Annotated in this window: 48 protein-coding genes and 1 pseudogene (1 of these 49 cut by a window edge); 23 read left to right on the top strand and 26 right to left on the bottom strand. The window is 70.9% G+C overall.

Annotation, left to right across the window (positions count from 1 at the left end; all coding sequences use genetic code 11):
- The first annotated feature begins 435 nt into the window (after positions 1-435).
- Complete coding sequence (mug, locus tag OHN74_RS05285; protein WP_327699996.1) at positions 436-885, top strand: G/U mismatch-specific DNA glycosylase; 450 nt, start codon at positions 436-438, stop codon at positions 883-885.
- Positions 886-914: 29 nt separating this feature from the next.
- On the opposite strand, the gene OHN74_RS05290 is transcribed toward mug, so the two are convergent.
- Together OHN74_RS05290 and OHN74_RS05295 are read right to left on the bottom strand one after the other, a co-directional pair.
- Positions 915-1643, bottom strand: coding sequence for an ABC transporter permease (locus OHN74_RS05290; RefSeq protein WP_327693362.1), 729 nt, complete (start codon positions 1641-1643; stop codon positions 915-917).
- A 3-nt stretch (positions 1644-1646) separates the two neighbouring features.
- Positions 1647-2651, bottom strand: a complete 1005-nt coding sequence (locus OHN74_RS05295; protein ID WP_327693363.1) for an ATP-binding cassette domain-containing protein — start codon at positions 2649-2651, stop codon at positions 1647-1649.
- 109 nt (positions 2652-2760) lie between these two features.
- Here OHN74_RS05295 and OHN74_RS05300 point away from each other — a divergent pair, with 109 nt between their 5' ends.
- The 3 genes from OHN74_RS05300 (at position 2761) to OHN74_RS05310 (ending at position 6195) form a co-directional block, all read left to right on the top strand.
- Complete coding sequence (locus OHN74_RS05300; RefSeq protein ID WP_327699997.1) at positions 2761-4071, top strand: sensor histidine kinase; 1311 nt, start codon at positions 2761-2763, stop codon at positions 4069-4071.
- Between the two features lie 77 nt (positions 4072-4148).
- Positions 4149-4823 carry a response regulator transcription factor gene (locus tag OHN74_RS05305; protein WP_327693364.1) on the top strand — a complete coding sequence of 225 codons (675 nt, stop codon included), beginning with the start codon at positions 4149-4151 and terminating at the stop codon, positions 4821-4823.
- A 214-nt stretch (positions 4824-5037) separates the two neighbouring features.
- Positions 5038-6195 (top strand): ROK family transcriptional regulator, encoded by a 1158-nt coding sequence (locus OHN74_RS05310; RefSeq protein WP_327693365.1) that lies wholly within the window; start codon positions 5038-5040, stop codon positions 6193-6195.
- Positions 6196-6264: 69 nt separating this feature from the next.
- Here the strand turns inward: OHN74_RS05310 and OHN74_RS05315 are convergent, their stop codons facing one another.
- Positions 6265-7026, bottom strand: a complete 762-nt coding sequence (locus OHN74_RS05315) for a GntR family transcriptional regulator (RefSeq protein WP_327699998.1) — start codon at positions 7024-7026, stop codon at positions 6265-6267.
- Positions 7027-7137: 111 nt separating this feature from the next.
- On the bottom strand, positions 7138-8040 hold the full coding sequence (gene sigJ, locus OHN74_RS05320) for an RNA polymerase sigma factor SigJ (protein ID WP_327693366.1): 903 nt from the start codon (positions 8038-8040) through the stop codon (positions 7138-7140).
- Between the two features lie 149 nt (positions 8041-8189).
- Here sigJ and OHN74_RS05325 point away from each other — a divergent pair, with 149 nt between their 5' ends.
- The gene (locus OHN74_RS05325) at positions 8190-9032 is read left to right on the top strand and encodes an alpha/beta fold hydrolase (RefSeq protein ID WP_327693367.1); all 843 of its coding nucleotides are present in this window, start codon (positions 8190-8192) and stop codon (positions 9030-9032) included.
- Between the two features lie 474 nt (positions 9033-9506).
- Here the strand turns inward: OHN74_RS05325 and OHN74_RS42850 are convergent.
- Positions 9507-9989 (bottom strand): annotated as a pseudogene (locus OHN74_RS42850) (EamA family transporter); the annotation flags it as partial.
- On the opposite strand from OHN74_RS42850, the gene pdxR reads away from it, so the two are divergent.
- From pdxR to OHN74_RS05350, 4 genes are all read left to right on the top strand, one after another.
- Positions 9980-11410, top strand: coding sequence for a MocR-like pyridoxine biosynthesis transcription factor PdxR (gene pdxR / locus OHN74_RS05335; RefSeq protein ID WP_327693368.1), 1431 nt, complete (start codon positions 9980-9982; stop codon positions 11408-11410). The pseudogene OHN74_RS42850 and the gene pdxR overlap by 10 nt on opposite strands.
- Before the next feature lie 131 nt (positions 11411-11541).
- Positions 11542-13131 (top strand): alkaline phosphatase D family protein, encoded by a 1590-nt coding sequence (locus OHN74_RS05340; protein WP_327693369.1) that lies wholly within the window; start codon positions 11542-11544, stop codon positions 13129-13131.
- Positions 13132-13244: 113 nt separating this feature from the next.
- Positions 13245-14522, top strand: a complete 1278-nt coding sequence (locus OHN74_RS05345; RefSeq protein ID WP_327693370.1) for a GNAT family N-acetyltransferase — start codon at positions 13245-13247, stop codon at positions 14520-14522.
- 110 nt (positions 14523-14632) lie between these two features.
- On the top strand, positions 14633-16324 hold the full coding sequence (locus OHN74_RS05350) for a DUF885 domain-containing protein (protein WP_327693371.1): 1692 nt from the start codon (positions 14633-14635) through the stop codon (positions 16322-16324).
- A 114-nt stretch (positions 16325-16438) separates the two neighbouring features.
- Here OHN74_RS05350 and OHN74_RS05355 read toward each other — a convergent pair whose 3' ends face one another.
- A complete protein-coding gene (locus OHN74_RS05355) occupies positions 16439-16933 on the bottom strand; it encodes an immunity 21 family protein (protein WP_327693372.1) in 495 nt (164 codons plus the stop codon).
- Positions 16934-17010: 77 nt separating this feature from the next.
- Here OHN74_RS05355 and OHN74_RS05360 point away from each other — a divergent pair, with 77 nt between their 5' ends.
- Positions 17011-17805, top strand: a complete 795-nt coding sequence (locus OHN74_RS05360; protein ID WP_327693373.1) for an ATP-grasp domain-containing protein — start codon at positions 17011-17013, stop codon at positions 17803-17805.
- Between the two features lie 43 nt (positions 17806-17848).
- Here the strand turns inward: OHN74_RS05360 and OHN74_RS05365 are convergent, their stop codons facing one another.
- Positions 17849-18331 carry a rhodanese-like domain-containing protein gene (locus OHN74_RS05365; RefSeq protein ID WP_327693374.1) on the bottom strand — a complete coding sequence of 161 codons (483 nt, stop codon included), beginning with the start codon at positions 18329-18331 and terminating at the stop codon, positions 17849-17851.
- Positions 18332-18476: 145 nt separating this feature from the next.
- Between OHN74_RS05365 and OHN74_RS05370 the strand changes: the two genes are divergently transcribed.
- On the top strand, positions 18477-18923 hold the full coding sequence (locus tag OHN74_RS05370; RefSeq protein ID WP_327693375.1) for an Lrp/AsnC family transcriptional regulator: 447 nt from the start codon (positions 18477-18479) through the stop codon (positions 18921-18923).
- 36 nt (positions 18924-18959) lie between these two features.
- Here OHN74_RS05370 and OHN74_RS05375 read toward each other — a convergent pair whose 3' ends face one another.
- The 3 genes from OHN74_RS05375 to OHN74_RS05385 are packed head-to-tail and all read right to left on the bottom strand — an operon-like array spanning position 18960 to position 23277.
- Positions 18960-21944: an SMC family ATPase gene (locus OHN74_RS05375; protein WP_327693376.1), complete on the bottom strand. Its 2985-nt coding sequence runs from the start codon at positions 21942-21944 to the stop codon at positions 18960-18962.
- The gene (locus tag OHN74_RS05380) at positions 21941-22117 is read right to left on the bottom strand and encodes a hypothetical protein (protein WP_327693377.1); all 177 of its coding nucleotides are present in this window, start codon (positions 22115-22117) and stop codon (positions 21941-21943) included. The genes OHN74_RS05375 and OHN74_RS05380 overlap by 4 nt, the downstream gene beginning before the upstream one ends.
- Positions 22114-23277, bottom strand: a complete 1164-nt coding sequence (locus OHN74_RS05385) for an exonuclease SbcCD subunit D (protein ID WP_327693378.1) — start codon at positions 23275-23277, stop codon at positions 22114-22116. The genes OHN74_RS05380 and OHN74_RS05385 overlap by 4 nt, the downstream gene beginning before the upstream one ends.
- Before the next feature lie 756 nt (positions 23278-24033).
- Between OHN74_RS05385 and OHN74_RS05390 the strand changes: the two genes are divergently transcribed.
- The 6 genes from OHN74_RS05390 to OHN74_RS05415 all read left to right on the top strand — a co-directional run bounded on the left by OHN74_RS05390 (position 24034) and on the right by OHN74_RS05415 (position 33397).
- On the top strand, positions 24034-25074 hold the full coding sequence (locus OHN74_RS05390) for a LacI family DNA-binding transcriptional regulator (protein WP_327693379.1): 1041 nt from the start codon (positions 24034-24036) through the stop codon (positions 25072-25074).
- 143 nt (positions 25075-25217) lie between these two features.
- A complete protein-coding gene (locus OHN74_RS05395; RefSeq protein WP_327693380.1) occupies positions 25218-26465 on the top strand; it encodes a sugar ABC transporter substrate-binding protein in 1248 nt (415 codons plus the stop codon).
- Between the two features lie 20 nt (positions 26466-26485).
- Complete coding sequence (locus tag OHN74_RS05400) at positions 26486-27460, top strand: carbohydrate ABC transporter permease (protein WP_327693381.1); 975 nt, start codon at positions 26486-26488, stop codon at positions 27458-27460.
- Positions 27457-28278 (top strand): carbohydrate ABC transporter permease, encoded by an 822-nt coding sequence (locus OHN74_RS05405; RefSeq protein ID WP_327693382.1) that lies wholly within the window; start codon positions 27457-27459, stop codon positions 28276-28278. The genes OHN74_RS05400 and OHN74_RS05405 overlap by 4 nt, the downstream gene beginning before the upstream one ends.
- A gap of 79 nt (positions 28279-28357) precedes the next feature.
- On the top strand, positions 28358-30115 hold the full coding sequence (locus tag OHN74_RS05410; protein ID WP_327699999.1) for an amylo-alpha-1,6-glucosidase: 1758 nt from the start codon (positions 28358-28360) through the stop codon (positions 30113-30115).
- A gap of 84 nt (positions 30116-30199) precedes the next feature.
- Positions 30200-33397, top strand: a complete 3198-nt coding sequence (locus tag OHN74_RS05415) for an RICIN domain-containing protein (RefSeq protein ID WP_327693383.1) — start codon at positions 30200-30202, stop codon at positions 33395-33397.
- Between the two features lie 452 nt (positions 33398-33849).
- Here OHN74_RS05415 and OHN74_RS05420 read toward each other — a convergent pair whose 3' ends face one another.
- Entirely contained in the window at positions 33850-34476 is a 627-nt protein-coding gene (locus OHN74_RS05420) for a YigZ family protein (protein WP_327693384.1), read from the bottom strand.
- A gap of 133 nt (positions 34477-34609) precedes the next feature.
- Between OHN74_RS05420 and OHN74_RS05425 the strand changes: the two genes are divergently transcribed.
- Positions 34610-36616 (top strand): amino acid transporter, encoded by a 2007-nt coding sequence (locus OHN74_RS05425; RefSeq protein WP_327693386.1) that lies wholly within the window; start codon positions 34610-34612, stop codon positions 36614-36616.
- 27 nt (positions 36617-36643) lie between these two features.
- Here the strand turns inward: OHN74_RS05425 and OHN74_RS05430 are convergent, their stop codons facing one another.
- On the bottom strand, positions 36644-37171 hold the full coding sequence (locus OHN74_RS05430; protein ID WP_327700000.1) for a SixA phosphatase family protein: 528 nt from the start codon (positions 37169-37171) through the stop codon (positions 36644-36646).
- Positions 37172-37182: 11 nt separating this feature from the next.
- On the bottom strand, positions 37183-37911 hold the full coding sequence (locus OHN74_RS05435; protein WP_327693387.1) for a hypothetical protein: 729 nt from the start codon (positions 37909-37911) through the stop codon (positions 37183-37185).
- Positions 37912-38261: 350 nt separating this feature from the next.
- On the opposite strand from OHN74_RS05435, the gene OHN74_RS05440 reads away from it, so the two are divergent.
- Positions 38262-39722 (top strand): MFS transporter, encoded by a 1461-nt coding sequence (locus OHN74_RS05440; protein WP_327693388.1) that lies wholly within the window; start codon positions 38262-38264, stop codon positions 39720-39722.
- Positions 39723-39985: 263 nt separating this feature from the next.
- Here the strand turns inward: OHN74_RS05440 and OHN74_RS05445 are convergent, their stop codons facing one another.
- The 6 genes from OHN74_RS05445 to OHN74_RS05470 form a co-directional block, all read right to left on the bottom strand.
- Positions 39986-40903, bottom strand: a complete 918-nt coding sequence (locus OHN74_RS05445) for an SDR family NAD(P)-dependent oxidoreductase (RefSeq protein ID WP_327693389.1) — start codon at positions 40901-40903, stop codon at positions 39986-39988.
- Positions 40904-40965: 62 nt separating this feature from the next.
- A complete protein-coding gene (locus OHN74_RS05450) occupies positions 40966-42204 on the bottom strand; it encodes a cytochrome P450 (protein WP_327693390.1) in 1239 nt (412 codons plus the stop codon).
- A 74-nt stretch (positions 42205-42278) separates the two neighbouring features.
- Positions 42279-42473 carry a ferredoxin gene (locus OHN74_RS05455; RefSeq protein WP_327693392.1) on the bottom strand — a complete coding sequence of 65 codons (195 nt, stop codon included), beginning with the start codon at positions 42471-42473 and terminating at the stop codon, positions 42279-42281.
- Between the two features lie 18 nt (positions 42474-42491).
- A complete protein-coding gene (locus tag OHN74_RS05460; RefSeq protein WP_327693394.1) occupies positions 42492-43694 on the bottom strand; it encodes an NAD(P)/FAD-dependent oxidoreductase in 1203 nt (400 codons plus the stop codon).
- A 161-nt stretch (positions 43695-43855) separates the two neighbouring features.
- Complete coding sequence (locus tag OHN74_RS05465) at positions 43856-44596, bottom strand: SDR family NAD(P)-dependent oxidoreductase (RefSeq protein WP_327693396.1); 741 nt, start codon at positions 44594-44596, stop codon at positions 43856-43858.
- Between the two features lie 77 nt (positions 44597-44673).
- Positions 44674-45066, bottom strand: a complete 393-nt coding sequence (locus OHN74_RS05470) for a carboxymuconolactone decarboxylase family protein (RefSeq protein ID WP_327693397.1) — start codon at positions 45064-45066, stop codon at positions 44674-44676.
- 178 nt (positions 45067-45244) lie between these two features.
- Here OHN74_RS05470 and OHN74_RS05475 point away from each other — a divergent pair, with 178 nt between their 5' ends.
- The gene (locus OHN74_RS05475) at positions 45245-46903 is read left to right on the top strand and encodes a flavin-containing monooxygenase (protein ID WP_327693398.1); all 1659 of its coding nucleotides are present in this window, start codon (positions 45245-45247) and stop codon (positions 46901-46903) included.
- Positions 46904-46997: 94 nt separating this feature from the next.
- On the opposite strand, the gene OHN74_RS05480 is transcribed toward OHN74_RS05475, so the two are convergent.
- Both OHN74_RS05480 and OHN74_RS05485 read right to left on the bottom strand, forming a co-directional pair.
- Positions 46998-47405, bottom strand: coding sequence for a nuclear transport factor 2 family protein (locus OHN74_RS05480; protein ID WP_327693399.1), 408 nt, complete (start codon positions 47403-47405; stop codon positions 46998-47000).
- Between the two features lie 36 nt (positions 47406-47441).
- A complete protein-coding gene (locus tag OHN74_RS05485; protein ID WP_327693400.1) occupies positions 47442-47843 on the bottom strand; it encodes a nuclear transport factor 2 family protein in 402 nt (133 codons plus the stop codon).
- A gap of 160 nt (positions 47844-48003) precedes the next feature.
- Between OHN74_RS05485 and OHN74_RS05490 the strand changes: the two genes are divergently transcribed.
- Entirely contained in the window at positions 48004-49050 is a 1047-nt protein-coding gene (locus OHN74_RS05490; RefSeq protein ID WP_327693402.1) for a cyclase family protein, read from the top strand.
- Between the two features lie 85 nt (positions 49051-49135).
- On the opposite strand, the gene OHN74_RS05495 is transcribed toward OHN74_RS05490, so the two are convergent.
- Complete coding sequence (locus tag OHN74_RS05495) at positions 49136-51139, bottom strand: alpha-ketoacid dehydrogenase subunit alpha/beta (protein ID WP_327693403.1); 2004 nt, start codon at positions 51137-51139, stop codon at positions 49136-49138.
- A gap of 215 nt (positions 51140-51354) precedes the next feature.
- Between OHN74_RS05495 and OHN74_RS05500 the strand changes: the two genes are divergently transcribed.
- The gene (locus OHN74_RS05500; protein ID WP_327693404.1) at positions 51355-52062 is read left to right on the top strand and encodes a TetR/AcrR family transcriptional regulator; all 708 of its coding nucleotides are present in this window, start codon (positions 51355-51357) and stop codon (positions 52060-52062) included.
- Positions 52063-52158: 96 nt separating this feature from the next.
- Here OHN74_RS05500 and OHN74_RS05505 read toward each other — a convergent pair whose 3' ends face one another.
- From OHN74_RS05505 to OHN74_RS05515, 3 genes are all read right to left on the bottom strand, one after another.
- Positions 52159-53313: an acyl-CoA dehydrogenase family protein gene (locus OHN74_RS05505; RefSeq protein WP_327693405.1), complete on the bottom strand. Its 1155-nt coding sequence runs from the start codon at positions 53311-53313 to the stop codon at positions 52159-52161.
- A gap of 1 nt (position 53314) precedes the next feature.
- Positions 53315-54373, bottom strand: coding sequence for an alcohol dehydrogenase catalytic domain-containing protein (locus OHN74_RS05510; RefSeq protein ID WP_327693406.1), 1059 nt, complete (start codon positions 54371-54373; stop codon positions 53315-53317).
- Between the two features lie 99 nt (positions 54374-54472).
- A complete protein-coding gene (locus tag OHN74_RS05515; protein WP_327693408.1) occupies positions 54473-55252 on the bottom strand; it encodes an enoyl-CoA hydratase/isomerase family protein in 780 nt (259 codons plus the stop codon).
- Positions 55253-55465: 213 nt separating this feature from the next.
- On the opposite strand from OHN74_RS05515, the gene OHN74_RS05520 reads away from it, so the two are divergent.
- The gene (locus tag OHN74_RS05520) at positions 55466-56998 is read left to right on the top strand and encodes an acyl-CoA synthetase (protein WP_327693409.1); all 1533 of its coding nucleotides are present in this window, start codon (positions 55466-55468) and stop codon (positions 56996-56998) included.
- Between the two features lie 186 nt (positions 56999-57184).
- On the opposite strand, the gene OHN74_RS05525 is transcribed toward OHN74_RS05520, so the two are convergent.
- A protein-coding gene (locus OHN74_RS05525) for an IclR family transcriptional regulator (RefSeq protein WP_327700001.1) crosses the window boundary here: on the bottom strand, positions 57185-57671 show its 3' portion. The gene runs 236 nt beyond the window's last position; 487 of the gene's 723 nt are visible here — the last part of the coding sequence; its start codon lies beyond the right edge, outside the window; the stop codon is at positions 57185-57187.

Raw genomic sequence — 57671 nt, forward strand, 5'->3', positions numbered from 1 at the left:
CCTGCCCGGTCCGTGCGCGATGGGATGAACCCGACAGCTCACCCCACCGCCTTCAACGTGTCCCGTACCACCGCCAAGTCCTGGTCAGCCGCCAGCCCCACGTGGTGGAGCCAAAGTTCCGTCACCGCCGGCTCCGCCACTCACCCCGCGTCCTCGGTCAGGGTGACCGGGCTGCCGCTCATCGCGCGGTAGTGAGTCCGGAGGCCGGAGGCCATTGCTGACCTCCGGCCCCTGTGACGCCTCGCTCACGTTTCCCAGTTTCCCGCCCGATCAGGCGGGAAACTGGGAAACCGATGGGAAAACGATCATGCAAATCTATGCGCCGTACTACACGAAGACGCAGCGAACTACCCGAACACGCATGCTGCGTTGCAGGTCAGGGGATCGGCGTCGCTCTGACCTGCCGTATCCCAGCCCAGCGGGTTCTTCTGCGGCATCAATCCCGGCCTGATGACGGCGGCGACGGGCCATCACTTCGCCCGCCCCGGCAACCGTTTCTGGCCCGTCCTGCACCTCTCCGGATTCACCCCGAGGCTCATGAAGCCCGCCGAGCAGGACGAGTTGCTCTCTTACGGGCTCGGCATCACGAACGTCGTCGCCCGGGCGACCGCACGGGCCGACGAGCTGTCCGCCGAGGAATACCGCGAGGGCGGGCGGCTGCTGGCCGCGAAGGTGACGCGACTGCGCCCACGGTGGCTGGCCGTCGTGGGTGTGACGGCGTACCGGGCCGCCTTCGACGACCGAAAGGCCCAGGTGGGCCCACAGGAACGGTTGATCGGCGACACGCGCGTGTGGGCATTGCCCAACCCAAGCGGCTTGAACGCTCATTGGACTGCGGCGACCATGGCGGAGGAGTTCGGGCGGCTTCGGGAGGCGGCTTCCTAGCCTGTGTACGGGGCAGCGTGTACGTCCGGTCAGGCGTCGCGGTGTCGTACGCTCCACGCTCCCGCCAGCAGCGCGCCGGCCGCCCACAGGGTGGTCACCGCGAGGCCGGTCCAGGGGCCCAGTGAGCCGTTCCAGGTCTGGTGGAACACCACCTGGCCCGCCTTGTCGGGCAGGAAGTCGGCGACGGTGCCCGAGACCCCGCCGACCACGAACGAGACGATGAGCAGGAACGGGATCAGGATGCTCAGCGTGGCGACGCCGCTGCGCAGCAGGGCGGTCAGGCCGGACGCGAGCAGTGCCATCAGCGTGAGGTAGAGGCCGCAGCCGATCACGCCGCGCATGCCCTCCGACCAGGTCAGGCCGTTCGCGTCGGCGCCGAGGGCCGCCTTGCCGACGGCCAGACTCACTCCCCCGGCGACGAGGCCGACGACCAGGACAGGTACGGCGATTGCCAGCGTCTTGGCCGCGAACCAGCGGCCCCGGCGGGGCACCGCGGCCAGGGTGGCGCGCAGGCCGGCGCCATGGAACTCGGACGACACCGCCGTGGCGCCGAAGGCCACCGCCGCGATCTGCCCGAAGTTGATGCCGAAGAACGCCGAGAACAGCGGATCGAAGTCCTCCTCGCCGGCGCCGGAGTCGAGCCCGGCGAGCGCCGAGAACAGCCCCGTGACGAGGACGACCGCGCCCAGCGCCCCGAGCAGCGACCGCAGGGTGCGGATCTTGATCAACTCGGCGTGGAGTACGGGAACGAAGGACATGGCTCAGGCCTCCTGGGACTGCGGGGTCTGCGGGGTCTGCGGGGTCTGCGGGACAGGGGCTGGGGTCGGGGCCGGGGTCGTGGTGAACTCGGTCGCCGAGGCCGTCAGGTCCAGGTAGGCCTGTTCCAACGTGCCTTCGTCGGAGGCCAGTTCGAGGACGGTCAGGCCGGCGGCCGAGATGAGCCGGCCGATGTCGTCCACGCGCGCGTGCTCCACCGTCCAGTGGCCTTCGTGGTCGTCGTGGTCGCTGTGGCTGTCGCCGTGCGCGGTGGCCTCGTAGCCGTTTTCTGCAAGCAGCCTGCGGAGGGCCGCGCCGTCCGGGGTGCGCACGCGCACGCGTGGCCGTACGCGTGCGTCGATGAACTCGCGCATCGGGGTGTCGGCGAGCAGGCGTCCCCGGCCGAGGACGACGAGGTGGTCGGCGAAGGACGCGGTCTCGTTCATGAGGTGGCTGGAGACCAGGACCGTACGGCCCTCCTCGGCCAGCCTGCGCAGCAACCCGCGGATCCAGACGATGCCTTCGGGGTCGAGGCCGTTCGACGGCTCGTCGAGCATCACCACCTCGGGGTCGCCGAGGAGCGCGGCCGCGATGCCGAGCCGCTGGCGCATGCCCAGGGAGTACGTCCTCACCCGGCGGCGTGCCACGGAGGCGAGCCCCGTCTCGGCCAGTGCCTCGTCCACCCGGCGGTCCGGGATGCGGTTGCCCACCGCGAGCGCCCTGAGGTGGTCGCGGGCGGTACGGGAGCCGTGGGCGGCCTGTGCGTCGAGCAGGGCGCCGACCGTGCGGAGGGGCTCGCGGAGGGTGGCGTAGGCCTGGCCTCCGATGGTGGCGGTGCCGTGGGTCGGCCGGTCCAGGCCGAGCACGAGCCGCATGGTGGTGGACTTTCCGGCGCCGTTGGGGCCGAGGAATCCGGTGACGCGGCCGGGCCTGACACTGAAGGTGAGGTGGTCGACGGCGCGTACGGTGCCGTGCTCCTTGGTGAGGTCGTGGACGTCGATGCTGGTCATGGCAGCAGCCTGCCGGGGCCGGCGGTGGCGGGGCCTCCCCCACCGGTGGAGAACGTCTCCCCCGCCTGGGGGAGGTCTGTTGTCGGTGGCGGCTGTCACCATGTCCGGCATGGCCCGCTTCCTGCGCCCGCTGCTGCGGGGGACGACGTACACCCGCCTGTTGCACCTGTGGGTGCCGATACTCATCGTGAGCGTGTGGCTGTTCATCGACATGTCGAGCCCGTGGGTGCCCGCGGCGATCCTGCTGCCGGTCGGGCTGATTCCGGCCGTGCGGCTGGGCGAGGGGGTGCAGGCGCGGCTGCTGCTGACGCCGGGCGAGCCGGTGTCCGAGTCGGCGATCTCCGTCGCGCCGTCGGCGAGTTGGCGGGACCGGCTGCGGACGGTGCTGTGGCTGGAGGTGCGGATGGCGCTGGGGCCGGTGGCGATGGGTGCCAGTGTCTGGCTGCCGCTGACCTCCGTCGACCTGGTCCGGGCCGCCACCGGGCACTTCGCCGACGACAATCCGTTCCTGCCGGCCTCTCAGCCGCACTGGGTGTACGCCCTGCTCGCGCCGCTGCCGCTGATCGCCTTCTACGGCGTGGTGGTCGGCCTGGGCGAGTTGATCACCGCAGCCGCGCGCAGTCTGCTGGGCCCCTCGCCGTCCGAGCGGCTCGCCGCGCTGGAGGAGCGCACGGAGCAGCTCCTGGAGCGCAGCCGCATAGCCCGCGAGCTGCACGACTCCATAGGGCACGCGCTCACGGTGGCGGTGGTCCAGGCGGGCGCCGCCCGAGCGGCCGGCGACCCGGAGTTCACCGACCGGGCCCTGGGTGCCATCGAGGAGACCGGCCGGGCCGCACTGGAGGACCTTGAGCGGGTGCTGGGCGTGCTGCGCGAGTCGGACCGACCCGCGAGCAGCCGCCCCGCCCTGACCGAGGCCGGCCGCCTCCTGGAGTCCGCGCGCGCCTCCGGGGCGAGGGTCGACGCCGAGCTGACCGGTCCGCTGGACCGTCTGCCGGGTCCGGTGTCCCGCGAGGGCTACCGCATCCTCCAGGAGTCGCTCACCAACGTGCTGCGGCACGCGGGTCCGGTCCCGGTGCGGGTCCGGGTGGCGTTCGTCGACGGCACGCTGGTCCTCGACGTCCGCAATCCGATGTCCGCCCCGACACCGGGTCCGGGCCGGGTCAGCAACGGCCTGCGCGGGATACGTGAACGGGCGGCACTGCTGGGCGGGCAGGCCTGGACAGGAGCGGAAGAAGCGGCCGACGAGTGGCGGGTGCGGGTCGAACTGCCGGTCGGGGAAGGCCGGGTGAGGCCGGGAGCACGCCTCGGCGGACACGACGGGGTCGGCGGACACGACGGAAAGGGTGGAAAGCGCGGAAAGAACGCGAGGAACGGAAGGCAACGGGCGGGTGCGGTCCTCGGTGCCGGGAGAAACGGCTGACCCGGCACGCGCCCTCCCCTGCCACCGCCCCTCCACCGCGTCCGGCGGGGCGCGGCCGGTTGATCTACGCTGACCGGATGCCCATAACCGTGCTCCTGGTCGACGACGAACCCCTCGTACGGGCCGGTCTGCGGGCCGTGTTGGAGGCTCAGCCCGATATCGAGGTTGTCGGGGAGGCCGCGGACGGGGCCGCCGTCATTCCGTTGGTCAGGCAGTTGCGGCCCGATGTGGTCGCCATGGATGTGCGGATGCCGTTGATGGACGGGATCGAGGCCACGCGCGCGGTGCTGCGGACGGTGGCGGAGCCGCCGAAGATCCTGGTGATCACGACGTTCGAGAACGACGAGTACGTGTACGAGGCGCTGCGGGCCGGCGCCGACGGGTTTCTGCTCAAGCGGGCCCGGCCGGCCGAGATCGTGCACGCGGTGCGGCTGGTCGCCGAGGGCGAGTCGCTGCTGTTCCCGGCCTCGGTACGGCGGCTGGCGGCCGAGTACGGGGACGGCGACGGTGACGACGGCGGGAACCGGGCGGCCCGGGCGGTGCTGGAGCGGGCGCGGCTGACCGAGCGCGAGGCGGAGGTGCTGCGGCTGATGACCCGGGGGCTGTCCAACGCGGAGATCGCCGCCCGGCTGGTCGTCGGGACCGAGACCGTGAAGTCGCACGTCAGCCAGGTGCTGGCGAAACTGGGGGCCCGGGATCGTACGCAGGCGGTCATCGTGGCGTACGAATCCGGGTTCGTGGCGCCCGGATGATCCCGGCCCGTCGGACAGGTCGGGGGTGTCCGGCTCTCGCCCGGGTGCTCCGCGCCGAGTACGATCCGCCCCACACGCGCAGCGAGCGCTCCGCGGGAAGCGCGGTGATGAACCTGCGGGCCGGTGGCGGCTGGTCGCGCAGTTCCCCGCGCCCCTGTCGGGGCGCGGTTGCGCACCCGCCTTCACCAGGTCCGCTCAGTCGGAAGGACGTACGTTGGGGCAGCTGACCGGTGGGGATCCCTCGCTGCTGCGAAGGATCAACTCCGCGGTGGTGCTGCACGCGCTGCGTGCCACGGACTGCGCGACACTGACCGAGATCACCCGGGTGACGGGGCTGTCCCGGCCGACCGTCGAGGGCGTCGTCGAGGGGCTCATCGAGGCCGGGCTCGTCGTCGAGAAGGCCGCCGACGAGAGCGTCGCGCGGCGGCAGGGGCGGCCCGCGCGGCGGTTCCGGTTCCGGGCGGAGGCCGGGCATCTGCTGGGGCTGGAGATCGGGTCCCATCGCGTTGCCGCGCTGTTGTCCGACCTCGACGGGCGGCTTCTGGGGTCGATCTCGAAGGACGTCGACGAGGCGGCGCCCGCGGACGAGCGGCTGGAGCGGTTGCGGTCTGCCGTCGCCGAGTTGTTGCGCCGGGCCGGGGTGGCCCGTGACTCGCTGCGGGCCGTGGGCGTGGCCACGCCCGGGATCGTGGAGGCCGACGGGGTGGTACGGCTGTGCACCGCGCTGCCCGAGTGGACCGGGCTGCGGCTCGGCGAACGGCTCAGCCGGTCCTTCAAGTGCCCTGTGCTCGTCGAGAACGACGCCAACGCTGCTGCCGTCGCCGAGCACTGGAAGGGCGCGGCGATCGACTCCGACGACGTGGTGTTCGTGCTGGCCGGGCTGAGTCCGGGTGCAGGCTCACTGATCGGCGGGCGGCTGCACCGGGGGTTCGGCGGGGCGGCCGGGGAAATCGGCGCGCTGCATCTGCTGGGCCGGGAGGCGACTCCCGAGGCGCTGTTGTCGACCACGGGAGAGCCGCTGCACCCGCTCGACGAGGTGGCGGTCGCCAAGGTGTTCGCCCGCGCCCGCGAAGGCGACGAGCAGGCCCGCGCGGCCGTCGACCGTTTCATCCAGCGGCTGGTCCACGACGTGGCCGCGCTCGTGTTGGCCCTCGACCCCGAACTGGTCGTCGTCGGGGGCTGGGCGGCGGGGCTGGACGGCGTACTGGAACCGTTGCGCGACGAGCTGGCGCGTTACTGTCTGCGCCCGCCCGGCGTGGCCCTGTCGCTCCTCGGCGAGGCGGCCGTGGCGACGGGCGCACTGCGGCTGGCCCTCGACCATGTCGACGAGCAGTTGTTCGCGGTGGAGGGGACTGTGACGGCCCGTCGTTGAGCCGCAGGTCCGTTGTGGCTGGTCGCGCAGTTCCCCGCGCCCCTTTGAGGGCGCGGGGATGTACGGCCGTCAGGACGCGCGGCGTTCCGGGCCGTGGTGGATCTCCACTCCCCCGGTGTCGCCGAAGGTCAACCGGCACGTGTCAGCGCGATAGGTCGCCACGGAGAGTGCGGCCGTGCGGCCCTCGGTGAAGAAGCGGGTGGTGACGACGAGGACGGGCGCCCCGGGGAGGCGGTCCAGCTCCTTGGCGTCGTCCGCGCGGGCCGAGCCGAGTTCCACGGCGCGGTCCTGGCCCTCCAGTTCCAGGCGCTGGAGTTCGCGCAGCACCGCACGCGCGCGTGCCGAGCCGGACGGAGCGTCTATCGCCGACAGGTCGGGGACCGAGCCGACCGGGACGTAGAGGAGTTCGGCGGCGACCGGCTGGCCGTGCGAGACGCGCGAGCGGCGCACGGTGTGGACGGCCTCGTCCTGGCCAGTCTCCAGGGCGGCGGCCACGGACACGGACGGTACGGTCAGCGTGCTGTCCACGGGCTGCCAGGTGTCGCCCGCCGCGCCCGGCCATACGTGCTGGGCCGTGCCCACGGGAACTCCCATGCGCGGCGGGGCGACGGTCGTACCGACACCGCGGCGGCGCTGGAGCCGGCCTTCGAGTTCGAGCTGCTCCAGTGCCTGGCGCAGCGTGGCACGGGCGACGCCGAAGCGGGCCGCGAGGTCGCGCTCGTTGGGCAGGATCTCCCCCACCGTGAACTCGGAGTCCAGTGCCTCACTGAGCACGGTCTTCAGATGCCAGTACTTCGGCTCCGGCACCGTTTCCAACTGCGTGGTCCCCACCATGTCCTCCGCAATCGCCGTGGTCCGGCGGCGTTTTGGCGCCCTTGTTTATTAAAGGTTGTTGCACTTTCCTGCGACCATAGGGCGGCCCTGAGGCTTGGTCAAGACCAATCAGTCTTCCTGGGGAAGGGCCAGGGAGCGCACCTTGTCCGGGTTGCGGATGATGTACACACACTGGATACGGCCGTCCGCGACATCCATCTGGAACACGGCGTCGGGCTTGCCACCGTCCAGGATCAGCACGGCGAAGCCGCCGTTGACCTCCAGGAAGCGGAACGACGCGTCCACCAGGCCCTTGCCGGCGGTGCCGACGACGAAGCGGCCCACGTGGTCGGCCGACTCCAGGATCCGGCGCGGCGCCCGCGCCAGGCCGCCGCTGTCGGCGACGAGGCAGACGTCCGGGGCGAGCAGTTCCATGAGGCCCGCGAGATCGCCCTGTTCCGCGGCGACGAGGAACCGCTCGGTCAGGTCACGGCGCTGGGCCGGGTCGACCTCGTAGCGCGGGCGCCGTTCGTCGACGTGCCGGCGGGCGCGTCCGGCGAGCTGGCGCACCGCCGGTTCGGTGCGGTCGAGCATGGCGGCGATCTCCGCGAACGGGTACGCGAAGGCCTCCCTGAGGACGAACACCGCGCGCTCCAGCGGTGAGAGGGACTCCATGACGACCATGACCGCGATGGACACGGTGTCGGCGAGCACGGCCCGCTCGGCAGCGTCCGGAACGGTGCCCGCGGCGCCGGTGAGTTCGGTGACGTACGGCTCGGGCAGCCAGGGGCCGACGTATGTCTCGCCCCGCGCCTTCACCTGGCGCAGTCGGTCGATGGCGAGCCGGGTCGTGACGCGCACGAGATAGCCGCGCGGTTCGCGTACGTCGGTCCGGTCGGCGCCGGACCAGCGCAGCCACGCGTCCTGGACGACGTCCTCGGCGTCGGCCACCCGGCCGAGCATGCGGTAGGCAACGCCCATCAGGACAGGCCGGTGGTCTTCGAAGACGTCGGTCACGGTGTCGGCGGTCACGGCTCCATCCCAACCCGGCACCGAGGGTGATGTCCAGCGAGTTGTCGGCCGCCGCCCACCAGGACTACCCGCCAGTAGCAATTGCTGACAAGCTGTCTACGCAGTGCCCGTGGACAGCCGCGCAGATGTGTACGAGTAGGAGCAGCCCCATGTCCGCCACCGTCACCTTCGAGGTCCCCTATCCGTACGACCCGGGGGCCGAGCCCAGGACCGTGACCCTGTCGTACGCGCGCGTGGGCGCCGGCGAACCGCTTCTGCTGCTGCACGGCATCGGTCATCACCGGCAGGCCTGGGACCCGGTGATCGACATCCTGGCCACCGAGCGCGATGTGATCGCCGTGGACCTTCCCGGATTCGGCGCGTCCCCGGCGCTGCCGGACGGCTTCACCCACGACCTGCCGACGATGACCGCCGTGTTCGGCGCCCTGTGCGAGGCGCTGGAGCTGGACCGGCCGCACGTGGCGGGCAACTCGCTGGGCGGTCTGCTGGCCCTGGAACTCGGGCGTGAGAAGCGCGTCCGGTCCGTCACCGCGCTCTCCCCTGCGGGGTTCTGGTCGCAGCCGGAGCGGCGGTACGCCTTCGGGGTGCTGCTCGCGATGCGGCGGGCCGCGCGGAGCATGCCGGGGCCGCTGGTCGAGCGGCTGTCGCGCTCGGCGGCGGGGCGCAGCGTCCTGACAAGCTCCATCTACGCCCGTCCCGGCCGCCGTTCACCCGAGGCCGTCGTCGCCGAGACACTCGCCCTGGCGAACGCCCAGGGGTTCACGGAGACCCTCAGGGCCGGCCGCGACATCCGCTTCACGGACGACGTCCCGGGCATCCCGGTCACCGTCGCGTGGGGCACCCGGGACCTGCTGCTCGTGCGACGCCAGGGCATCCGCGCCAAGCAGATCATCCCCAAGGCCCGTCTGATCCGCCTCCCCGGCTGCGGCCACGTCCCGATGAACGACGACCCGGCGCTGGTCGCCCGGGTGCTCCTCGACGGCAGCCGCTGACCGGCGCAGGAAGCCCAACGCACCGGACCCCAGGGCGACTCCGGTGGCGACAAGGGCACTCCCGGCGGCCTGTACGGCTCCGTAGGAGCCCGTCCCGACGAGCGGGGCCGTGCAGGCCGCGGCGACGGGGATGAGGCCGGAGAAGAGCGTGGCGCGTTCCGCGCCGATCCGCTGCATGCCGATGTACCAGCACACGAAGCCGACGACGGTGACGACCGCCGCCTGCCACAGCAGCGCGGCGGTCTCGGTGGCGTCGGGCAGGCGCAACCAGCCGGCGCCGTCGAGGACCGTCCCGGCGAGCGCGGACTCGGCGGCGGCGAGACCGCACACGGTCGCGGACAGCAGCCGGGGCCCGAGGGGACGCAGCACCGGTACCGCGAGCACCGCGAACCCGACCTCACCGGCCAGCGCGCATCCGGAGAACGCGATGCCGGCGCCGTCCGTACGGCCCCACCCCTGGACCGCGAACGCGCCCGCCGCGACGGTCAACGCCCCGTACAGCACGGCCCGTTGGGGACGCCGTCCGTCCAGCAGGGGCACCAGGACCGCCACGACCACGGGCGCGCAGCCCACGAACACTCCCGGCACCGCCGGTTCCGCGCCGCGTTCGGCGGCGATGACGGCCAGGTTGAAGCCGACCATGCCGACGGCGGCGAGCAGCGCGAGGCGGGTCCACTGGCGGGCGGCAAGTGTCCGCAGCGGGGCGGCTCCGCCCCGGCCGACCAGGGGCAGAAGAAGCAGACAGGCCAGGCCGTAGCGGAGGAACTGGCCGCCGGCGTACGGGTAGTCGCCGAGGACGCTGTTGGCGGTGAAGGAGCAGCCGACGAGCACGGCGGCGAGGGCGGTGAGAAGGGCCCCGCGCGCGGGGGTGGTGTCGCCGGGGTCGGGGGTGGCGTTCATGAAGGTGACGCTAGGGACGGCGGTGGACCGGTTTAAGGTCCACTTCCATGACGTCATCGGGGACCAGTCCGAGCGGCCTGCCGGGTTCCGCCGCCTGGGAGTTGCTGCTCCCGGCCGCCGACGCACCCGCACGCGCGCGTGGGCGTTCGCTTCAGGAGGCGTTGCGGGCGGCGGTCCGCTCGGGGCTGCTCGTACCGGGGACGCGGCTGCCGTCGAGCCGGGATCTCGCGGCCGACCTCGGGGTGTCGCGGGGGCTCGTCACGGAGGCGTACGAGCAGTTGACCGCGGAGGGCTATCTGCGCAGCGGGCGCGGGGCCGGGACCTGGGTGGGCGGTGCCGCCCGGGCCGCCCACCCGCGCGCGCGGGACCTCGCCCCGCGCTCCCCCGGCGCCGTCGCCGACTTCCTCCCGGGCACCCCGGACCTGTCGCTGTTCCCGCGTGCCGCCTGGGCCGCCGCCCAGCGCGCGGTGCTCGCGGAGCTCCCCCATCACGCCCTCGGCTATCCGGATCCGCGGGGGCTGCCCCGGCTGCGGACGGCCCTGGCGGAGCTCCTCGCGCGGCGCCGGGGCGTGGTCGCGGACCCGGAACGGCTGGTGGTCGTCTCCGGGGTCGCGCAGGCGACGACTTTGCTCGGGCACGTGCTCCACGCGCGCGGGATGCGCGGCATCGGCGTCGAGGACCCCGGGAGCCCGGAACACGGTTCCCTCCACTCCTCGGCCGGTCTGGACGCCGTACCGCTGCCCCTGGACGACGAGGGCCTCGGTCTCGATGGGCTGCGGGCCTCCGGGGTACGGGCGGTGGTGACCACGCCCGCACACCAGTTCCCCTGCGGGATCGCCTACTCCGCGGGCCGCCGCACCGAACTCCTCGACTGGGCGCGGTCGGTCGACGGGCTGGTGATCGAGGACGACTACGACGGGGAGTTCCGGTACGACCGCGCCCCCGTGGGCGCGCTGCAGGGGCTCGACCCCGAGCGCGTGGCCTACACGGGGTCCGTCAGCAAGTCGCTCGCGCCCGGGCTGCGGCTCGGCTGGCTCCTCGTACCGGAGTCGCTCGCCGACGAGGTCGTCGAGCGGAAACGGACGATGGACCTCGGGCATCCCGCCCTCGACCAGGAGCTGTTCGCGCGGTTCGTGGAACGCGGCGACTACGACCGGCATCTGCGCCGGTGCCAGCGCGCGTACCGGGAACGGCGCGATGCCCTGGTGGCGGCGCTGGAGGAGCACTTTCCCGGGGCCGAGGTGTCGGGGATCGCGGCCGGTCTGCATGTGATCGCCGCACTGCCGGAGCGGTACGGGCCGCAGGACCGGTTCCTGGAGCGAATGTCGGCGGCCGGGGTCGCGGTGAGGCCGCTGACGGACTTCGCGCACGCGCGCGTACGGGGCGCGGATGTGCGGCTGGTGATGGGGTACGCGCAGTTGTCGCCGGCTCGGATCGAGGCGGGGGTGCGGCTGATGGCGGAGGCTCTGGTGGCGTGACGTCGGTTCGCACACCGGTTCCCCCTTGTCCCCGCCCGCGGTTGTTCACTCGTGGTTTGCGTGGGCGCTGTGGTGTCCCCGTAGTTGTGGCTGTGCACACTCGCCGGATCCTGTCCCCGGAGGCACGCCCCATGTCAGCTTCTCCTCTGCCCGGTCGTCGCAGCGTGCTGCGCGGTTCACTCGCCGCTTCGGCGGCCCTGACCCTGCCCGCCGCCGTCGGTGCGGCGGCGCCCGCGTTCGCCCTGTCCGGGCGGCCGAAGGCCGGGTGGGGGGTCCAGACGGGCGATGTGACCGCCGACTCGGGGCTGGTGTGGGTGCGGTCCGACCGGCCGGCCCGGATGGTCGTCGAGACGTCCGCCACGGAGTCGTTCCGCAGTCCCCGCAGGTGGCACGGTCCGCTGCTCGGCACGGACACCGACTTCACCGGTACGACCCGGTTGCGCGGGCTGCCGCCGGGCGAGCAGATCCACTACCGCGTGATGCTCGCCGATCCGGACGACCCGCGCCGTACCGGCGAGCCCGTCACCGGCACCTTCCGTACGGCGCCGGTGCGGCGGCGCGACGGGGTGCGCTTCCTGTGGTCGGGAGACCTGGCGGGGCAGGGCTGGGGCATCAACCCGGATCTGGGCGGCTACCGTATCTACGACGCGATGGGGAAGCTCGACCCCGACTTCTTCCTGTGCAGCGGCGACAACATCTACGCCGACGGTCCGATCGCCGCGACCGCGGCGCTGCCCGACGGCAGCACCTGGCGGAACATCACGACCGAGGAGAAGGCGAAGGTCGCCGAGACGCTCGCCGAGTTCCGCGGCAACTTCCGCTACAACCTGCTCGACGAGAACCTGCGGCGGTTCAACGCCCAGGTCCCGTCGATCATCCAGTGGGACGACCACGAGGTGCGCAACAACTGGTACCCGGGGCAGAAGATCCTCGACTCGGACACCCGTTACACCGAGAAGAGCGTCGACACCCTCGCCGGCCGGGCCCGACGGGCCTTCAGCGAGTACTTCCCGATCTCCACGCTCCGGCCGGGCTCCCGGGACGGCCGCGTGTACCGCGTACTGCACCAGGGGCCGCTGCTCGACGTGTTCGTCCTGGACATGCGGACGTACCGCAACGCCAACTCGCCCGACGGCCAGACCGTCGACCCGCAGGGCATCCTCGGCGCCGAGCAGCTGGACTGGCTCAAGCGGGAGCTGTCCTGCTCGCGTGCCGTGTGGAAGGTGATCGCCGCCGACATGCCGCTGGGCCTGGTCGTGCCGGACGCCACCGAGGGCAAGGCGAACATCGAGGCCGTCGCGCAGGGCGACCCGGGTGCGCCGCTCGGACGCGAGCTGCAGATCGCCGAGCTGCTGCGGTACATCAAGCACCGGCGGATCACCGGCACGGTCTGGCTGACCGCCGACGTCCACCACACCTCGGCCCAGCACTACCAGCCCTCGCGGGCCGCCTTCACCGACTTCGAGCCGTTCTGGGAGTTCGTGTCGGGCCCGCTGAACGCCGGAGCCTTCCCCGCCAGCGCGCTCGACGGCACGTTCGGTCCCGAGCGCGTCTTCGTGAAGGCGCCGACCGCGGCGAACGTCTCGCCCGCCGGCGGCTACCAGTTCTTCGGCGAGGTCGACATCGACGGCGGCAGCGGGGAGCTGACGGTACGGCTGCGCGAGCAGGACGGGACCGTGCTGTTCACGAAGGTGCTGCAGCCGGGGCGGGTGGGGCAGTAGGCGCACGCACGACAGTAATCGTGCAAGAGTAAACAAAAGGGGCGGAATGCAACTTAACCCTTCGGTCACAGTCCGTTCGTGATCACGCAACACCGTTGGCGCATGGTGGCTGCATGACTCGAAAAGTATCTGAGGAAACCCCTGCGGCGGACGGCCGCCCGGTACGTCAGTGGCGGCGGGACGTCGTCGAACTCGCCGCACTGCTGCGCACATGGTGGGCAAGCCGCCACGGTCACGCACCGCCGGACGACAACGATGCCGACACGGGCATCGGTACGGATACGGGAACGGGTACCGGCGCGAGCGTGCTGTGGCGGATGCGGACGACGGTGAAGGACGAACCGGGGTCGCTCGCCGCGCTGTGCATCGCCCTCGCCGGGCGCCGCATCGACATCCTCAGCCTCCAGACGCATCCGCTGGCCCGGGGCACGGTCGACGAGTTCCTGCTGCGCGCCCCCGCCGACCTCACCGCGACCGAGATCTCCGGGTCGGTGTCCCGGGCGGGCGGCGCCGGGACATGGATCGAGCGGGCCGACGCCCACGATCTCGTCGACGCGCCGACCCGGGTCCTGGGCCTGGCCACCCGTACGGCCCTGGACGCGGCCGAACTTCCCCTCGCGCTGCGTCAGTTGCTCGGCCGGTGCACGATCCGTTCGCTGCCCGCCGGTGACTCGGCGGCGCGGGAGGGCGTACCGGTCGAGGGGGCCCTGGAGGAGACCGACACGGTGATGCGGCTGCGCGCGCCGGAAGGCGGAGTGATCACCGTGGAGCGGCCGTACCTGCCGTTCACCCCGACCGAGTTCGCCCGGGCGCGGGCCCTGGTGGAGCTGGACGCACGGCTCGGCCCCCGTGTCCCGCACGGCCAGGACGTGCTGACACTGCCGCGGGGCAACGCCATCACCGTACGGCGGGCCGACGCGAGCGACCTGGACGCGGCCAAGGCGATGCACGAGCGCTGCTCACCGCGCACTCTCTCGCTCCGCTACCACGGCCCGATGGGCGACGCCGACCGCTATCTGGGCCACCTGCTCAGCCCTCGCTACGGGCGCACACTCGCCGTGCAGACGGCGTCGGGGCGGGTGGTCGGCCTGGGCCACCTTCTGTGGGACGGCGACGAGACCGAGATCGCACTGCTCGTCGAGGACGAGTGGCAGCGGCGCGGCGTCGGCGGCGAACTCCTGCGCCGACTGGTGTCGATGGCGCGCGAGGCGAACTGCGAGCACGTGTACGCCGTCACACAGTCCTCGAACACCGGTATGGTCGCCGCGATGCGCGCACTCGGCCTGCCCCTCGACTACCAGATCGAGGAGGGCACCCTCGTCATCACGGCCCGCCTGGACGCGACCCCGGTCGCCTCCCCGAGGTCGTACGACCACAGCGCGCGGGACTGATCCCGAACCGACTGCGCCCGCGACCGGCCCGGCGGCCTCCGCCGGGCCGGTCGCGCGTCCCGGCGCGAATCGACGTGACGCGGGCCGTCGTCGCATACGAGGATGAGTGCATGTCAGACATCAAGAACCCGCTGCCCCGTGAGGTCGCCGACACCTATGTCGACGAACTCATCGCCCTCGACCCGGTCACCGGTACGTACCTCGGCGTGAAGGAGAGTTCGAGCCGGCTCCCGGACACCTCACCCGCCGGCCAGGAGGCCCTGGCGGAGCTGGCTCGCACGACGCTGGCACGGCTGGACGAGGCCGAGCGCCGCCCCGGCGCGGACAGTGACATCGAGCGGCGCTGCGGGCGCCTGCTGCGTGAGCGGCTCACCGCCGAACTCGCCGTGCACGAGGCCGGCGAGGGCCTGCGTGCCGTCGGCAACATGCACACGGCCGCACACTCGGTGCGTGAGGTGTTCACCGTGACGCCGACGGAGACGGACGAGGACTGGACGGCGGTCGCGGAGCGCCTGCGCGCGGTTCCGGCCGCGCTGAGCGGCTACCGGGAGAGCCTCACCCTGGGCCTGGAACGCGAGCTGTACGCGGGTCCGCGCCCCACCGCCACGTTCATCGGGCAGCTCGGCGAGTGGTCCGACCTGGAGGGCAAGGGCCTCGGCTGGTTCGAGGACTTCGCGTCGGCCGGCCCCGAGGCGATGCGCACCGAGCTGGACGAGGCGGCCCGGGCAGCGGACGCGGCCGTCGTCGAACTGCGGGACTGGATGCGGGACGTGTACGCGCCGGCTGTGAAGGGCGCGCCGAACACGGTGGGGCGTGAGCGGTACGCGCGCTGGTCGCGCTACTGGAACGGCACGGATCTGGACCTGAACGAGGCGTACGCGTACGGCTGGGCCGAGTACCACCGTCTTCTCGGCGAGATGAAGCAGGAGGCCGAGAACATCCTGCCCGGCGCCGCGACGCCGTGGGTGGCGCTGGCCCATCTCGACGAGCACGGCAAGCACATCGAGGGCGTCGACGAGGTCCGCGAGTGGCTCCAGGGTCTGATGGACCAGGCGATCGAGGCGCTGGACGGCACGCACTTCGAACTCGCCGAGCGGGTGAAGAAGGTGGAGTCCCGCATCGCACCGCCCGGCAGCGCGGCGGCGCCGTACTACATGTCCCCGTCGGAGGACTTCTCCCGCCCCGGCACCACCTGGCTGCCGACGATGGGCCAGACCCGCTTCCCCGTCTACGACCTGGTCTCGACCTGGTACCACGAGGGCGTTCCCGGTCACCATCTCCAGCTCGCGCAGTGGGTGCACGTCGCCGAGAACCTCTCCCGCTACCAGGCCACCGTCGGCGGCGTCAGCGCCAACTGTGAGGGCTGGGCGCTGTACGCGGAGCGTCTCATGGACGAGCTGGGCTATCTCACGGACGCGGAGCAGCGCCTCGGCTACCTCGACGCCCAGATGATGCGGGCGGCCCGGGTCATCGTCGACATCGGCATGCACGTGGAGTTGGAGATCCCGGCGGACTCCCCGTTCCACCCGGGCGAGCGCTGGACACCGGAACTGGCCCAGGAGTTCTTCGGCGCCCACAGCAGCCGCCCCGCGGACTTCGTGGAGAGCGAACTGACGCGCTATCTGACCATCCCCGGCCAGGCCATCGGCTACAAGCTGGGCGAACGGGCCTGGCTGCTGGGCCGGGAGAACGCCCGGCGCCGCCACGGCGCCGCCTTCGACGCGAAGGCCTGGCACATGGCCGCGCTGTCGCAGGGCTCGCTGGGGCTGGACGACCTGGTGGACGAGCTGTCTCAGCTGTGAGGTAGCTCGCCGAGAGCAACTCGGCGGGAGCGTACGGGGGTTGTGGGGCTCGGGGGTGTTTCCCGCGCCCCCGCCCCCGTCCGCGCGTCAGTCCGTCGGCAAGCCGGTCGCCGGTCAGCCGGTCAACCGCCGCAGCTGTACGAGGCCGACCCAGGTCTCCGGTCCCGGCTCCACGTACGCCGCCCGCACCGCGTACCGCCCCGGCGCCAGCTCGACCCGCAGGTGATCGGTCCGGTCCGTCTCCTTGCCCGGCCAGGCGGAGTCGAAGAGGAGCACGTCCCCCGGTGTCTCCCACGCCCTGTCCGGCTCCCACTCCGCCACTGCGAGTGCTGCAGGGACGCAGGCCAGCAGTTCGTCCTCGGAGTCGGCGGCGCACCACCGTACGAAGGTGTCGTGTTCCGGCAGGAACGCGGTCGAGGCGGGTTCGTCGCCGAGGACGAGAGCGGTGGTGTCGCCGACGGGCACGAAGCCGAAGAGGCCGTCCACTTCGCAGGCCCGGTCGTAGTCCGTCGACAGCTCGTCGCCGTCCGCCCCCGACCAGAACGGCAGCACCGCTTCCGGTACCGCGATGAGCGGTCCGCCGCCCGACTCCACCCACTCGACTGCCATGCGCAGCAACCTACACGCTGTACGCGCCCGTAAATTCGCTGTCCCCCGTCCCACCCCATGAGCCATCCTCGACTCCCATGAACGCCCGAACTCTCTTCCTCTCCCCACGTGTCACCGCGACGGGACACGCCCTCGCCGACGCGGCACGCCGGCGTGCCATGGGTGTCGAGGTCCTGCGCGAGTGGCGGGTGCCCGAGGAGTGGCGGGCGGCCGAGGGTGCGACGCTGTACGCAGGGCCGCTGTTCGCGGACGCGGTGGCCGCCGAGCTGGGGCTCGGGCTGCTGGAGGCGGCGCCGGACTGGCTGGCCCGGCTGCCGTACGAACTCACGCGCAGGAAGATCGAGTTCGGTACCGTCGCAGAGGCCCGGCAGCTGCGGCGGCCCGCCTTCGTGAAGCCGCCCAACGACAAGAGCTTTCCGGCGCGCGTCTATCCGAATGGGAGCCGGTTGCCGGGTCCCGACGCGGTCGACGACGGCACGCCGGTGCTGGTGAGCGACATCGTGACGTTCGCCGTCGAGTACCGGTTGTTCCTGCTCGACGGTGAAGTCCGCACCGGAAGCCGGTACTTGACGCACGGCGAGCTGGACGTCGTCCCGCTCGACGAGGATCCGCGAAAGGCGGAGGTGCTGGCCTTCGCGGGGTGCCTGGCGTCCCTGGATCTGCCGAGTGCCGTTGTCGTGGACGTCGGTCTGCTGTCGGAGGGTTCGGAATGGGCGGTCGTCGAGGCCAACGCCGCCTGGGCCAGCGGGCACTACGCCTGCGATCCGGCTGCCGCCCTCGATGTCGTCCTGCGTGCGGCCCGTCCAGAAGGGGAGTTCGGCTCGGCCGACCGTGCCTTCCTGAGGCACCTGCCCGAGGTCGTGCGGGACTGAGGCTCGCCGAGGGGCGGGCAAGGGACTGCGGCCCGTGTTTGGTTCAGCAGCCGCAGTCCGCCGCGTCCACCGGGGCCGTCAGCGCGTCGGCGGCGCGGCGCTCCCGCCCCTCCCACGTCTCGAACTCGAAGCCCTCACGCACCCAGTACTCGAAGCCGCCGAGCATCTCCTTGACCTGGTAGCCGAGTCGGGCGAGGGCGAGGGCGGCGCGGGTCGCTCCGTTGCAGCCGGGACCCCAGCAGTACGTCACCACCGGCACGGACCTGTCGAGGAGCCCGGCGGCCTGCTCGGGGATCAGGGCCGTCGGCAGGTGGAGGGCGCCCGGTATGTGGCCCTGGTCCCAGGACTCGGTGGAACGCGAGTCGACGACCACGAAACCGGGGTCACCGTCGGCCGCGAGTGCGGCGGCCACGTCGGACACATCGGCGTGGAAGGCGAGGCTCGCGGCGAAGTGGGCGACGGCCTCGGCCGGGGAGGCCGGGGCGACGCGCAGGACGGGGTTGACGGCGGTGATGCCGGCGCTCATGGTCTGGCCTTTCCCTGGTGGGAGCCCGGGTCGGAGGGTCGGGACTCCATGGCCAGAAATCTACGACCGGCGATCACCTCACCTGAAGGTGTGATCCACGCCCTTTTCTTTGTTCAGCCGGGGGTTTCCCTGCTATTCCTCGGGCATGAGCACGTTTTCCCCGGACGCCACCGACTGGCGCATCCTCGATGTCCTTCAGCGCGACGGGCGCGCCACATTCGCCGAGCTGGCGCGCGCCGTCGCGATGTCTCCGAGCGCGGTCACCGAGCGGGTCCGGCGGCTGGAGGAAGCCGGCGTCATCCAGGGGTACGCGGCGGTCGTCGACCCGGAGCGGCTCGGTCTGCCGATCCTCGCCTTCGTCCGGCTCAGATACCCGAACGGCAACTACAAACCGTTCCACGACCTGGTCGCCGTGACGCCCGAGATCCTGGAGACGCATCACGTGACGGGGGACGACTGCTTCGTCATCAAGGTCGTCGCGCGGTCGATGCGGCATCTGGAGGAGGTGTCGGGAAAGATCGGCGCGCTGGGCTCGGTGACCACGAGCGTCGTCTACTCGTCGCCGCTCCCCCGCCGCGCCGTCGGCCAGTGAGCGCCTGAGCGCCCCCGACCGGTCCGGGCGGCGGCCTCACTCACCGCCCCGCTGCCGCACCACCGACCCCGATCGCCCCTTCACCACCTCCAGCTGGGCGTGGATCCGCCGCCGCAGGTCCGGCACATGGCTGACGATGCCGACGCTGCGGTCGCGTTCGCGCAGCGAGTCGAGGACGTCGAGGACCTCGTCCAGGGTCTGGTCGTCGAGGCTGCCGAAGCCCTCGTCGATGAAGAGCGTGTCGAGGCGGACCCCACCGGCCTCGTCCGTGACGACGTCCGCGAGACCGAGGGCGAGAGCGAGCGAGGCGAAGAACGTCTCGCCGCCGGACAGGGTCGCGGTGTCGCGTTCACGGCCGGTCCAGGCGTCGACGACATGCAGGCCGAGGCCGCTGCGGCCCCGCCCGGCCCGGTCGTCGGAGTGGACCAGGGTGTAGCGCCCGGACGACATGCGCCTCAGCCGTGCCGTCGCGGCGGCGGCAACCTGTTCGAGGCGGGCCGCGAGGACGTACGACTCCAGCCGCATCCTGCGTTCGTTGTCGGCCGAGGTGCCCGCGGTGAGGGTGGCGAGGCGGGCCACCCGGTCGTGGGCGGCCCGCAGCGGCGCGAGTCGGCGTACCGCGGTGGCCGAGCGGGCGGACAGCCGGTCGAGTTCCGTGCAGCGGCTCGCGGCGGCGTCGCGCGCGGAGGCGGCCTCCCGCAGCCGACGGGCCGCGGCCGATGCCGCCTGTTCCGCGCCCGCGAGGTCGGCGGGCGGCTGCTGCGCGGCGGCCACCGCGTCGGGCTCGGCGAGGGCGGCCCGTACGGCGGCCTCCTCGGACTGCCAGGCGTCAAGCCTCTGTTGGAGTTCACGGTGGGCCGCGTCGTCCAGGAGTGCGTCCGCCGCCGCGTGTGGCGTCTCGAACCCGGCGCGGTAGGCGGCGTCGGCGAGGCGGGCGTCGGCGTCCTTGAGCCGCTGGGCGGTGTCCTCGGCATTGCGCGCCGCCTCGGCCGTCTCGGTGAGCAGCGCTGCCTGCCGCTCCAGCTGGGCCGCCCGCACGGCGACGCTGTCGGCGTCACCTCGGGCCTGCGCCAACTCCTCCTCCAGCGTGGCCCGTTCACGGTCGAGGGTGTCCCGGCGGGCGACCCGGGACGCCGTCCTGAGTGCCGCCTCCTGCTGGGCGGCGCCGCGGCGCTCGCGCTCCTGCTCGGCCCGGCGCAGCTCCTCGTGCGCGGAGTGGAGCCCGGAGGCACCTCGCCGGGCCTCCTCGTATCTCCGCTCCAACTCCTCGGCATGCTCAGCGAGTTGATCGGTGGAAGCGTCCCCTGCCTCGGCGGTGGCAGCCGCCAGTGCCTCGCGTGCGGCGCCCAGTCTGCGTTCGTCCTCGGTGCGCCGCTCGTCCGCCCGCTGGTAGGCGGCCAGCGCGCTCTCCTCCGCCTCGCGGTCGACGTGCCCGGCGATCTTCCGCGCGGGCGCCGGGTGTTCGACGGCTCCGCAGACGGCGCAGGGTTCGCCGTCGTTCAGGTTGGCGGCCAGCTCGGCGGCGATGCCGTTCAGACGCTGTTCCTTGAGGTCCAGCCAGTGGGCCTTCGCTTCCGTGGCACGCTCACGCGCCGCCAGTGCATGTGTCCGCGCCTCGTCCGTGTCCCGGGCGAACGCGTCCCGCCGGCGGGCTGCCCTGAGCCGGTTCTGGGCGGGTTCCCGCTGGACGGCGAGTTGTTCGGCCCTGGTGGCGGCTTCCTGGGCCGACTCGATACGGGTCTGGAGGCCCGCCCTCGTCGCCTCCCAGTCGCCCAGCCAGTTCTCGGCGTCGTGCAGGACGTCCTCGTCGGCGCGCTCCTGGCGGTCCAGGTCGGCGCGCTCGTCGACGAGTCGGCCCAGCCGCTGTTCGGCGCGGCGGGCGGATTCGAGGCCGCCCAGTTCCTCGGCGGCCCGGCGGGCGGCGGCGGCCAGTCCACCGGCGCCGGCGTCCGCGAAGGTGTCCGGCAACAGGGCCCGCGCGCGTGACTCGCCGTCGGCCGCGCGCCGGTGCTCGGTCCCGGCCGCCTCCCGCAGCTCCAGCGCGGGCGCCACCGCCTCGGCCTTGCGGGCCCGTTCCATCCGCGCCCGGTCCTCCTGGTGCGCGTCCGCCCGCTCCTCCAGCCGCCCGGCCCGCTCCCGCGCCTCGGCGAACCGCCGCTGCAACCGCGCCGTTTCCCGTACGTCGGCCAGCGCGCCGTCGGCCGCGGCCTGCGCGGACTCGGCGGCGGCGCGGGCGCAGTGGGCGATGGTGAGCAGCTCACGCGCGGTGCAGCGGGCTACAGCGGCGGCGCCCATGATGGCCTCGGCCAGCCCCGGTTCCCCGGGCGCGAGGCCGGGCAGCTCCATGGCGTCGCCTGCTGCCTGCTGCATGCGGTGGGCGTCGGCCAGCAACTCCGCGTCCCCGTCACGCACTTCGGCCTCGGCGGCGCGCCGGCGGTCCGCCAGGCGTTTCTCCACCTCGGCGAAGCGACGGGTGTCGAAGAGACGGCCGAGCAGCTTGCCGCGCGCCTCGGCATCGGCGCGCAGGAAGCGGGCGAAGTCGCCCTGGGGCAGCAGCACGACCTGGCAGAACTGCTCGCGGCTCATGCCGAGCAGCTGGGTGATCTCCTCGCCGATCTCCTGGTGGGAGCGGCTGAGGTCCTTCCAGGCACCGGCCGAGGCGTCGTACTCGCGCAGCCAGCTCTGGGCCTTGTCCAGTGTCGTGCCCGCGCCGCGCTTCTTGGGTCGCTCCCAGGGCGGCTGCCGGGTGAGCTCCAACCGGCGTCCGGCGACGGTGAGTTCGAGGGTGACCTCGGTGCGGGTGCCGGGCTCGGCGTGGTCGCTGCGCAGCGAGCCGCCCTGGCGGGCGCCGGGCACCGAGCCGTACAGGGCGTAGCAGACGGCGTCCAGGACGGACGTCTTGCCCGCACCCGTCGGACCGTGCAGAAGGAAGAGCCCGGCGGCGGACAGCTCGCCGAAGTCGACCTGCTGGGCGCCGCCGAAGGGCCCGAAGGCCGTGATGTCCAGCCGGTGCAGCCTCACCGGGCGCCCTCCGTGTGCGGGTCGTCGTTGCGGCGATGTGCCGGGCCGCTGCCGACCGGGGCGGCGAGGGTTCCTGTGTGGATGCCGGTCCGCTCGGGAGCGCCTGCCCGGCGGTCGGTGTCCCTCCCGGTCCGCCCGCCCGCCGGAGTCCCCGCACTCCGCGCCGCGCTCATCGCGCCACCTCCCGTACCGTCTCGTCCGCGCGCACCGCGTCGAAGGCGTCCCGCAGGACGCCCCGTTCGTTCTCGTCGGCTCCCGCGCCCCGCACATGCAGGACGAAGTCCTCCGCGATCTCCTGGTCGGCGCGCCCCGCCAGGCGCCGCGCGTACGTCACGTCCGGGTCCCCGGGCCGCCGCTCCGGATCGAAGGTGAGGCTGAGGGTGTGCGGGAACCGTTCAGTGAGCCGGGCCATGGGGTCGGCGGGGCGCACCGCGTCGGTGAGCGTCGCCTCGACCCACGCCTCCTCGTGACGGGCGAGGTCCGGATCGACGAGCAGTTCCTCCAGCGCCCCCCGGATACGGGCGAGCGCGCGCGGCACCGGGCAGTCGACGCGCTCCGCGGTGACCGAGCCGTCGCCCGCCAGGTCGACCAGCCACATGCTCTTGCGGTGGTCGGCCTCCGAGAAGGAGTACGGCAGCGGGGAGCCCGAGTAGCGCACGCGTCCGGTGATGGTCTGGCAGCCGTGCAGATGGCCCAGCGCCACATAGTCGACGCCGTCGAACACCCCGGAGGGCACGGCGGCGACCCCTCCTACGGTGATGTCCCGCTCGCTGTCGCTGGCCTCGCCGCCGGTGACGAAGGCATGGGCGAGGACGACGGAACGGGTGCCCTCCGCGCGTGCGGCGAGATCGGCGCGGACGCGGTCCATGGCGGCGGCGAGGACGCTCTCGTGGCCGGCCTTCTCCACCCCGAACGCGTCCTTCACCAGAGCCGGTTCGAGATAGGGCAGTCCGTAGAAGGCGACATCACCGAACGTGTCACGGAGGACCACCGGCGTTCCGATGGCCGTCGGGTCGGTGCGCAGATGGATGCCGGCGCGGTCGATGAGCCCGGCGCCGACACCGAGGCGGCGGGCCGAGTCGTGGTTGCCGGAGATCATCACCGTCGGCACACCGAGGCCCGCGAGCCGGTGCAGCGCGTCGTCGAAGAGCTCGACCGCGGCCAGCGGGGGCACCGCCCGGTCGTACACATCACCCGACACGACCACCGCGTCGACCTCGCGCTCGCGCGCGACGGAGACGAGATGGCCGATGAACCCGGTCTGCGCCCCGAGCATGTTCACCCGGTGGAAGGAGCGGCCGAGATGCCAGTCGGACGTGTGCAGGATTCTCAAGACACTGCTCCGACCTGCATTTTTCCCCCTGCTTCGCTCCTGGACTCAGCACCGAACCCGCACGGTTCCCGCTCTCGGCACCGACCACGCTAACGCCTGTCAGTACCTGGTCCATCACGGACCTCAGTCTGCCACCGGCATCCGGCGCCGGGTGACCACAGATGCCCGCCGTGCTCTGAAAGGTTGCGTGGCCAAGCCACCGCGACACCTCGAGAAGAGAGACACCGCCCTCTTTGCCGCAGCCTTGAAGTCGGTGCGGGGCGGGAGGAACTCGGCCGTCCACGCCGTCGGCACAGGTGAGGAAGACGCGGTCGTCGTAGGGGCGTCAGAAGGGTAAGGGCTCCTGGGTGATGCCCTGACGTGTGTGTTGCCTCGCCTTGATCGTGGCCGTGGTCCCCCATGCGATCGAACCGGTTCGAGGGAAGCTAACACCGGGACAAGCGGCCAGCAACAGTCTCGACGGGGATTGCTCGCCCGCACGGAGCCGACCGCTCAGACGGCTCCAAGGCTCCGTATGCCCCCAAAGCCGTCGCCTTCCCTGCCGGCGAACAAGCGGATACCAGGAGCAGTCAGACATCCTCCAATCGCGCGACGGGATTTCCAGGACGTAACGAGAAGTTCGGCACGGAGCATTGACACCCGGCCGGGCTGCTCCTACTTTCACTTCACGCGAACCGGTTCGACAGGCGAACAGCCGAATGGGTGCGCCCCACCGGAAGCTCGAACCGGTTCGAACCTCTTTCAGCAAGGAGTCCCGTGAACATCGGTGAGATCGCCAAGCGGGCCGGTGTCTCGCGGAGCACCGTGTCGTATGCCCTGAGCGGGAAGCGGCCGGTGTCCGGGGACACCCGTCTGAAGATCCAGCGGGTCATCGACGAGCTGGGCTACCAGCCCAACGCGAGTGCGCGGGCCCTGGCCAACGGCCGGACCAACACCATCGGTCTGGTCTTCCCGCCGGCCGGGAACCACTACACCGGCATGCAGCTGGACTTCATCGGCAGTGTCACCGAGGCCGCCGCCACCTACGACTACGATGTGCTGCTCTCCCCCAGCGGGGTGGACAGTGACCGTTCGTTCCAGCGGCTGCTGGGCGAGCGGCGGGTGGACGGTGCGATCCTGATGGAGATCCGGCTGCAGGACGACCGGCTCGACCATCTCGCCGCCCTGGACTTCCCCTCGGTCGCCATCGGCCGCAGCGCCCACCCGGAGGGCAGCTGGTGGGTGGGCCTGGACCACACGGCACTGGCGGCGGCCTGTGTGCACCACCTGGCCGACCTCGGCCACCGCAGGGTCGCCTTCGTCAACCGGCCCGAACAGCTCCTGCGGGCCGGGTACGAGTCCGCTCACCGGGGCCTGGACGGCTTCACCAAGGCGGCGGCGGAACGCGGGCTGACCGTCCGCACGTACACCTGCGGGGACGACGCCGCCTCCGGTCTGACCTGTCTGGAGCGGATCCTGCACGACGACCCCGCCACCACGGCGCTGGTCACACTGAACGAGGCCGCGCTCGGCGGCCTGTACCGGGGGCTGGCCCAGGCCGGCCGCCATGTACCGCGCGACTTCTCCGTCACCGGAGTGGTGGCCAGCAGGTGGGCGGAGACGGTGACCCCGCAGCTCACCGCGGCGGACGTACCCGCGGAGCAGATGGGCCGCCTCGCCGTCGACCTGCTCGTGGAACGGCTGGACAACCCGGACACGCCGGCCCGCAACCACCTGCTGGCGCCGCCCATCTCGTTGCGGGCGAGCACCGCGCCCTTCGGGCCCACTCCCGGCTTCGGTGCCGCCGTGACGTACTGACCCGCCCCACCGCACCCTCCGACCCCCGACCGCGCGCTTGACGCGCGCGCTCGGCGAGCCTCGCAACCCTCTGTTCCCCCTCTCAGGGCACACCTGTGCCGCTCCCAGGGCACACCTGGGCCAAGACCTCATGAGGAACCACCATGAACACATCTGCCAGACGGCGTCTCACCGCCGCCGCCCTGACCGTCGCCGCCGTCACCGTCAGCGCCACCGCGTGCTCCTCCGGATCGGACAGCGGCAGCACTGAGAACGCGGACGGTGGCGGCACGTACACGATCTGGGACCCGTACCCGCAGTTCGACAAGTCCTCGGCCTGGGCGAAGCTGCTGGACGGCTGTGGCACCGAGGCCGGGGTGAAGATCAAGCGGACCGCGTTCGACACCAGCGACCTGACGAACAAGGCACTGCTGGCGGCGCAGCAGGACAACTCGGCGGATGTCCTCATCGTCGACAACCCGGTCGTGTCGACGCTGGCGGAGGCGGGCGTGCTGACCGCGACCGACGACAACAAGCTGGACGTCTCGAAGGTCAGCCCCAACCTGCTCGCGGCCGGCCAGTCGGGCGGGAAGACGTACGGCACGCCGATCGGCGCGAACACCCTCGCCCTGTACTACAACAAGGCGGTGCTCAAAAAGGCCGGGGTGGACATCGCCTCGGTGAAGGACTGGCCGTCGCTGACGGCGGCGCTGGCGAAGGTGAAGGCGGCCGGGAAGAAGGGCATCACGTTCTCCGCGATCGGCACGGAGGAGGGCAGCTTCCAGTTCCTGCCCTGGTTCTGGGGATCCGGGGCCGAGCTGACCGCGCTCGACTCCGACCAGGCGGTGTCCGCGCTCTCACTGTGGAAGGGCTGGCTGGACAAGGGCTACGCCCCCAACTCGGTCATCAACAACACCCAGACGACCAGCTGGGCGGAGTTCGCCAGCGGCGACTACGCGTTCAGCGAGAACGGCACCTGGCAGCTCGCCAACGCCGACAAGGCCGGCTTCGAGTACGGGGTCATCCCCATCCCCGACTCCGCGGGAGGCAACGCCGCCGCGCCGACGGGCGGTGAGTTCGTCACCATGCCCGTGCAGGGCGACACCGGCCGCTACGCCACCTCGCAGAAGCTCGTGTCCTGCCTGACCAACAGCGAGAACCTGCTGGAGACGGACACGACGCTGTCCTACGTGGCGCCGACCACCGAGGTCCAGGACAAGCAGATCGCGGCGAACGCCGAGCTGAAGCCCTGGGTCGACGCGGTGCAGGCCGCCAAGGGGCGCACCAGTGACGACCTGGGCACCAAGTACCCGAAGATCTCCGAGCAGTTGTGGAAGGCGGTCCAGTCCGCGCTCAGCGGGTCGGCGTCGCCGAAGGACGCGCTCGGCTCGGCCCAGTCCGCCGTCAAGTAACCACTGCCAGGGGCCCGTTGATGAACCGCACGACACACCCGCCGGGCCACCGGCGGGTCCCCCACCGGACCGGGGCGGCGACCGCCGCCGCCCCCGGCCCGGCCCGGCGCCGCCCGGCCTCCCCGCAGTGGGCGGCCTGGGGCTTCCTCGCCCCGGTCGCCCTCTATCTCGCCCTCTTCTACGCCTATCCGCTCTACCGCAACATCGATCTGAGCCTGCGGAACTACACCGTCCGCTCCTTCGTCCAGGGCGACGCCCCCTTCGCCGGTCTGGACAACTTCCGGACCGTCCTCGACGACCCGACGTTCGCTCCGGCACTGCTGCACACCGTGGTGTTCACGGTCGTGTGCCTGGTCTTCCAGTACACGATCGGGCTGGCCCTGGCGGTCTTCTTCAACCAGAACTTCCGCCTCTCCGCAACCCTGCGGGGCCTGTTCCTCGTACCGTGGCTGCTGCCGCTGATCGTGTCGGCGTCGACCTGGTCGTGGATGCTCAACAGCGACTCGGGAATCGTGAACGCGGCGCTGGGCGCCGTCGGTATCGGTCCGGTGAACTGGCTGACCTCGCCGGACTGGTCGCTGACCTCGGTGATCATCGCGAACGTCTGGGTCGGTGTCCCCTTCAACCTGGTCGTCCTCTACAGCGGGCTGCAGTCCATTCCCACGAGCCTGTACGAGGCCGCCGCCCTGGACGGGGCGAACGCCTGGCAGCGGTTCTGGCGCATCACCTTCCCGCTGCTGCGCCCGGTCTCCGCGATCACCCTGCTCCTGGGCCTCGTCTACACGCTGAAGGTCTTCGACACCATCTGGATCATGACCAAGGGCGGCCCGGCCGACTCCTCCACCACCTTCGCCACCTGGTCGTACCAGCTGGGCTTCGGCAGTCTGCTGCCCTCCTTCGGCCCCGGCGCGGCCGTCGGGAACCTTCTCGTCGTCACCGCGCTCGTCTTCGGCCTCCTCTATGTCCGGGTCCAGCGGAAGCAGGCGCTGTCATGAACCTCCGTACCGGTACGTGGTGGAAGACGGCCCTGGGCCTGGTCCTGACCGCGATCATGCTGTTCCCGGTCTACTGGATGCTGAACGTGTCCTTCACCCGCGACCAGGACATGCGCAAGAGTTCGCCCGACCTGTTCCCGGCCAACCCCACCTTCGCGGGCTACCGGGCCGTCCTGGACGACCAGTTGCCCTACCTCGCCACCAGCCTCGTCATCGGCCTGGGCACCGTCGTCCTGACCGTGGCGCTGGCCGCGCCCGCCGGCTACGCGCTGGCCAAGCTCCGCCCGCGCGGGGCAGGGGTGTTCAGCTTCCTGTTCCTGGTCGCGCAGATGATCCCCGGCATCATCATGGCGATGGGCTTCTACGCCATCTATCTCAGCCTGGGACTCCTCCAGTCCGTCCCCGGCCTGATCGTCGCCGACTCCACCCTGGCCGTCCCGTTCGGCGTGCTCATCTTCACCGCGTTCATGTCGGGCATCCCCGGCGAACTGCTCCAGGCCGCGCAGGTGGACGGGGCACGGGCGCTGCGTACCTTCTGGTCGATCGTGCTGCCGATGAGCCGCAACGCGATCGTCACGGTGTCCCTGTTCGCGTTCCTGTGGTCCTGGTCCGACTTCGTCTTCGCCAGCACCCTCGCGGGCGGCGGCGCGCACGAGCCGATCACCCTCGGCATCTACCACTACATCGGCAACAACAACCAGCAGTGGAACGCCATCATGGCGACCGCCGTCGTGGCCTCCCTGCCCGCCACGGTGATCCTCGTCCTCGCCCAGCGCTACGTCGCGGCCGGCGTGACCGCCGGCGCCGTGAAGGACTGACACCGCCGTCTCCCGGCACATCCGCCGTGCTCTTCATGAGCCGCCGCCCCCCTCCGCTCAAGAAATGAGTGCCGCCTCCATGACCGCCGCACCGTCCGGCCCGGCCTTCTCCATTCACGACATACCCTTCAGCGCGCACGGCTCCTGGTTCGGCATCTCCCCCGTGCTCGCGGAGAAGACCCGCGCCGAGGACCTCCACCTCGTCTCGCACCAGAACGGCATGCACGCCGTCCTGCGCCTCGTCCCCCTCGACGCGGCGACGGGCGAACGTGCGGAGACCGACGTCCGGGCGACAGCCGGGCTGCTCAGCTGGATCGGTGCGGACGGACGCGTCGACCTCACCTACGAGTCGCCGGACACCGTACGGATGCGTGGTGAAGGGCTGGGCCTGCGCGTCGCCGCCGCGGCCGAAGCCCTCACGCCCTTCAGCGGCACCTACTTCTACCGCGACCCGGTGGACGACGCCCACACGTTCACCTCCTACGAGACCGGGCGCCGCTACCGGATCACCGTGCTGTCCGGCACGGTCGCCGAGGTGTCCGGTGATCAGTCGCTGGGCAGCAGCGACCGCGGACTCACCGTCACTGCGGGAGCCGACGCACCGTGGGAGATCGCGGTCGAGGAACTCGACAGCGCGCGGGCGCCCTTCCGCTCGACGTCGGCGTTCGGCGAGGTCATGGAGGCCGCGCGGCGGTCGTTCGCCGAGTTCGCCGACACGGTCGCCCCCTGGCGTGCCGCCGGCACGCCGGCAGCCGAACTCGCCGCCTATGTGGTGTGGTCGGCGACCGTGCGCCCGGCAGGACTGGTCACCCGGCCCGCGGTGCTGATGTCCAAGCACTGGATGGACAAGGTGTGGAGCTGGGACCACTGCTTCAACGCCCTCGCTCTGGCCCCGGGGCACCCGGAACTGGCCTGGGACCAGTTCTCGTTGCCTTTCGACCACCAGGACGACAGCGGCGCCCTGCCCGACTCCGTCACCCACTCGGAGGTCCTCTACAACTTCGTCAAACCGCCCATCCACGGGTGGGCCTTGGGCCATCTGCGCCGACGTCTCTCCGAGCCGCTCACCCCGGTGCAACTGGCGGACGCGTATCGCAGACTGACCCGCTGGACCGACTTCTGGCTGACCGCACGGCGCGCCCCCGGCGCCACTCTGCCGCACTACCAGCACGGCAACGACAGCGGCTGGGACAACGCCACCACCTTCGATCCGGGGCGCCTCGCCGTCACCGCCGATCTCGCCGCGATGCTGATCCTCCAGCTCGACGAACTGGCCCTGCTGGCGGGCGAACTGGGATTCCCGGACGACGCCCGCCGCCGCACCGAGACAGCCGACGCCCTCCAGACCGCCCTGCTGCGCGAATTGTGGGACGGCGAACGGTTCCTGAGCCGTCCGCCCCAGGGCGGAGCACTCACCCGGAGCGCCAGTCTGCTCGACCTGATGCCGATCGTGCTCGGCGACCGCCTGCCGGACAAGGTCCGCGACCGGCTGGCCGAACGGATCGACACCCACCTCACCGCGTTCGGCCTGGCGACCGAACACCCAGACTCCCCGCACTACGAGCCCGACGGCTACTGGCGCGGTCCGATCTGGGCCCCCGCCACCGTCCTCATCGAGGACGGCCTGCGCCGTGCCGGGCACGAACGCCTCGCCGACGAGATCAGCGCCCGCTATCGCGCCCTGTGCGAGACCTCCGGCTTCGCCGAGAACTTCGACGCCCTGACCGGCGAAGGGCTGCGCGACCGCGCCTACACCTGGACCGCCAGCAGCTATCTGCTGCTCGCCCACGACCACCTCCGCCGCGCGGACACCGCAGCCGACAGCACCGTCGTCTGACGGACGCGCGACAACCCGCCCAGTCGTCCGGCACGGGGGCCGGCACAGCACCGAACAGCCGCTTCCCTGAAGGGACGTAAGCACATGCCAGCAATCGGGCAAAGACGCTCGACCGCCAGACGCCTCCTCCACGGCATCTCCAAGTCACTGCTCTCGCTCACCGTCATAGCGGGCGCCACCACCGTGATGGCCTCCCCGGCAGCCGCTGCCACCCCCACCCTCACCGTCGACCTCGGCACCACCACCGGAGCCTTCCGCGGCGGTGCCTCCGGAGCCCTCTACGGCCTCTACGGCCCGGACGTACCGACGAACAACCTCATCGAGGGCATGGGTCTGAAGACCACCAACACCAAGTACCAGGACGGACAGCAGCACCCCGGCTCGGACGCCCTGGAGATCGCCAAGCCCTTCGTGGACAGCGGCGGCGGCGACATCATGATCTACATGACGGACGTGTACCGCGCGGCCTACGAGCGCGCCAGCTACGCGGCCTACCAGCAGACCATCAGGACCCAGGTCGAGCAGGCGATGGCCAGCCCCTACGCCGGCCACATCGTCTTCGTCCCGTACAACGAACCCGACCTCAACTGGTTCAACGACCTGCGCACCAACTCGTCGAAGCTGGCCGCCTTCAACGCCGAGTGGAAGCAGACCCACGACTTCATCAAGGGCATCTGGCCCGCGGCCCGGCTGGCGGGCCCCAACACCTCCAGCTACTCCGGCTCCGCCTTCAGCGGATTCCTCACGTACTGCAAGGCGAACAACTGCCTTCCCGACGTGGTGACCTGGCACACCCTGGGCAGCCCGGCCGAAGTCCGCACCACCGTCGACGCCTACCGGACCGCGGAGGCCGCTGCCGGGATCACCTCCCCGATCACCGTCAACCTCAACGAGTACGCCCACCGGTTCCATCTGACCGACCCCGGCCAGATGGTGCAGTGGATCGCGGCCATCGAGGACGAGAAGGTCGACGGCAACCTGCCGTACTGGAACATCAACGGCAACCTCGGCGACTCCGCCGCCGCCCAGAACACCCCCAACGCCCAGTGGTGGCTCTACAACTGGTACAGCTCCATGAGCGGGAACACCGTCAAGGTCACCGGCGCCTCGAACAACGACGCCTACACCCTTCAAGGTCTCGCCAGCCTGGACACGGCCAAGAAGCAGGCCCGTGTCATCCTCGCCGGCGGCGGTACCAGCGGCGCCTCCAACACCGTCATCAAGAACATCGACTCCTCGGTCTTCGGCTCCACCGTCCACGTGAGCGTGTTCCAGGACCGCTACAGCGGCTACATCGGCGCGGCGGGCACCCCGACCCGGCTCTCGGACGCCGACGTGAGCGTGGGCTCCGACGGTTCGGTCACCCTTCCCATCACGCTCGACGCCATGTCCGCATACCAGGTGATCGTCTCCCCCGGGGGCACCGGTAGCGCCACCGCCTCCGACAACACCTGGTCGGCCAGTTACGAGGCCGAGAACGCCACCCTCAGCGGCAGCGGCTACAGCATCAACACCGAGGGCAGCGCCACCGGTGACGTCGGCAAGTTCGCCACCTCGGGCGGCAAGAACGTCGGCGGCCTGCGCACCGGTTCCTCCACGGTGATCTCCTTCCCCGTCTCGGTTCCCACCACCGGCGACTACGACCTGTCGGTGTTCGGCAACAGCTACGCCAAGGACTCCGACGTCAGGGGTCCGACGAACATCTACGCCCGGGTCGACGGCGGCGCCTCGACCAGGATCGACGTCCCGGTCGGCTTCCAGTGGGTCGTATGGGGCCACAGCGAGACCACCGTGCACCTCACCGCCGGCAGCCACACCGTCACCCTGGCCACCACCGGCGACAACAGCGCGGCCACCGTCGGCGACGCGATCATCGACAAGATCGATCTGCGTCACAAGGACACCGCCGTCCAGGGCACCACGCTCTACGAGGCCGAGCAGGCCAACCTCTCCGACAGCGGCACCGCCGCCTACACCTCCCAGGGCCAGTCCGGCGCCGGCGCGGTCAACCTCACCAACGGCAAGTCCGCCACCTTCTGGGTCTACTCCGCCCGCGACGGCTACGCCGACCTGACCGCCCGCTTCCGCAACACCGGCCAGGCCGACCTCACCGTCAACGGCAGGCCCGTCAACGACCAGACCCTCTCCGGGGCCACCCCGGACGCCTGGACCACCTCCGCCAACCGGGTCTACCTCAGCTCCGGCATCAACAAGGTCAAGGTGACCGGCGCCGGCGGCACCCTCGCTCTGGACCGCCTGGCCGTCACCCCGTTCACCGCCACCGACGCCGTCACCACCGGAAACGTCGTCACCTACCAGGCCGAGAACGGCACCCTCACCGGCACCGCCGCCGCCGACACCACCTACACCCAGGCCAACGGCACGGGCGTCGTCACCGGCATCGGAAACGGAACCGCCAACTCCCTCACCCTCAACGTCAACGCGCCCACGGCAGGCACGTACGCCATGACCATGCGCTACTCCAACGCCGAGGAACTGCCCTCCAACCACTACAACCCCGACCTGTACGCCGAGCACGCCGACGTCAGCGTCAACGGCGGCACCGCCACCCGCGTCAACTTCGCCAGCACCCTGCACTGGAACCAGTTCAACAACTACACGGTTCCCGTCACCCTCGCCGCGGGCGCGAACACGGTGAAGTTCACCGCCTCCCAGCTCTACAACCACGACGGCACCACCATCGGCCTGGTCTACTCGGGCGGCGGCAGCGACATCGGCCAGCCCATGCGGTCCAGCTCCGCCCCGCACCTCGACCAGGTCTCCTTCGCCCCGCAGAACCTCCACATCGGCGCCTCGACCGGCTTCTCCTCCACGGCCGTCGCCCAGCACAGCGGGTTCTGCCTCGAAAACCCCGGCCAGTCCACGGCGAACGGCACCCAGCTCCAGCAGAACACCTGCGGCACCGGTCAGGAGCAGCGCTTCGACTTCCACCCCGTCAGCGGCGCGACGGACACGTACACCGTCGTCAACCACTCCAGCGGCAAGTGCCTGGACATCTCGGCCTTCTCCACGGCCAACGGGGGCGTCGTCCAGCAGTGGACCTGCCACGGCGGCACCAACCAGCGGTTCACGCTGAACGCGGTCACCGCCCTGGGCAACAGCCACGACTACCAGCTCGTCTCCGTGAACAGCGGCAAGTGCGTCGACGTCAGCACCATCTCCACCTCCCCCGGCGCCCTCGTCCACCAATGGACCTGTGACACGGGATCCACGCTGACCACCAAGAAGAACCAGATCTGGCGGCTCGCCGGAAAGGACTGAACCACCGACACGAACATCATCTGACCGGGCGTCGTCGGCCCGCCGGCACTGTCCGGCGGGCCGACGACGCCCTTCGTGCCCGCGGGACTGTAGGACGTTCGCCCCTGTTTCACATTCGGTGGCGACGGAGCGTCGTGACGTGTCGTTGCCATAGTTGGTGTTTTCACGCGTAGCCCAGGCCTGAAGGCGCGGCGCCGCGCCGCGCCGCTGCCCGTCGTCACGGCAGCGAAGACGGGCGATCAGTACCACGCGGTGGCGGAGGAGTGGGACGCCGGCGCGTCCGGCCATCAGGCGGCCTCCCGCACTCCCTCCACCCCTCGCGGGAGGCCGCTTCCCGCGCCTCCGGCAACCCCGGCACCGACGCCACCGCGCACCCTTCGACGGTCTGTCCGACATCACGAGTGGTCACTCCCGTATCGGCCCGATGTACGGCCCCCGAGGGCATCGCGGCGCTATGCGTCCCCGTACGCCTCTCCCCCGAGTTCGAACCCGGCCGTCCCCGCCGTCGCGTCCGCCAGCCATGCCCGGAACGCCTCCACATCGGTGTCCGGCAGCCCGATCTCGATCGTGACGGCCTCGCCGTAGCGCACCTCGCGCACCTCGCGGCCGGTGGACCGCAGGTCGTTCTGGACCTTTCCGGCCCGCTGGTGGTCGACGGTCACCGTGGCCAGCCGGAAGCGGCGGCGGGTGCGGGTGCCGAGCACGTCGAGGGCTTCGCCGACCGCTCCCCCGTAGGCCCGGATGAGGCCCCCCGCGCCCAGTTTGACGCCGCCGTAGTAGCGGGTGACGACGGCGACGACGTACCTCATGTCGCGGCGCAGCAGCATCTGGAGCATGGGGACTCCGGCGGTGCCGCCCGGCTCGCCGTCGTCGCTCGCCCTCTGTACGGAGGCGTCGGCGCCGATGACGTACGCGAAGCAGTTGTGGGTGGCGTCGGCGTGCTCCTTGCGGACGGCGGCGACGAACTCCTGCGCTTCCTGTTCGGTGGCCGCGGGGGCGAGGGCACACAGGAAGCGGGAGCGGTTGACCTCGGTCTCGTGCACACCCGCGCGGGTCACTGTGCGGTACTCGTCCGGCATCCGGCCACCCTACGGGCGCCGACGTGGTGGATACTCACTCCTCGTTGCCAAAGGCCGCAGGCCATGCTTAATGCATAGAGAAGTAAACAAAGAAGTAAACGGCAGACAAAGAAGACCCCAAGGAGATCATCGCATGACCGGCGTCGAGGTGGATGGCAAGGACAATGCCGGGCCCGCAGGGCCGAGTCCTTCCGCGACGGTGTCCGTGCGGCCCGCGCCCCGCTGGCGGGCCTGGCTTCTGGAAGGGCTCAGCGAGCAGTCGGCCCGGCATCCGGGGCCGCACGCCACTCCGGCCGAGGACCATCGGGGCCACCGGTGGTGGCGGGTCATGTGCCTGACCGGCGTCGACTACTTCTCGACGCTCGGCTACCAGCCGGGCATCGCCGCCCTCGCGGCCGGCCTTCTCTCACCGCTCGCCACGCTCGTACTGATCGCACTGACGCTGCTGGGCGCGCTGCCGGTCTACCGCCGGGTCGCGCGGGAGAGTCCGCACGGCGAGGGGTCGATCGCCATGCTGGAGCGGTTGCTGCCCTGGTGGTCGGGGAAGATCTTCGTGCTCGTGCTGCTCGGTTTCGCGGCCACGGACTTCATGATCACGATCACTCTGTCGGCGGCGGACGCCTCCGCGCATGTCGTGGAGAATCCTTTCGCCCCGCACTGGATGCACAACGGGAACGTCTGGATCACTCTCGTCCTGGTCCTCGGGCTGGGCGCGGTGTTCCTGAAGGGCTTCAAGGAGGCCATCGGCATCGCCGTGGTGCTCGTGGGTGCCTATCTCACCCTCAACGTGGTCGTCCTCGCCGTCTCCGCCTGGGAGGTGTTCAGCCACCCCGTCAGGATCGGCGACTGGACCGACGCGATGACCGCGGAGCACTCGTCGCCGATCGCGATGATCGGGGTGGCGCTGCTCGTCTTCCCGAAGCTGGCGCTGGGCATGTCCGGCTTCGAGACCGGCGTGGCAGTGATGCCGCAGGTCAAGGGGGACGGGACGGACACGCACGAGCGGCCCGAAGGCCGGATCCGGGAGACCCGCAAGCTGCTCACCACGGCGGCCGTGATCATGAGCTGCTTCCTGCTGCTGTCCAGTCTGGCGACGACGATCCTGATCCCGCAGTCCGCCTTCGAGAGCGGCGGCCCGGCGAACGGGCGCGCACTCGCCTATCTCGCGCACGAACACCTCGGCGAGGCCTTCGGCACGGTCTACGACGTGTCGACGATCGCGATCCTCTGGTTCGCGGGCGCCTCCGCACTCGCCGGACTGCTGAACCTCGTACCGCGCTATCTGCCGCGCTACGGCATGGCGCCCGAATGGACGCGTGCCGTACGGCCGTTGGTGCTGGTGTTCATGGCGGCGGCCGTGTTCATCACGCTCTGGTTCAACGCGAACGTCGACGACCAGAGCGGCGCGTACGCGACCGGTGTGCTGGTGCTGATGCTGTCCGCGTCCTTCGCGTCGGCGGTCGCCGTGCACAAGCGCGGTCATCGGGCGGCCACGATCGGCTTCGGCGCGATCACCGTGGTGTTCGCCTACACCCTGGTCACGAACGTGATCGAGCGACCCGACGGCATCAAGATCGCGATGATCTTCATCCTGGCGATCCTCGTCACGTCGTTCGCGTCCCGGGTGCGCCGCGCCTTCGAACTGCGGGCCGCGGAAGTGACGTTCGACGATACGGCGGCCCGGATCATCGACGAGGCCGCGGCCGGCGGTCCGCTTCTCCTGATCGCGAACGAGCCCCAGGAGCACAGCACCCGGGAGTACCGCGCCAAGGAGTACAGCCAGCGCGAGCAGACCCACATCCCGGACGGCCGTCCCGTGCTGTTCCTGGAGGTGTTCGTGCGGGACTCCTCCGACTTCACGGCCGATCTCGCCGTGCGCGGCGACGAGAAGCACGGCGCTCGCCGCCTGCGCGTGGAGGGCGCGACCGTGCCGAACACCATCGCGGCGGTGCTGATGCAACTGCGCGACCGCACCGGCCAGGTCCCGCACGCCTATTTCAACTGGACCGAGGGCAACCCCTTCAGCCACCTGGTCCGCTTCCTGATCTTCGGCCATGGCGAGGTCGCCCCGGTCACCCGCGAGGTGCTCCGGCGCGCCGAACCGGACCTGGACCGCCGCCCACGCGTGCACGTGGGCTGACCCGGACCGGACAGGATCGGCTTCGGGTCAAGGGGTCTTCGTCCCGCGCGGCACGATCATGTCCGTGAGCAGGGCCGTGCCGGGCGCGAGGCCCTGCCAGTCCTCGCCGCGCCAGGCCAGGACGGCGATCGCGGAGGTCGGGAACTTCGTCCGAACGTCGTCCAGCGCGTCGTCGAGCGCTTCCCCGGCCAGCTCCAGCACCAGTTCCCCCAGGCCGGGGTTGTGCCCGACCAGCAGCAACGTCCCGACGGCAAGCGGGACTTCGCGTACGACGGCCAGCAACTCCGGTACGTCGGCCCCGTACAGCCTCGGATCGTGCCGGACCTGCGGCGGGGTGTCCCACTCGGCCGCCGCCAACTCCCAGGTCCGGCGGGCGCGTTCGGCGGTGGAACACAGGACGAGGTCCGGCAGGCAGTCGGCCTCGGCGAGCACGCGTCCGGCTGCGGGAGCGTCCCGCAGGCCGCGCGGCCCGAGAGGGCGGTCGTGGTCGTCGACACCCATCGGCCAGGCCGACTTGGCGTGCCGCAGGACGACCAGACGGCGCAGCGGGCCCATGCCGTGGTCGGTCACCTCAACGACCCGATCTCTCGGGTGAGTTCGAGGCCGAGAATGCGGTCGGCGTAGGCGTACGTCTCGAAGCGGGCCCCGTCCGCCAGCCCGTCGAGGGTCTCGACGCGGCGCAGGACGTCCAGTACGGCGGGCAGATCCAGGTCGTCCTCCCAGGCGGCGCGCAGTTCCTGGCGTACCCCCTCGGGCACCGGACGGGACGGCTGCACCGCCCAGCCGGCGACCGACCGGCGCCAGTGCGCGAGCGCGCTCCCCGCGTCGGCCAGCGCGGCCGGGGTCAGATGGACGGGTTCGGAGCGAGGGTGGGCGAGGAGGGCGAGGCGGAGGGTGGCGGGGTCGATGTCGCCGGGGGCACCCTCCGCGTCGGCGGAGTCGACCGGGGCGACGTCGATCCGGAGGCCGCCCGTCTCACCGTCACCCCGGCTCACCACGTGGATCAGCTGGGCCCCCGCGAACTCCGGTCCGACGTCACGCCGGTCCTCGAAGGGCCGGATGCCGAGAGCCGCGGCGCCCGCCCGGAGTTCGGCCACCTGTTCCTCACCGGCCAGCACGGCCCACACGGGGGTGCCGCCGATTTCCAGGGCGCGGGCGAGGACATCGGCGACCAGGAGGACACGGAGGGCGGTGGTGTCGAAGCCTGGGGCATGCGCCTCGACACGGGTCAGGGCCCGACGGGCCGGGGCGGCGACTACGGACTCGGAGGTTCGGGCGTCGTAGATGCGAAGCACGGTGCCGAGCGTAACGCTCCGCCGGGTCGGGGGGTCGATTCGGCTCGGGGCGGTGGTGTTCGCGCACTGTTCCTCGCGGGCCCTTTGCGGCGGTTCGTGCGACCCACGGCCCGCGGGGGGATGGTCGCACAGCTTTCCAGTCCCCTGCAGGGGCGCGTTGCGCGTCCGCGTTGTCAGGCGCCGCAGTCCCGGTGAGCGGGACGGAAAACGGTGGCTCAGCGGCTTTACGCGCAGCTTATTGATTGTACCGACCGTTAGGTCTACTTTACGCGGCAGGTGCACCGGAGTCGCAGACGGGCACGCGCCGCATCTCCCCTTCCCCACCCCCGCTCACCCTTGGAAGGCCGCCCATGACCCAGACACAGACCACCGCCCCGCAGGAAGGCGAGAGACCCCTCTCCACCCGGCGCAACGCCCTCGTCGTCGTCGCGCTCGTGTGGACCGTCCAGTTGGTCGCGCTCATGGCCGCGTTGTCCGGCATCGCGCAGGCCGAGGTCGCGATCCACTTCCGGACGACCGAGATCGCCTGGTTCACCCTGATGACGCTCCTGACAGGGACCTTCTTCCTGCCGTTCGCGGTCAAGGCCGCGGCACTCTTCGGCAAGAAGAAGGTGCTGCTCGTCGCCACCGGGCTGGGCTTCGTCGGCGACCTGATCGCCGCGCTCGCCACCGACTACCGCACCCTGCTCATCGGGCGCGGCATCGCGGGCATCTACGCGGCCACCGCCCCGCTGGCGTACGCGATCACGCGCGACGTGTTTCCCCGCCGCTGGGTCGGACTCGCCAGCGGCATCCTCGCCGGCGGCGTCGGCCTCGTCGCCTTCGGCGGGCCGTTCCTGTCCGGCTGGCTCCTGGACGACTACGGCTTCCGCGGCGTCCTGTGGTTCATGGCCATCAGCACCGCGGCAAGCTTCGTGCTGGTCGCGGCCTTCGTGCCCGAGAGCCCGATCCGCGCGGCGGGCGGCCGGATGGACTGGCTCGGCGGCATCCTCCTCGGCGGCGGCATCACGGCGCTCGTCTACGCCGTCGGCCAGGGCTCGCACTGGGGCTGGGACAGCGGCGAGTTCGCGACCTGGACCGCCGGGGCACTGATCGCGCTGATCGCCTTCATCATCGTCGAACGCCGTGTCGCCGAGCCCCTGTTCCCGCCGGCCATGACCCGGCGTCGCTCGGTGTGGACCGTCCTGCTGGCCACCTCCATCGCAGCCGGTTCGCTCAGCGCCGTCGGCGTCGTCATCCAGATGCTGATACTGATGCCGAAGATCCCCAACGTCTCCGAAGGCCTGGGCTGGTCCGGTACCCACAACGCCATCGTCACCAGCCCCATCAGCCTCATGATCATCGTGGCGGCGGTCAGCACCGGCTTCCTCGCCCGCCGCATGGACGCGCGGATCCTTCTCGGCGCCGGCTCGGCACTCACCGTCCTCGGCTACGGCATCGGCACCCAACTGCACCACAGCGCCCCGCAGATCGTGGGGATGGGCATCATCGCGGGGACCGGCACGGGCATGGTCATGGCCATCGCACCCATCATGATCATCGAGGTGGTCACCCCCGAGGAACAGGCGCTGGCCAACGGGGCCCAGACCCTCGGTCAGGGCGTCGCGCAGATCATCGTGTCCCAGCTGGCGTTCGTCGTGATGGCCCAGCACGGGGCGATCCTGCAGGGCACCCAGTTCTATCTCGACGAGGGCTTCACCAACGGGCTCTGGCTCGTCGTGGGTTGCTGCGCCGTGGGCACGCTGCTCGTCTCCCTGATCCCCAGGAGCAAGCGCCTCGACGAGGTCCAGGCCGGCCAGGCGGCCGTCTGACCTCTCGGTCGACGGCACACGGTACGCGGGACGGCCCCGCCGCTTCACCCGAGCGGCGGGGCCGTCCCGCGTCGCGCGGTTTCGTCCGCGAGGGGGCAGAAGGCACCGGCACGCCGTGCCGTGCCGCACAGCACAGCACAGCACTGGGCCCGATCCCCGGCGGTCCCTCGACGGAATGTCGGGGGACGGCGGTGGATCGGGCCCACGGCCACCGGCTTGCCGCCGCGCGCCTGTGAGTGTGAGGCAGCGGGACGACGTTCGCTCTAGCCGAACTGGTGCTTGAGGAAGGAGCCGGACCACGCCATCAGGTCGGACGGCACGTAGTAGTCCTTCTCGTCGTTGATGCTGTCCCAGTTCGCCGCGACGTCCTCGACGGTCGCCGGACCGTCCTGGTGGACGTACCCCTCGGTCGAGGCGATGAACAGGCGGGCGAAGCGGCCGGCGCCGGCCGTGTAGATCTCCCCGTTGACCGGGCAGCTCTCGTGGGCGAGGTACGCCACCATCGGCGCCACCGCCGCCGACGGCATGTGCGGCACACCAGGAACGGGCTGCGCGTCGTCCGGCTGCTCGCCCCCGCCCATGCGGGTCATCGCCGCCGGCGCGATCAGGTTGACCTTGATGTTGTGCGGCTCGCCGGCCAGCCGGGCGCTGCGGGCCAGGCCGACCGTGCCCGCCTTCGCCGCCGCGTACGACAGGTTGTTGTCGAGTCCGAACATGCCGCTGGAGGTGGTCAGTACGGCCCGCCCGTACCCCTGCTCGACGAAGTGCGGCCAGGCGGCCCGCAGCGTGTTGAACGAGCCGACGAGGTGTACGGCGAGGTGGCGCTCCAGGTTCTCCGCGTCGATCTCGGGCAGCCCGGCGTACCGGATGATCCCGGCATTGTTGACGAGGACGTCGATACGGCCGAAGTCCTCGATCGCGTGGTCGATGATCGCCTGGGCACCGGGCTGCGTGGACACGTCGTTGGTGTCGGCGACAGCCGTGCCGCCCGCGGCGGTGATCTCCTCGACGACCGTCTGCGCGGGGCCGATGTCCGAGCCGTCGCCCTCCATCGACCCGCCGAGGTCGTTGACGACGACCTTCGCGCCCCGCTCCGCCAGCAGACGGGCGTAGGCCCGGCCGAGCCCGCGGCCCGCGCCGGTGACGACGGCGACGCGTCCTTGGAAGCTGAACTCGCTCATAGGTGACTCCTGTTGTGCCGGGGTTGTGGGACGGTCGCCGTCCGCCGCGTACCGCACGGGGACTACCAGGTGACGGGCAACTCGCTGATACCGAAGGCGAGCGCGTCGGCCGGACGGAATTCGAGCTCGTCACGGTCGACGGCGAGGCGAAGGGCCGGGACGCGCCGGAAGAGCGTGCCGTAGACGACCTGGAGCTCGATGCGGGCGAGTTGCTGACCGAGGCACTGGTGGATGCCCCAGCCGAAGGCGACATGGTGGCTCGCCTTGCGGGTGAGGTCGAGCTTCTCCGGCTCGGGGAAGGCCTCCGGGTCCCAGTTCCCGGCGGGCAGCGGGACGACGATGCCGTCGCCCGCCTTGATCTCCACGCCCTCGAACTCGAAGTCCTCGGCGGCGATCCGGCGCTGCCCGAGCTGCGGAACGCTCAGATAGCGCAGGATCTCCTCGACCGCGTTCGCCACGGCCTTGGTGTCGTCGATCCCGCGCAGGTCCGCCAGCTGGCCGGGGTTCTCCAGCAGCAGGGCGGTACCCAGTGTGATCATGCTCGCGCTGGTCTCGTGTCCTGCGATCAGCAGGATCATGGACAGCATGACGGCCTCGGGAAGGGTGAGGTCGCCGTCCTTGATCCGCGCGGCGAAGTCCGAGAGGACGTCCTCGGCCGGGTCCTCCATCTTCTTCTGGAGCACTCCGGCCAGGTAGCCGCCCAGTGCCCTGTTCGCCGACTCCTGCTGCTCGGTCGACTTGTCGCTCCTGGTGGCCCAGGAGGCGTGTTCCTGGAAGAAGTCGTGGTCCTCGTACGGCACTCCGAGCAGTGCGCAGATCATCAGCGAGGGCAGCGGCAGTGACAGCGCGGTCACCAGGTTCGCCGGTTTGGGGCCCGCGAGCATCTTGTCGATGAGTTCGTCGGTGAACTCCTGGATCCTCGGCCGCAGCGCCTCCATGCGGGGGCGGGTGAACGGGCGGGTCATCATGCGGCGGATGCGCGTGTGGTCGGCGCCGTCGGCGTTGAAGATCGTGAGCGGGTGGTGGTGCGCCGTCTCCGCCATGGCCCGGTTCGGATAGGGGAACCCGGCCTGCTTGTCGTTCGAGCTGACCCGGGGATCGGACAGGATCGCCCGCTGCGCGGCATGGCCGGTGACCAGCCACGGGGTGCTGCCGTCCCAGATTCGGGCCCGGGAGACCGGGGCCTTGTCGTGCAGGGCGCGCAGCCCGGGGGGCGGTGCGAAGGGGCACTTGGCGTCCCGGTCGTCCTGATAGAAGTACACCTGCTCGTCGGGGGCGAGCGGGGTCTCTGCCTCAGCCATGGATTCTCCTCGAATGGTGGCGACGGAACGCACGCGGAACCGGGAGTGATCTCCTCCTCGGTCCGTCGCTCGGTCTATTCCTCGATACGGATGGCCAGCGCCGGGCAGATCGCGGCGGCGTTGCGCACGTCCTCGGCCAGTTCGGCGGGCGGGTTCTCGTCCAGGAGGACGACGATGCCGTCCTCGTCACGCTGGTCGAACACGTCCATGGCGGCGGACACGCACTGCCCGGCGGCGACGCACTTCTCCTCGTCGACAACAACCTTCATGGCGTCTCTCCTGAACCTTCAGTGGGTGGGTGCGGGTGCGGGTGCGAGCTCGACGGGGGCCTGGAGCGCGTCGACGACCTCCTGGCGGCGCAGCCGGGTCTGTTTGGGCATGTTCCAGCCGAGGACGCCGGTGACCCGGCCGTCCGCGCGATAGCGGACGACGAACCGGCGGGCCGCCAAGTCGCCCTCCACGACATCCACTTCGGCCTCGGCGGGCAGGAAGCCGTGGACCTGGAGCTTGGCGTCGAACTGGTCCGTCCAGAAGTACGGCACCGGCGCGTACGGCCGGTCCTCGCCCAGGATCACTCCGGCGACCGCCATCGCCTGCTCCGTGGCGTTGGTCCGGTTCTCCAGCCGGATCAGCCGGCCCAGGCCCTCGTGCTGCCAGCGGGCCACGTCACCCACCGCGTAGATCCCCTCGGCCGCCCGGCACCGCGCGTCACACACCACGCCGTTGTCCAGGGCGAGACCGCTGTCCGCCAGCCACTGTGTCGTCGGCACCGCACCGATCGCGACCACGACCGCATCGGCCGGCAGCACCTCGTCCGAGGCCAGCCGCACCCCGGACACCCGGCCGCCCTCGCCGGTCAGCCCGACGACGCCCTCGCCCAGCCGCAGTGTCACTCCGCGCTCGGCGTGCAGTTCGGCCAGCGCCCCCGACACCACCGGGCCCACCTGCGACGCCATCGGCGCCGCCAACGGGCCCGCCAGCGTCACCTCCAGGCCGAGCGTCCGTGCCGTCGCCGCGATCTCCGATCCCAGCACGCCCTCGCCGACGACCACCAACCGGCGGCCCGGCAGCAACTCGCCGCGCAACGCCAGCGCGTCGTCGAGCGTGCGCAGCACATGCACACCCGCCAGGTCGTCCTGCCCCGGGAACCTCCGCGCCCGCACACCCGTCGCGATCACGACCGCGTCGGCGTCCACCTGCCGTCCGGACTCCGTACGCACCGTCCGCGACACCGGATCAAGGCCCACCGCCGGATCACCCAGCACGAACTCGGCTTCCAGCGCGGCCAGTTGCTCCTGCGCCCGCAGCGCGGCGCGCGCCGGCTCCCAGGCACCGGACAGCACCTGCTTGGACAGCGGCGGCCGGTCGTACGGGGCATGCGGCTCGTCACCGAGCACCGTGATCCCACCCGCGAAGCCCTTGCGCCGCAGCGCCTCTACCGTGGACAGCCCGGCCGCGGAGGCGCCCACCACCAGGACGCGGGCCGTCATGCGGTCACCCCACGGGTGCCGTTCCTGACGTCGTCGTCGATGCTCATGCGTGCTCCATTGCAGCTGCGGCTCGATGCCTGGCTGAAAGTTATACCTGCCGGTCGGTACAAACAACCCTGCGCGGAGGATCCGTCGCCAACGGCCCCCTCCGCCCGGGCCGCTCAGGCCAGATAGCGGCCGCCGTTCGCGCTGAGCGTCTGGCCGGTCACATAGCTCGCCTCTTCGGAGGCCAGATAGGCCACCGCGTGGGCGATGTCCTCCGGGGTGCCGGCCCGCTTCATCGGCATCATGGCGGCGACCGCGTCGACGTCGACGGGGCCCTGGCGCACCAGCGGGGTGTCGATGAAGCCGGGCGGTACGTGGTTGACGGTGATCCCCTTCTCTATGTACTCGACCGCCAGCGCCCGGGTGAGGCCGATGACACCGCCCTTGGAGGCCGCGTAGTGCGCCATGGAGGGCGCGCCGGTCTGTGCGGACGAGGACGAGATGTTGACTATCCGGCCCCATCCCGCCTCGACCATGTCGGGCACCAGCTCCCTGGTGACCAGGAACGGGCCCTTGAGGTTGATCCCGATCATCCGGTCCCAGGCGGCCTCGCTGATGCTCGTGAAGGGCTCGTAGGCGGTCGTTCCGGCGTTGTTGACCAGGATCGCCACCGGACCGAGTTCCTCCCGGGTGCGGGCCGCCGAGGCCGCGACGGCCTCGGCGTCGGCCGCGTCACCGGCCACCGCGATCGCCGTGCCGCCCTCCTTGACGATCAGGGCGACGGTTTCCTCGGCGCCCTCGGCGTTCAGGTCCCAGACGGCGACCGCGGCCCCCTTGGCGGCGAGTACGGTCGCGATTCCCCGGCCGATGCCACGGGCGCCGCCGGTGACCACCGCGACCTTTCCGTGCAGTGTCATGCGTACTCCTTGAGTGATGGGGGTGTGCCGACGGGTCGCGCCCGGTCGGCGACGAACAGGGGCGATACAGGGCTCCGTCAGCCCTCCAGGGCCTCGCGGGCCGCGGTGCGGGCGGCGACGGCCCGGGGGAAGCCGGTGTAGCCGCTGGAGTGGTAGACGACCTCGGCGATCTCGTCCTCGGTCAGTCCGTTCGTCCGGGCGATACGGACATGTGTCTTCAGCTCGGTCTCGGCGCCGAGGGCGATGAGGATGCCCAGCGTCACCAGACTGCGGTCACGGGGAGCCAGTCCCTCGCGGCCCCACAGACCGCCCCAGACACCAAGAAGTCCGATGTCGACGAGGTCCTCGCCGAGGCGGCCGTCCCGTAGATCGACGTCGCCCTCGGGGAACACACCCGGCAGGGCGGCGCGCATGGCCTTCCAGCCGGCGGCCCGCAGATCGGCGGTCTCTTCGACACCCTTGTCGCTCATACCTGTACTCCCGTTGTGCGGCTTCACGTCCTTCAGCGAAAGTTAGATCAGACGGTCGGTACAATCAATGACTCGACAGAGATTCACATCCATTGCCCGGACCCGCCCTCTCATCTACCCTCACTGAATATTCGACCGAGCGGTCGACATATGAATCAAGGCTCACGCGGGAGAGCACATGAGCGACACGACGAAGACGAGCCCGGACCAGGTCGGCGCAGGCAGCACGGGCAGCACGGTGGACGTACTGGTCATCGGAGCCGGTGTCACCGGCATCTACCAGCTGTACCGGGCCCGGGAGGCCGGGTTCTCGGTGAAGCTGCTGGAGGCGGGGACCGGGGTGGGCGGCACCTGGTACTGGAACCGCTATCCCGAGGCGCGCTTCGACTCCGAGAGCTACACCTACGGCTACCTCTTCTCCAAGGAGCTGTGGGAGGAGTGGGAGTGGTCGGAGAAGTTCGCGGGCCAGCCGGAGATCGAGCGGTACTTCAACCACGTCGTCGACCGGTTCGACCTGCGCCGCGACATCTCCTTCGGCGTCAAGGTGACCGCGGCCGTCTTCGACGAGGCGTCCGGGGTCTGGACCGTGCGGGGCAGTGACGGCACCGAGGTCCGGGCCCGCTTCGTCGTCGCGGCGACCGGCAACCTCTCGGTGCCGTACATCCCGGCCGTCCCGGGACGCGAGGACTTCCGCGGCGCGCAGCACCACACCAGCCGCTGGCCGAAGACCCCCATCGACTTCACCGGCAAGCGGGTGGCCCAGATCGGCACCGGCTCCAGCGGTGTGCAGATCATCTCCGCGATCGCGGACGACGTGGACCGGCTGACCGTCTTCCAGAAGGACGCCGACTGGCTCACACCGCTCAACAACGGGCCGATCACGCCCGAGGAGCAGGCGGAGCTGAAGGCGAACTTCGAGTCCATCCGCGACACCCTGAACACTTCCCCGAGCGGGTTCCTGCACCAGATCGTCATGCGTTCCGGCCTCGAGGACAGCCCGGAGGACCGGCAGGCGTTCTACGAGGAGCGGTGGAACGGCCCCGGTTTCACCAAACTGACCGAGCACTACTACGACATGCTCTCGAACGAGACCGTGAACGCGGAGTGGTGCGCGTTCATGGCCGACAAGATCCGCAGCATCGTCAAGGACCCGGAGACGGCGGAGAAGCTGATCCCCAAGGCCCACGGCTACGGCGGACGGCGGCCCCCCTTCGGGACCGGCTACTACGAGACGTACAACAAGCCGAACGTCTCCCTCGTCGACATCAACGAGACTCCGATCACCCGCATCACCGAGGACGGGATCGAAACCGCCGCGGGCGTCGAGGAGTTCGACATCATCATCTGGGCGACGGGCTACGACTTCGGCACCGGCGCCCTCAACAGGCTCGGTGTGCAGGGGCGTCGGGGTCTCCCCCTGAAGGAGTACTGGTCGGACGGCCCGCGCACCTACCTCGGGATCGCGACGGCCGGCTTCCCGAACTTCTTCTTCCCCGGCGGGCCGCACGGCGCGACGGGCAACAACCCGCGGTACGCCGGCGACCAGGTGGAGATCGTCACCGACGCGGTGATTCACGCACGCGACCACGGTCACGACGTCATCGAGGTGACCGAGGCCGCCGAGGAGGAGTGGACGGACAGCGTGAACAACAGCACGATGTCCTCCTTCCTGGAGAGCAGCTACTTCTCCGGAGGCAACATCCCCGGCAAGCCGGTCAAGCAGCTGCTGAACCCGAGCGGACGCTGGAGGCTCCAGGAGCTGATCCGCGAGGCGGTCCAGAACGACTTCCCCGCCCTCACCTTCTCCAAGGCCACGGAGCGCAGGAGCGAGGCCTGAGCACACGGAAAGCCGATGCTCGTGCCACCCGATCCGTCGGGTGGCACGAGCATCGGCTTTCCGTGACACGGCGAGGTGCTGACGCGTCCGCGCCTTACGGCAGGAAGGTCGTGACCCTCCGCTGGAACTTCCACGCGCCGTCGTGGTGGCGCAGCGTGTCGTCGTAGCGGCCGACGAGCTGCACCGCCCAGCCCGACTCGCCGCGCTGGAAGAACGCCAGGTCACTGATCGCTGTGGCCTCCTCCTCGGTGTACGAGGTGACCACCGTGTTGGCCACCAGGTGCAGCTGCGGCTGGGTCGGCGCGAAGGCCGCGAAGCCCTCGCGGATCGCGTCCCGGCCCTCGAAGGTCGCGATACCGGCGATCTCGGCGACGCCGTCGGGCACGAACAGTTCGGCGAGCTCGGCGTTGCGGCCGGTGTCCAGCGCCTGCGCGTACGCGGCGATGGCGGTGTGCACTCCGGTGGTGACCGACGCCTCGGCGTCGGCGGAAGTGGTGCTCATCTCTCTCCAAGGTCAAGTCGAAGGGGCGACACGCGGTCAGACCTGGTACGTCGTCTTCCTGCGGCGGAGCAGCCAGGTGCCGTCGACCCTGGTCAGCTCGTCCTCGTAGTGCCCGACGACCTGGACCGCCCAGCCCGACTCGCCGCGCTGGAGGAAGGCCACGTCACTCGTGGCCGTCGCCTCGTCCTCGGCGGCGGAGGTGACGACCGTGTTGGTGACCAGGTGCAGCTGCGGCTTCTCCGGCGCCCAGCCCTTGAAGGCCGCGCGGAGGGCGTCGTGCCCCTGGAGGGGGTCCGTGCCCGGCAGTTCCAGGACCCCGTCGGGTGTGTACAGCGCGACGATCTCGTCGGTGCGTCCGGCGTCCTGGGCCCGAGTGTGCGTCCCGATCACGGAACGGACGCCGGCAGCCACCCACGCCTGTGTGGATTCGCTCATCATCTCCCCAACAGTCGATGTTTCGACCACTGAGTCTATTGCTGAACGCAAGACAATAAAAAGGGCTTCGACGAAGCAAGTTCCAGTTGTTGACCGACCGGTATAATCTAAATAGCATGCCGACGACCGTCGACGAGGACCGTCGCGTGAGGAGGCGTTAGTCATGACGAAGCGTTGGAAGCAGCGTCCGCCGGGCTCGACCTGGGGCGACTGGGGCGAGGACGACGAGCTGGGCCGGATCAACCTGCTCACCCGGGAGAAGGTCCTTCAGGGCGTGCGCGAGGTCGAGCACGGCATCGCCTTCAGTCTCAGCCTGCCGCTCGACCATCCCGGTGGCTCGGCCATGAACCAGCGCCGCTACCCGCCGATCCTGCGCCCCACCGAAGACCTCCAGCACAACCAGGACGTCTTCTACAACATCAAAGCCAGCGAACACTTCTCCCCCGACCTCATCGACGTCTGGTCCGACGACGTGGTCACCCTCTGGCCGCAGTACTCCACCCAGTGGGACGCCCTCGCCCACCAGGGCGCCGAGTTCGACGCCGACGCCGACGGGATCGCCGAAGCCGTCTACTACAACGGCTACCGCGCCGGCACCGACCTCGTCGGACCGCAGGAAGACGCCAAGGGCGACGGCAGCGGCAGCCTCGGCTTCGCCCGCCACCTCGGCCTCGAACACATGGCGGAACACGGCGTCCAGGGACGCGGCGTCCTCATCGACATCGCCCACCACCTCGGCACCGACTACCAGCCGGTCACCTACCGGCAGTTGCGCGCCATCATGGACGCCGACAACGTCACCGTCGAACCCGGCGACATCGTCCTGCTCCACACCGGCTTCGCCACCCAGATCCTCGCCTGGAACAAGAACCCCGACCCGGTCGCGATCCATCAGACCGCCGCCTACCTCGACGCCCACGACCCCGAGATCCTCCAATGGATCACCGACTCCCAGCTCGCCGGCCTCGTCGCCGACAACTACGCCGTCGAGGGAGTCGGCGTCGGCAACGAGACCGGCCCCCACTCCCTCCTGCCCATCCACCACCTCTGCCTCTTCAAACTCGGCGTCCCCCTCGGCGAACTGTGGTACCTCGACAAACTCGCCACCTGGCTGCGCGAACACCACCGCACCCGATTCCTCCTCACCGCACCCCCGCTGAACCTCCCGGGAACGCAAGGCAGCCCCCTGACTCCGGTGGCCACCGTCTGACACGGACACCGCCAAAGGGAGGGGGCCCAGGACCGAGTCCTGGGCCCCCTCCCTTCGTCCCCCTTGCCTTTGTTCCCCTTGGCGGTCAGACCGCCGCGATCCGCCGCAGCGTCTCGGCGATCGTGTCCTGCGACGGCAGCCACACCCGCTCCAGCGAGGGCGCGTACGGCGCCGGCACATGCGGCGGGGCCACCCGGGTCACCGGAGCGTCCAGGTGCCAGAAGCCCTCGTCCACGGCGAGCGCTGCCAGTTCGGCTCCGACGCCGAAGTCCCGTACGGCCTCGTGGGCGATGACCAGGCGGTTGGTCTTGGCGAGGGAGGCGAGGACGGTCTCCCGGTCCAGCGGGGCGACCGTGCGCAGGTCGATCACCTCCACGCTCACCCCCTCGGCGGCGAGCAGGTCGGCGGCGGCCAGGCAGTCCTGGACCATCCGCGACCAGGAGACCAGGGTGATGTCGGTGCCCTCACGGATCACCTTGGCCTTGCCCAGCGGGATCAGGTGGTCGGCCGGCGGACGCGGGCCCTTGAGGCCGTACTGGAGCCGGTTCTCCACGAAGACCACCGGGTTCGGGTCCTGGATGGCGGCACGCAGGAGGCCGTATGTGTCGGCCGGGTTGGACGGCATGACCACCGTCAGACCCGGGATGTGGGCGAGCAGGGCCTCCAGGCTCTGCGAGTGCTGGCTGCCCGAGGAGCGGCCCGCGCCGAACTGGGTGCGTACGACGAGCGGCATGGAGGCCCGGCCGCCGGTCATGAACCGCAGCTTGGCCGCCTGGTTCAGGAGCATGTCGAGGCAGACGCCGATGAAGTCCATGTACATGATCTCGACCACCGGCTTCATCCCGGCCATGGCCGCCCCGACCGCCGTACCGAGGATGGCGCTCTCACTGATCGGGGTGTCACGGACCCGGCCGGGGAAGGCGTCCGCCAGGCCACGGGTCAGGCCGAAGACGTTGCCGCCCGCGCCGATGTCGATCCCGGCGAGGAACACATCGGGATCGGCGGCGAGTTCGTGCTCCAGCGCGAGACGTACGGCGTCCATGGAGCGGAAGACCTCACCTTCGGCGGGGGCCGGCTCGGGGATCGTGGAGCGCGGCGCCGAGACGAAGTCGTACAGGGTCTCGGGGGCCGGTTCGGGCAGGCTCCTCGCCCACTCCACGGCCGCCTCGATCTCGTTGTCGATCTCCTCGTCGACGGCGTCGGCCAGTTGGGCCGGGACACCGGCCGCCGTCAGGTGCCGGCGGGCGACCAGCAGCGGGTCCCGGTCCTTGGCTGCCGCGACCTCCTCGGCGCTGCGGTAGCGCTCGGGGTCGCCCTCGTAGTGGCCGTGCCAGCGGTAGGTCTCGGCCTCGACGAGGACGGGCCCCGCGCCGCCGCGCAGGCGTTCCACCACGTCGTTCATCAGCCCGGCCACCGCGAGGACGTCGTTGCCGTCGACGTGCGCGTAGTCGATGCCGTACCCGGCGGCGCGGGCGGAGAGCGGGGCGCGGTGCTGTGCGGACGCGGGCGAGAACTCGGAGTAGTGGTTGTTCTCGCACAGGAAGACCACGGGCAGATCCCATACGGCGGCCAGGTTGACTGCCTCGTGGAACATGCCCTGGGCGACCGCGCCGTCCCCGAAGAACGCCACGACCACATCACCGGCGGCGCGCAGCTTGGCCGCGGTGGCCACCCCGGTGGCGATCGGCAGGCCTGCGCCGACGATGCCGTTGGCGCCGTAGATCCCGAGGCCCGGGTCGGCGATGTGCATCGATCCGCCGCGGCCGTGGCAGGTCCCGGCCTCCTTGCCCATCAGCTCGGCCATCATGGACGCCGTGTCGAGGCCCTTGGCCAGGACGTGGCCGTGCCCCCGGTGGGTGGAGGTGATCCCGTCGCCGGGGCCCAGCGGCCAGCAGGCGCCCACCGCACTGGCCTCCTGACCGATCGACAGGTGCAGGAAGCCGGGGATCTCCGTCGCCTTGTACAGCACGGACGCCCGCTCCTCGAAGCGCCGGATGCGTCGCATGCGGCGGTACATTTCCAGGAGCTGTTCCGCGTGCGCGGAACCGGCGGAACCGGTCGTTGTCTGGTGGGGTGCCTCGGTCGTCATGCGCGTCCTCGCAATGATCGCGCGGGCGGTACAAGGCCGCGCCGCCGGAGTCCATCTTTTAATGTACCGTCTGGTCTAGCAAACTGGTCAAGCACAATAGAACGAGGTCCCGGACCTGCTTCCCCCCGGATGTGCCACCGGCCGTCCGGACGCGGGCCCGAGGCCATGTCCCATCGACACGTCGAAATGTCGACACATCAGGCGGGGAGAACCACATGCCACGACCACCGGGTCACGGGCCGGACTACGAGGTCCGACGCCAGAAGATCATCGACACCGCCGCGACCCTCTTCGCCCGTCATGGCTACGCGGCGACCTCGATCAACGAACTGGGCCGTGCGGTCGGGCTCGCCAAGGGTGCCCTGTACTACTACATCGGGTCCAAGGAGAACCTGCTGATCGAGATCCAGTCGCGGGTGATGGACCCGCTCCTGTCCCGCGCCCGGGAGATCGCGGGCCTCGACGCGGACCCGCTGGTACGGCTGCGGCTGCTGTCGGAGTCGCTGCTGACGATCATCTTCCGCAGGCTCGACCACATCTGGGTCTACGAACACGACTACCGCAGCCTCACCGGCGACTACCTCGACACGCTGCTGGGCCAGCGCGCGGAGTTCGAGCAACTGGTCCGGGGGCTGCTCACGGAGGCCGTGGAGCAGGGCACCTTCCGCGCGGTCGAACCGCACCTGGCCACCCTGCAGTTCCTGAATCTGCACAACCACACCTACCAATGGGTGAAGCCGGACGGCGACTGGGACGCCTCGTACCTGTCCAGCGAGTACTGCGACACCCTGCTGCGGGGATTCGGAGCACCCGGCGCCGCCCTGCCGGACGTGGAGGAGGAGGCCGCCGCCTTCAAGCGCGACCGGCCGGACCTGCCGCTCGACCCCGAGGCCGTGTGGCAGCCCGCCGCCCTGGCGAGCTGAGCCCGCCGGCACAACCGGCATGTCCGGTACAGCCGGTACAGGGGGCCCGCGGTACGCACCGCGGGCCTCTTCTTGTCCCGCACCGGGTCGCCCGTCTCACGCCTGCTTCAGCAACGCCCGGGCGACGACGTCGCGTTGGATCTCGTTGGTGCCCTCGCCGATCTCCAGGATCTTCGCGTCTGCGTAGAACCGCGAGATCTCCGACTCCCGCACATAGCCGTAGCCGCCGTGGATCTGCACCGCCTGGGAGGCGGCCCGGTTGGCCACCTCGGAGGCGTACAGCTTGGCCATGGCGGCCTCCGTGCCGTACGGGCGCCCCTGATCGGCGAGCCAGGCCGCCCGGTAGACCATCCAGCGGGCGGCCTGGAGCTCCGTACCGATGTCGGCGATCTTGTGGGCGACCGCCTGGAAGGCCGACAGCGGGCGGCCGAACTGGTGGCGTTCCGTGGCGTGTTTGACGGCCAGCGCGAGTGCCGCCCTGGTCAGCGACAGACCCAGCGCGGCGACGCTGACCCGGCCCTTGTCGAGGACGGCGAGGAACTGGCGCAGCCCGTTGCCCTCTTCGCCGATCAGATGGTCGTCGGCGATCCAGCAGTCCTCGAAGACCAGCTCCCGGGTGTCCATGGCGTGCCAGCCGAGCTTCTTCAGCTTGGCGCCGCAGCTGTAACCGGGTGTGCCGGTCGGGACGTAGAAGGTGGCGAACCGTTTCCGCCCGTCCTCGCCCTTGCCGGTCGTGGCCAGCAGGGTGACACCCTGGCTGATGTCGGTGCCGGCGTTGGTGATGAACATCTTGGTGCCGTTGATCAGCCAACCACCGTCCGCACGGCGGGCCGTGGTGGTGATGCCCGCCGCGTCGGAACCGGCGCCGGGCTCGGTCAGGCCGAACGCCCCGATGGCCTCGCCTCTGGCCAGCGGGGTCAGCCAGCGCTGCTTCTGCGTCCGGGTGCCGTAGGTCAGGAGCGGGAGCGTGGCGATGGTCGAGTGCGCGTTCCAGGAGGAGGCGACCGACTGGTCGGCCGCGCCGAGTTCCTCCATGACCGCGACGTACGACACCATGTCCGAGCCGGCGCCGCCGTACTCCTCGGGCACGAGCATGCCCATCAGGCCGAGTTCGCCGAGCTTGGTGAAGATCTTGGTCGGGAACGTCTCGGTCTCGGACCACTCCGCGGCGTTCGGAGCTATCTCCTTCGCCGCGAACTCGCGGACCATCTCCTGGAGGTCCCGGGTCTCCTCCGGCAGGTCGAAATCCATGTCACAGTCCCTTCGGAGTGAGGAGCACCTTGAGGTGCCTGGCCCGGTCGGCGGCCAGGTCCGCGAAGACCCCGGCTCCGTCCGCGAGCGGAAAACGCCCGGTGACCAGAGCGGAGGCATCCAAGCGCCCGGTGCTCATCAGGTCGATCACCCGGGGGATGTCGAAGTTGTAGCCGAGCGTCCCGGCCACGGACCGCTCGTAGAAGACGAGTTGCCCCATATCGAACTCGACGCTGCCGTGCCCGACACCGGCGAGCACGACCCGTCCGCCGCGCCGGACGGTGGCGACCGCCTGCCCGGCCAGCGCGGGCACACCGGTCGCGTCGATGACGACGTCGGGGCCGATGCGTCCGGTCCTCAGGAACACCTCACGGCGTACGTCCGTCTCGCGCGGGTCGAAGGCCTCGGTGACGCCGAGGCCGAGCAGCAACTCGCGGCGCCCCGCGAGGGGTTCGCTCACATAGAGCCCGGCCGCACCGGCGATACGGGCCGCGAGAACCACGGCGACGCCGATCGGGCCTCCGCCGACGACCAGGACGTTGTCGCCGGGCCGCACTCCCGCGCGGGTGACCGCGTGCAGGCCCACGGCAAGGGGTTCGGCGACGGCCGCCATCTCGTCGCTGACGTTGTCGGGCAGCCGGGTCAGCCCGCCGAGCGGCACGGTGACGCGGTCGGCGAAGGCACCGGGCGAGGCGAGACCGACGGAGCCGCTCCTGGGGCAGATGTGGTACTCGCCGCGTGCGCACCAGAAGCAGACTCCGCAGCTCCAGACGGGGTCGGCGGTCACCCGGTCGCCGACCGCGATGCCGGGTGTCTCGGTGCCCAACGCGACGACCGTGCCGCTGAGTTCATGGCCGAGGGCGAGGGGTGGGGCGGCGCCGGTGAGGGGGTGGGGGCTGTCGCGGATCATGTGGGGGCCTTCGAGGAACTCGTGCAGGTCTGTTCCACAGATTCCGGACCAGGTCACGTCCACGACGGCCTCGTGGGGGGCGGGGGCGGGCGGGTCCGGGACCTCCTCCAGCCGTAGGTCTCGTGCGGCGTGCCAGCGCAGTGCCTGCATGGTCCGCCCTCCTTTCGGTTCGTGGTGTCGGCTTTGTACGTACGCGCGGGTCCGTTGGGGCTGGTCGCGCAGTTCCCCGCGCCCCTACGGGGGGCGCCCTTACGGGGCGTCCCCGAATCGGGCCTTGCCTGGGCCCTCGGCCAGGAACGACTCGATGCCCGTCGTCGCGTCCTGCGTGCCGAACACCCCGGTGAACAGGGAGCGTTCCAGGGCGAGGCCGGCTGACATGGAGGTGTCGGTGCCGTGGTTGACGGCCTCCTTGATGGCCTCCAGGGCTGCTGCCGGGCCCTCGGCGAGGCGGTGGGCGTAGCGGAGGGCGGTGGCATGCGCCTCCGGTGCCGGGACCACCTCGTCCACCAGGCCCAGTCGCAGGGCCTCCGGCGCGTCCACCCGGCGGCCGGTCATCAGCAGGTTCTTGGTCCGGGACGGGCCGATCAGACGGGTCAGCCGCTGGGTGCCGCCCGAGCCCGGGATGATCCCGAGCAGCACCTCGGGCTGGCCGAGGAGCGCGTCGTCGGCCGCGATGCGGTAGTCGGCGGCGAGGGCCAGTTCGAGGCCGCCGCCGAGCGCGTACCCGGTGATCGCCGCGACGACCGGCATGGGCAGTTGGGCCACCTCGTCGAAGGTGCGCTGCAACGCCCGGTTCCAGCCCCGCACCTCCTCGACGCCCATCGCGGCGAGCGCCTTGACGTCCGCACCGGCGGCGAACAGCCGTTCACCGCCGTAGAGCACGACGGCCCGCACCCGGGGCGAGTCGGCCAGTTCGCGTACGCGGGCGGCCAGTTCGTCGCGCTGGACGGTGTCGAAGGCGTTCAGCGGTGGGTGGTCGAGGCGGACCGTGACAACGGGTCCGTCGGTGTCGAGACGGATGCGCGGCACCAGGGCCTCCTCATCGGGGGAAACAAGGCGAACCCACCGGCGCGCGGATGGTTGTCGATGCGTTCGCGTCGTCGTACAGTTCGGCCAGCAAGTTTTATAGACCAAGAGGTACACTAAATCGTGGTAGTGGGCAACCAACCGGCCGGAACCCGCCTTTCCGTATGAGCGGTGGCAAGAAGCATTCGCCGTGCAGACACAGAGCGAGAGAGACCCGTGCACAATTTCGCGAGCATCCTCGATTACCACCTGACCCAGCGGCCCGAATCCGTGGTCGTCACCCAGGAGGACCGCCGTCTGACGGTGCGCGAGCTCCACGACCGGGTCAACCGGCTGGCCGCGGGCCTGACGGAGCTGGGCGTCCGGCGCGGTGACGTCGTCGGGCTGCTGCTCTACAACCGGCCGGAGTTCCTGGAACTGGTCTATGCGGCCAACCGCGTCGGGGCGGTCTTCCTCCCGCTGAACTACCGCCTGTCCGAGGAGGAATGGGCGTACATTCTGGGCCACTCCCAGGCGAAGGCGATCATCACCGAACCGGAGTTCGTTCGGGCGGCCGACCGGATCGCCGGAAAACTCGGCGCTCTGGAGCACCGCATCCTGGTGGACGGCGAAGCGGAATCGGACGAGTGGACCGATTACGAGGCGCTGCTCGACCGGCACCCGGGCGCCCGGGTGGATCCCGTCGAGGTCGGGCCGGACGATCTCCAGCGGCTGATGTACACCTCGGGCACCACCTCACGCCCCAAGGGTGTGCGCATCACGTACGGCAACCTGCACGCGAAGAACGTGTCCCAGATCGTCCACTTCGGCCTCACCGCGGCGGACACCACACTCGTGGCCGGGCCGCTCTACCACGTCGGCGGCCTGGACATGCCGGCCCTTCCGGTGCTGTACGCGGGCGGCGGTGTGGTTCTCCAGCGCAAGTTCGACGCGCCCGGTGTACTGAGGGCCATCGAGGAGCACAAAGTCACCAACGCCTGGCTGGCGCCGGTGATGGTGAACGCCGTCCTGGAGGTCCCGGACCGGGAGTCGTACGACACCACCTCGATGCGCTTCATCGTGGGCGGCGGCGAGAAGACCCCGGAGCCGGTACTGCGGCGCATCATGACCGCGTTCCCGAACGCCTGGTTCGCCGATGCCTACGGTCTGACCGAGACGGTCTCGGGCGACACCTTCCTCGACCGCGAGCACGCCCTGTCCAAACTGGGCTCGGTCGGCCGGCCCGTGCCGCACACCCGGATCCGGATCGTCGACGACACCGGCAAGGAGGCCCCGGCGGGCGAGCTCGGCGAGATCACGCTGCGCGGCCCGAAGGTCTTCGCGGGCTACTGGCGCGACGAGAAGGCGACCGCCGCGGCCCTGCGGGACGGCTGGTTCCACACCGGCGACATCGGACACGTCGACGAGGAGGGCTTCCTCTACATCGACGACCGCAAGAAGGACATGATCGTCTCCGGCGGCGAGAACATCGCCACCCCCGAGGTCGAGCGGGTCCTGTACGAACACCCGGCCGTACTGGAAGCGGCGGTCGTCGGCCTGACCCACCCGCGCTGGGGCGAGGTGCCGCGCGCCTTCGTGGTGTTCCGGCCGGGCACGGACGCCGGCGTCGAGGAGCTGCGGGAGTTCTGCTCCGAGCGCCTGGCGAAGTTCAAGGTGCCGGCCCGTTTCGACGTCGTCGACGAACTCCCCCGTACGCCCTCGGGCAAGGTCCTCAAGCGGACGCTGCGCGACATCCCGGCGGGAAGCTGAGCGGGTCCGGACGGGGGCGGACCCGAAGGGGTTCGGGCGGGGGCGGATCTGAGGCGGCGGCGGCCGTCTTTCGCTGCGCGACGTGGACGGCCCTTCGGCTGCCGGCCGCGAGCTGCCGGGAGCCTGTCGCGCCCGCGCGGCGGAGCCGCAGATCGCCCCGGCCCCGCACCCCTGTCGGGGCGGGTCTCAGCCCGCGAGGAGAAGGTCCTCGGCGACTGCCTTCACCGCGTTCACCACGAGCGGCGCCACGAGTTCCAGGGAGGAGCTGCCGTCCCCCACCACCGAGATCGCGCCGATCGGACCTTCGGGGCCGCGCAGGGCGAGGCCGACGCAGCCGAGGTCGGGGAAACACTCTCCGCGGTCGATCGCCAGGCCGTTGCGGCGGCGCACTGTGCGGAGTTCGCGGTGCAGGTGGTCGAGGTGGCCGATGCTGTGGTCGGTCCGGCGCTCGATCAGCTGTGCGTACCGCGCGTCGATCTCCTCCGGGCTCAGCCAGGCGAGCATGGCCTTGCCGAGCCCGGTGCAGTGGGCGACCGCGCGGCCCCCGACCTTCGACGGGATGTCGACCGCCGCCCGGCCTCCCACCTTGTCCAGGTAGTAGATCTCGGGCCCGTCCAGCACGGCCAGATGGACGACCATTCGCGTACGGACGGCCAGGTCCAGGAGGTGGGGC

The organism is Streptomyces sp. NBC_00459 (genome assembly GCF_036013955.1).
Lineage (GTDB): Bacteria > Actinomycetota > Actinomycetes > Streptomycetales > Streptomycetaceae > Streptomyces.

Excerpts from the sequence above, each read along its gene's own strand:
- OHN74_RS05400 (WP_327693381.1), top strand. The coding sequence starts at position 26,486 with ATGAACCGCACGACACACCCGCCGGGCCACCGGCGGGTCCCCCACCGG.
- OHN74_RS05365 (WP_327693374.1), bottom strand. The coding sequence starts at position 18,331 with ATGAGCGCCGGCATCACCGCCGTCAACCCCGTCCTGCGCGTCGCCCCG.
- OHN74_RS05470 (WP_327693397.1), bottom strand. The coding sequence starts at position 45,066 with ATGAGCGACAAGGGTGTCGAAGAGACCGCCGATCTGCGGGCCGCCGGC.
- OHN74_RS05300 (WP_327699997.1), top strand. The coding sequence starts at position 2,761 with ATGGCCCGCTTCCTGCGCCCGCTGCTGCGGGGGACGACGTACACCCGC.
- OHN74_RS05500 (WP_327693404.1), top strand. The coding sequence starts at position 51,355 with ATGCCACGACCACCGGGTCACGGGCCGGACTACGAGGTCCGACGCCAG.
- OHN74_RS05505 (WP_327693405.1), bottom strand. The coding sequence starts at position 53,313 with ATGGATTTCGACCTGCCGGAGGAGACCCGGGACCTCCAGGAGATGGTC.
- OHN74_RS05510 (WP_327693406.1), bottom strand. The coding sequence starts at position 54,373 with ATGCAGGCACTGCGCTGGCACGCCGCACGAGACCTACGGCTGGAGGAG.
- OHN74_RS05485 (WP_327693400.1), bottom strand. The coding sequence starts at position 47,843 with ATGATGAGCGAATCCACACAGGCGTGGGTGGCTGCCGGCGTCCGTTCC.
- OHN74_RS05455 (WP_327693392.1), bottom strand. The coding sequence starts at position 42,473 with ATGAAGGTTGTTGTCGACGAGGAGAAGTGCGTCGCCGCCGGGCAGTGC.
- OHN74_RS05440 (WP_327693388.1), top strand. The coding sequence starts at position 38,262 with ATGACCCAGACACAGACCACCGCCCCGCAGGAAGGCGAGAGACCCCTC.
- OHN74_RS05305 (WP_327693364.1), top strand. The coding sequence starts at position 4,149 with ATGCCCATAACCGTGCTCCTGGTCGACGACGAACCCCTCGTACGGGCC.
- OHN74_RS05380 (WP_327693377.1), bottom strand. The coding sequence starts at position 22,117 with ATGAGCGCGGCGCGGAGTGCGGGGACTCCGGCGGGCGGGCGGACCGGG.
- pdxR (WP_327693368.1), top strand. The coding sequence starts at position 9,980 with ATGACGTCATCGGGGACCAGTCCGAGCGGCCTGCCGGGTTCCGCCGCC.
- OHN74_RS05415 (WP_327693383.1), top strand. The coding sequence starts at position 30,200 with ATGCCAGCAATCGGGCAAAGACGCTCGACCGCCAGACGCCTCCTCCAC.
- OHN74_RS05490 (WP_327693402.1), top strand. The coding sequence starts at position 48,004 with ATGACGAAGCGTTGGAAGCAGCGTCCGCCGGGCTCGACCTGGGGCGAC.
- OHN74_RS05420 (WP_327693384.1), bottom strand. The coding sequence starts at position 34,476 with ATGCCGGACGAGTACCGCACAGTGACCCGCGCGGGTGTGCACGAGACC.
- OHN74_RS05430 (WP_327700000.1), bottom strand. The coding sequence starts at position 37,171 with ATGGGCCCGCTGCGCCGTCTGGTCGTCCTGCGGCACGCCAAGTCGGCC.
- OHN74_RS05460 (WP_327693394.1), bottom strand. The coding sequence starts at position 43,694 with ATGACGGCCCGCGTCCTGGTGGTGGGCGCCTCCGCGGCCGGGCTGTCC.
- OHN74_RS05425 (WP_327693386.1), top strand. The coding sequence starts at position 34,610 with ATGACCGGCGTCGAGGTGGATGGCAAGGACAATGCCGGGCCCGCAGGG.
- OHN74_RS05445 (WP_327693389.1), bottom strand. The coding sequence starts at position 40,903 with ATGAGCGAGTTCAGCTTCCAAGGACGCGTCGCCGTCGTCACCGGCGCG.
- OHN74_RS05480 (WP_327693399.1), bottom strand. The coding sequence starts at position 47,405 with ATGAGCACCACTTCCGCCGACGCCGAGGCGTCGGTCACCACCGGAGTG.
- OHN74_RS05475 (WP_327693398.1), top strand. The coding sequence starts at position 45,245 with ATGAGCGACACGACGAAGACGAGCCCGGACCAGGTCGGCGCAGGCAGC.
- OHN74_RS05340 (WP_327693369.1), top strand. The coding sequence starts at position 11,542 with ATGTCAGCTTCTCCTCTGCCCGGTCGTCGCAGCGTGCTGCGCGGTTCA.
- OHN74_RS05370 (WP_327693375.1), top strand. The coding sequence starts at position 18,477 with ATGAGCACGTTTTCCCCGGACGCCACCGACTGGCGCATCCTCGATGTC.
- OHN74_RS05410 (WP_327699999.1), top strand. The coding sequence starts at position 28,358 with ATGACCGCCGCACCGTCCGGCCCGGCCTTCTCCATTCACGACATACCC.
- OHN74_RS05295 (WP_327693363.1), bottom strand. The coding sequence starts at position 2,651 with ATGACCAGCATCGACGTCCACGACCTCACCAAGGAGCACGGCACCGTA.
- OHN74_RS05325 (WP_327693367.1), top strand. The coding sequence starts at position 8,190 with ATGTCCGCCACCGTCACCTTCGAGGTCCCCTATCCGTACGACCCGGGG.
- OHN74_RS05395 (WP_327693380.1), top strand. The coding sequence starts at position 25,218 with ATGAACACATCTGCCAGACGGCGTCTCACCGCCGCCGCCCTGACCGTC.
- OHN74_RS05495 (WP_327693403.1), bottom strand. The coding sequence starts at position 51,139 with ATGACGACCGAGGCACCCCACCAGACAACGACCGGTTCCGCCGGTTCC.
- OHN74_RS05360 (WP_327693373.1), top strand. The coding sequence starts at position 17,011 with ATGAACGCCCGAACTCTCTTCCTCTCCCCACGTGTCACCGCGACGGGA.
- OHN74_RS05465 (WP_327693396.1), bottom strand. The coding sequence starts at position 44,596 with ATGACACTGCACGGAAAGGTCGCGGTGGTCACCGGCGGCGCCCGTGGC.
- OHN74_RS05350 (WP_327693371.1), top strand. The coding sequence starts at position 14,633 with ATGTCAGACATCAAGAACCCGCTGCCCCGTGAGGTCGCCGACACCTAT.
- OHN74_RS05405 (WP_327693382.1), top strand. The coding sequence starts at position 27,457 with ATGAACCTCCGTACCGGTACGTGGTGGAAGACGGCCCTGGGCCTGGTC.
- OHN74_RS05450 (WP_327693390.1), bottom strand. The coding sequence starts at position 42,204 with ATGGCTGAGGCAGAGACCCCGCTCGCCCCCGACGAGCAGGTGTACTTC.
- OHN74_RS05345 (WP_327693370.1), top strand. The coding sequence starts at position 13,245 with ATGACTCGAAAAGTATCTGAGGAAACCCCTGCGGCGGACGGCCGCCCG.
- OHN74_RS05290 (WP_327693362.1), bottom strand. The coding sequence starts at position 1,643 with ATGTCCTTCGTTCCCGTACTCCACGCCGAGTTGATCAAGATCCGCACC.
- OHN74_RS05355 (WP_327693372.1), bottom strand. The coding sequence starts at position 16,933 with ATGGCAGTCGAGTGGGTGGAGTCGGGCGGCGGACCGCTCATCGCGGTA.